The following is a 55,709-nucleotide window of genomic DNA, read 5'->3' as shown; positions in this document are numbered from 1 at the left end:
CTTCCGGCGCCCCGGCCGCCGTGATGGCGAGGACGAGGAGCACCGCGAGGACGAGACCGCTGGCGGCGGCGACGATTGCGCGCATGCCGGGGCCTCCGGAATCTGATGGGGTGTCAGGGCGGTGGCACCGTAGCAATGCGGGTGACAGATGAGAACCGTTTGCGCCACTGCTCGCGCGGGGACCTCGCGGGGCGCCGGGCGCAGGGGGTCATGCCGCGGCCCGCCCCCTGGTCAGGGGGCGGGCCGCGGTGGGTGTCGCGTCAGGGGGTCCTCGTGGGCGCCGGAGCGCCGGCGGACGCGGAGGGCGAGGCCGAGGGCTTGGGCGACGGCTTGGCCGACGGCTTCGGCTTCGGGCTCGGCTTCGGGCTCGGGCTCGGCGACGGGGAGACCGAAGCGGTGGGCTTCGGCGTGGGCGTGGGCGTGGGCATCGGCGACGGGGTGGGCTTCGGACTCGGAGTCGGGCTCGGCGTGGGCGTCGGGGTAGGCGTCGGCGTGGGCGTCGGGCTCGGAGTCGGCGTCGGGCTCGGCGTAGGCGTCGGGCTCGGAGTCGGCGTGGGCGTCGGCTTCGGCGAAGGCGTGGGACTCGGCGTCGGCGTGGGCGTCGGCGTCGGCTTCGGCTTCGGCTTCGGCGACGGTGTGGGCTTCGGCGAAGGCGTCGGCTTCGGAATCGGGCTCGGGCTCGGCTTCGGCGGTGTGCCGGCCTGGCTGCCCCCACTGCCGCCGCCACTTCCCGTACCGGTACCGCCGCCACCACCGCCCCGGCCGTCCGGGACTTCGTGCACGCCCTTCAGGTAGTACGTGAACCACGACCGCACCGTCCGCAGGTACGCGGAGGACTGGTTGTACGACAGCACGGCCCGGTCCAGATCCGCGTCCACCCGCAGGTCACGGCTACCGGCGCACAGGTAGCGGCCCGCCGCGAGCGCGGCGTCGTGCACGTTGTGGGGGTCGCGGCGGCCGTCGCCGTTGGCGTCCTGGCCCCACGAGGCCCAGGTGGACGGGATGAACTGCATGGGCCCGATCGCACGGTCGTAGCGCGTGTCCCCGTCGTAGGCCCCGCCGTCGGTGTCCGAGATGTTGGCGAAGCCGTTGCCGTCGAGCACGGGGCCCAGGATCGGCCGCAGCGTCTTGCCGGCGGCGTCGACCTGGCCGCCGCGCGCCTGCCCGGACTCGACCTTGCCGATCGCCGCGAGGAGCTGCCAGCGCAGCCCGCATCCGGGGTCGGTCCTGCCGACCGCCCGCTCGGCGCCCCGGTACGCGGCGAGCACGCTCGCCGGTATCCCCTGCGCGCCCTCGGCCCCGCCCGTGGCCGCGGGCCCGGTGCGCGCACCGGGATCCGCGGCGGCCGGCACCACGGTCGGCGCCGGCGCCGGACCCGCCCCGCCCTCGGGCAGCAGTACGGCCGGCGGCTCGGGGCTCACCAGGGGCGGCAGGGCGGTGAAGTAGGAGCCGTCCCCCGCGGAGCCGCCGGGTACCGGCGCGGGCTCGGCGACCGTGATCGTCTCGGCGCTCGCCGCGACCGGCCCCTGCGAGGCGGTCAGCGCGGCGGCCACGAAGGCGGAGGCGACCACGGCGGCCCCGCCCTTGCGCGCCACCCGGCCGAACCGTGTCGACATCCCCCACACCGCGGACCGGTGTCCCGGTATCCGTGTCCGAGCCGTCATGAGCCGGACCCCCCTCCCCCTCGACGTCCGCGTGACCCTACGTCAACTCGCTGTCCATGGCACGCATCGCGAGTCGGAATTCACGATTTCCTCATGAGTTCCGCAGCCCGCCCATACTGGACACACCGATCGCACCGGACCGCACCGGTCGATGAGCCGACCCCGGAGACCACGTCCCATGCCGTTCACCCTCAGCCATGCGGCCGCCGTACTTCCGGCCGTCCGCCGTTCCGGCCGTGCGCGCGGCCCCCTCGTCGGATCGGCCCTGGTCCTCGGGTCGTTCGCCCCCGACAGCTTCTACTTCGCCGACACGCTCGTGTCGGGCCTCAGGCCGTACGGCACCTTCACGCACTCCCTGCCCGGCGTCCTGACCGCCGACGCGGTACTGACCGCCGTCCTCGCGGCGTGCTGGCTGCTGCTGCGCGAGCCGCTGATCGCGCTCCTGCCCCGCCGCCGGCAGGGCAGGGTGCACTCCTTCGTCCGGGGCGAGGAGTGGCGGGGCCGCCGACTGCCCGCGCTGGCCCTCTGGTTCTACCTCTCGGCGGTCATCGGCTCCCTCACGCACGTGGTGTGGGACGCCTTCACGCACGTGGACCGCTTCGGGACGCGCACCCTGCCGGAGCTGGGCGAGCCGCTCGCCCTCGGCCTGCCCCTCTACTCGTACCTGCAGTACGGGACTTCGGCGCTCGCGGCCTGCTTCCTGGTCTGGTTCACGGTGACCGCGCTGCGCCGGCTGCCGGACGCGCCGGCCCCCGCGTCCGTCCCGGTGCTCGGCCGGGCCGGGGTGGGGGGCGCGCTCGCGCTGGTCCTGGTGTGCGTGGCGGTCGGGGTCACCGTGCGCGTGCTGCGCTTCTTCACCTTCTTCGACACGATCCGCACCCCGCTCGACATCATCCCGACCATCTGTTTCGGTGCGGGCGGCGGCCTCGTCGTGGGGCTGCTGCTGTACGGGGTCCTCGTGCGGCTGCGCCAGTGGCGGCTGCGCGCGCGGCCCTCCACGGACGCGGGCGCGGGCGCGGACCCGGCGGCGTCGGGCGAGAACGAGGGCACGAAAACGCCCGTCCCCACCGCGTAGGCGGGGACGGGCGCTGCCGGACCACAGGTGCGGGCGGGTGATCAGTGCGCGGCGGACTCCCAGTCGGGGCCGACGCCCACGGACACGTCGAGCGGGGCCCGCAGGTCGACGGCGGCGGCCATCTCGCGGCGCACCAGCTCCTCGACCCGCTTGCGCTCTCCGGGCGCGATCTCCAGCACGATTTCGTCGTGGACCTGGAGCAGCATCCGCGACGTCAGCCCGGCCTCGGTGATCGCCCTGTCCACGCGCAGCATCGCGACCTTGACGATGTCGGCGGCGGTGCCCTGGATCGGGGCGTTCAGCGCCATCCGCTCGGCGGCCTCGCGGCGCTGGCGGTTGTCGCTGTTGAGGTCCGGGAGGTAGCGGCGGCGGCCGAGGATCGTGGCCGTGTAGCCGGTGGCGCGGGCCTCCTCGACGACGCGGCCCAGGTAGTCCCGTACCCCGCCGAAGCGCTCGAAGAAGGTCTCCATCAGGCCGCGGGCCTCACCGGGCTCGATGTTCAGCTGCTGGGCCAGGCCGAACGCGGAGAGCCCGTAGGCCAGACCGTAGGACATGGCCTTGATCTTGCGCCGCATCTCGGCGTCGACCTCGGAGCGCTCGACGCCGAACACCTGGGAGGCGACGGTCGTGTGCAGGTCCTCGCCCGACTGGAAGGCTTCGAGCAGGCCCTCGTCCTCGGAGAGGTGGGCCATGACGCGCAGCTCGATCTGGCTGTAGTCGGCGGTCATGAGGGATTCGTATCCCTCGCCGACGACGAAGCCGCGGCGGATGGCCCGGCCCTCGTCGGTGCGCACCGGCACGTTCTGCAGGTTCGGGTCGGTGGAGGACAGCCGGCCGGTCGCGGCGACGGTCTGGCTGAAGCTGGTGTGCACCCGGCCGTCGGCGGCGATCATCTTGACCAGGCCCTCGACGGTGACGCGCAGCTTGGCCTGCTCCCGGTGCCGGAGCATGATCACGGGCAGTTCGTGGTCGGTCTGGGTGGCCAGCCAGGCGAGCGCGTCGGCGTCGGTGGTGTAGCCCGTCTTGGTCTTCTTCGTCTTCGGCAGGTCCAGCTCGCCGAAGAAGACCTCCTGGAGCTGCTTGGGCGAGCCGAGGTTGAACTCGTGGCCCACCGCGGCGTGCGCCTCCTTCACCGCCTGCTGCACGGCGCCCGCGAACTGCAGCTCCATGCCCTCCAGGTGACTCCGGTCGACGGCGATGCCGGCCCGCTCCAGGCGGGCGAGCAGCTCGGAGGTGGGCAGCTCCATGTCGTGGAGCAGCTCGGCGGCGCCCACCTCGGGCAGCTTCACCGTGAAGGCGTCCCCGAGGTCCAGGACGGCGCGGGCCTGCGCCATCAGGGCTTCGGCCTCGGCGGTGTCGTCGGCGCCGAAGGCGAGCTGCCCGTCGGCGGCGGCCGGCGCGAGCTCCCGGTGCAGGTACTCCTGGGAGAGCACGTCCAGCGCGAAGGAGCGGCGGCCCGGCTTGACCAGATAGGCGGCGAGCGCGGTGTCCATGGCGACCCCGGCCAGGGTCCAGCCGTGCTCGGGGAAGACCCGCATCAGGGCCTTGGCGTTGTGCACCACCTTGGGCCTGGCGGCGTCGGCGGCCCAGGCGGCGAAGGCCCGCTCGTCGGCCTCGTCCAGCGCGGACGGCTCGAACCAGGCGGCCGCGCCGCCGGCCGAGGCCAGCGCGATCTCGGAGACGTTGCCGGTGCCGAGCGCCCAGCTGTCGACGGTGGAGATGCCGAGCGGGGCGCCCGCGTGGCTCTCCAGCCACGGCGCGAGCTCGCCGGCGCCGAGCACGGAGCCGTCCAGCTCGACGGCGGCCGCGGCCGGGGCCGGCGCCTGCTCCTCGGCCGCGCCCGGGTCGACGGCGAGCAGTCGCTCGCGCAGGGAGGCGTTGCGGATCTCCAGTACGTCCAGGACTCCGGTGACGGCCGTCCGGTCGTAGGGGGCGCGGGCCAGGTCGGCGGGGGTCTTGGGCAGGGCGACGTCCTTGACCATCTCGGTCAGGACCCGGTTGAGCTTCACGGCGTCCAGGTGGTCGCGGAAGTTTTGCCCGGCCTTGCCCTTGACCTCCTCGGCGCGCTCGACGAGCTCCGCGAACGACCCGAACTGGGTGATCCACTTGGCGGCCGTCTTCTCGCCGACGCCCGGGATGCCGGGGAGGTTGTCGGACGGGTCGCCGCGCAGCGCCGCGAAGTCCGGGTACTGCTGGGGGGTGAGCCCGTACTTCTCCTCGACCTTCTCCGGGGTGAAGCGGGTCAGCTCCGAGACGCCCTTGGTCGGGTAGAGCACGGTGGTGTGCTCGGAGACGAGCTGGAAGGAGTCCCGGTCGCCGGTGACGATGAGCACGTCGAAGCCGAGGGCCTCGGCCTGCGTGGCGAGGGTCGCGATCACGTCGTCGGCCTCGAAGCCGTCGACCGCGAAGCGCGGCACGCTCATCGCGTCCAGGAGCTCGCCGATCAGCTCCACCTGCCCCTTGAACTCGTCGGGGGTCTTGGAGCGGTTCGCCTTGTACTCGGGGAACTCCGCCGAGCGCCACGTCTTGCGGGACACGTCGAACGCCACCGCGAAGTGCGTGGGCGCCTCGTCGCGCAGCGTGTTCGCCAGCATCGACGCGAAGCCGTAGATGGCGTTGGTCGGCTGTCCCGTCGCGGTGGTGAAGTTCTCCGCGGGCAGCGCGAAGAACGCCCGGTACGCCAGGGAGTGCCCGTCCATGAGCATCAGGCGGGGGCGGTCCGCTGCGGTCGGCTGGTCGGTCTTCTTCGATGCTGAATCTGCCACGCCCCCGATCCTAGGCGCCGCCACCGACAAAACCGGACGGGCTGCGCGGCGGGCGGAGGGGACGGGGAAAATCCGGCGTCGGCGCCGCGGACGGAGCGTGACAGGATCGGATGTGTACGCAGCAGACTGCTCAAAGGGGAGCGACATGGCCACCAAGCCGCCCACAGGTGATCCGGTACAGGACGCGCCGCAGGTAGCGCCCCCTCAGCACGCGGCCGCAGGCCTGCCCGCGATCGGGCACACCCTGAGGATCGCGCAGGAGCAGATGGGCCTGGCCCGTACCGCCCGCACCCTCCTCAAGGTCAACCAGAAGAACGGCTTCGACTGCCCCGGCTGCGCCTGGCCCGAGGGCGACAAGCGGCACACCGCCGAGTTCTGCGAGAACGGCGCCAAGGCCGTCGCGGAGGAGGCCACCCTGCGCCGGGTCACCCCCGCGTTCTTCGCCGAGCACCCCCTGGCCGACCTCGCCGGCCGCTCCGGCTACTGGCTGGGCCAGCAGGGCCGCATCACCCAGCCGATGCTCATGGAGGCCGGCGCCGACCGCTACGAGCCCGTCACCTGGGACCGGGCCTTCGCGGTGATCGCGGAGGAACTGCGCGCCCTGGACTCCCCCGACGAGGCCCTCTTCTACACCTCGGGCCGCACCAGCAACGAAGCGGCGTTCCTCTTCCAGCTGTTCGCCCGCGAGTTCGGCACCAACAACCTCCCCGACTGCTCGAACATGTGCCACGAGTCCTCGGGCTCCGCGCTCAACGAGACCATCGGCGTCGGCAAGGGAAGCGTCTCCCTGGAAGACCTCCACCAGGCCGACCTGATCATCGTCGCCGGCCAGAACCCGGGCACCAACCACCCGCGCATGCTCTCCGCCCTGGAGAAGGCCAAATCCGCAGGCGCGAAGATCATCTCGGTGAATCCGCTGCCCGAGGCCGGCATGGAACGCTTCAAGAACCCGCAGACCCCCCTGGGCATGCTCAAGGGCACCGCCCTCAACGACCTGTTCCTCCAGATCCGCATCGGCGGCGACCAGGCCCTCTTCCGCCTCCTCAACAAGCTCGTCATCGAGGCGGGCGGCGCCACCGACGAGGAGTTCATCCGCGAGCACACCCACGGCTACGAGGACTTCGCGGCCGCCGCCAAGGACACCGACTGGGACGAGACCCTCACCGCCACCGGCCTGACCCGCCCCGACATCGAGCGCGCCCTGGCCATGATCCTGGCCTCCCGGCGCACCATCGTCTGCTGGGCCATGGGCCTCACCCAGCACAAGCACTCCGTCGCCACCATCCGCGAGGTCGTCAACCTGCTGCTCCTGCGCGGCAACATCGGCCGCCCCGGCGCCGGCGTCTGCCCCGTCCGCGGCCACTCCAACGTCCAGGGCGACCGCACCATGGGGATCTTCGAGCGCCCGGCGCCCGCCTTCCTCGACGCCCTGGACCGCGAATTCCGGATCACCTCGCCCCGCGAGCACGGCTTCGACGTGGTCCGCTCCATCCAGGCCCTGCGCGACGGCGAGGCCAAGGTCCTCTTCGCCATGGGCGGCAACTTCGTCGGCGCCACCCCCGACACCGAGGTCACCGAGGCCGCGATCCGCCGCGCCTCCCTGACCGTGCACGTCTCCACCAAGCTCAACCGCTCCCACGCCGTCACCGGCAGGCGCGCCCTGATCCTGCCCACCCTGGGCCGCACCGACAAGGACGTCCAGGCGGGAGGCAAGCAGTTCGTCACCGTCGAGGACTCCATGGGCATGGTCCACTCCTCCCGCGGCAACCTCGCCCCCGCCTCCCCGCACCTGCTCTCCGAGCCCGCGATCGTGGCCCGCATGGCCCGCGCCGTCCTCGGCGAGGCCTCCCGGACCCCGTGGGAGGAGTTCGGACAGGACTACGCGGCCATCCGCGACCGGATCTCCCGCGTCGTCCCCGGCTTCGAGGACTTCAACGCCCGCGTCGCCCGCCCCGGCGGCTTCCAGCTCCCGCACGCCCCGCGCGACGAGCGCCGCTTCCCCACGAAGACCGGCAAGGCCAACTTCACGGCCGCACCCGTGGAGTACCCCCGCCTCCCGGCGGGGCGCCTGCTCCTGCAGACCCTGCGCAGCCACGACCAGTACAACACCACCATCTACGGCCTCGACGACCGCTACCGCGGCATCACCGGCGGCCGCCGCGTGGTCATGGTCAACCCCGAGGACGCCGCCGAACTCGGCCTCGCCGACGGCTCGTACACCGACCTCGTCGGCGAGTGGCGCGACGGCGTGGAACGGCGCGCCCCCGGCTTCCGCGTCGTGCACTACCCGACCGCCCGCGGCTGCGCCGCCGCCTACTACCCGGAGACCAACGTGCTGGTGCCCCTCGACTCCACCGCGGACGTCAGCAATACCCCGGCGAGCAAGTCCGTCGTCGTGCGCTTCGAGCCGTCCTGATAGAACGACTCCAGTACAAGCAGGTTAACGAACGTTGACGAACGGAGTCGGCCCATGGGCGAGCAGCAGCACGCGGTGAAGTTCCCGCAGGAGGTCCTCGACGAGTACACGGCCCTGGGCATCGACCTGCCCGCGCTGTTCTCGGCGGGCGACCTCGGCAAGCGGATGGACATCCGCATCCTGGAGGCCTCCGCCGAGCGCGTCGTCGCCACCATGCCCGTCGAGGGCAACACCCAGCCCTACGGACTCCTCCACGGCGGAGCCTCCGCCGTCCTCGCGGAGACCATCGGCTCGGTCGGCGCGATGATGCACGGCGGCATCACCAAGGTCGCCGTCGGCGTCGACCTGAACTGCACCCACCACCGCGGCGCCCGCTCCGGCCTGGTCACCGGCGTCGCGACCCCCGTGCACCGCGGCCGCTCCACCGCCACCTACGAGGTGGTCATCACGGACGAACAGGACCGCCGGGTCTGCACCGCACGCCTGACCTGCCTGCTGCGCGACGCCAACCCGCAACAGGACGGCAACAACTAGCCGTTGCCCTCCCAGCGGCGCCGGTCTAGCGTTCCCCGCATGGGATCCGGACCGGCGCCGCGGCGCGCCTTGGCCGCGGCGGCGACGACGGCGCTGCTGGCCGCTGCACCGCTCGGCTGCGCCGGCGGCACGCCGGGGACCACCGCCCGGCCGTCCGCCCCGCCCGCACCCCGGGCATCGCCGGCGCCCCAGGCACCCCAGGACGTGTGCACCCGCCTGATCACGCACTGGGCGGGCGTGATCCTCGACGCGGGCGAGGGCCGCGACGCCGTCGCCCTCGACTACCAGTCCATGGGCCTGTCCGGCGGCCAGAACGACATCCTGCGCGCCGTCCTCGCCGACGCCCGCACCGAGCGGGACGCCAAGGGCCCGGCCGCCGCCCGCGAGCTCACCGCCCGGGAGGCCGGGCGGCGCTGCGCGGACCGCTACCGCTCGGGCGGCCCGACGGACGGCCCCTGGCAGTGAGCGGCGGCATCGGCCCGGTCGAGCCCGGAGAGGGCACGGAGTCGCTCGACGGCCTCGACGGCCTCGGCGGCCCCGACGACCTCGGCGGCCGCGACGGCCCGGAGGGCCCGCGCCCCGGTCTCCGTACGCTCCCGGCCGTCCGGCGGGCCCGCGAGGCCTACGTGCGCCACCGGCGGGCCGCCCTGGCCCTCGGGGCGCTGACCTGCGCGGGCGCCGTCATCGCCGCCGGGGCGGCACTGTACGCGTCCCGGCCGCGGCCGGCCCCGTACCGGCCGCCCGCACCCTCGCAGGTGTTCTCGCTCGCGTACGTCGGGCCGGTCGAGCCGGCCCCCTCGGGCGCGGCCTTCGCGTTCACCGTGCGTGTGCGCGCCGCCTCCGGGCCGGCGGTCGCGCTGGAGCGTCTGGCGCAGCCCTCGCGGGCGCTGACGGTGGAGGTCCGGCCATCACTTCCGGCCACGCTCGCCCCGGAGGAAGCCCGTGACCTCGTCCTACTGATTCGGGTCACAGACTGCGTGCATGTGGCACGGAATTCCGGACTCCCTTTCCTCGAAGTAACCCTAAGTAATGGGTTTGAGAAAGAGGATCACAGCTACATCCCCGGCGACCGATATGCGCGGGATCTCTCCAACGCCCTGACCAGGGCCTGTCCCGTAGATCGAGACGCGAGCACCCCCTCGCCGTCATGACCAAAAGTGCCCAGAGTCCTGGCGCGACAGGACTCAAACCGTCGCATGGTCCTCACCCGTCTCATCATGCGGACAAGACGAACCGGCCGGATTTCCCCCTTTCCACCCCCAGAGATCCGCTATGTATTACGCCGTGGCATAACAAGAGAGTCACATCATTGGCCTCAGCCCTCCATAACGCCCTAAGACCCGCTTAGAGTCACGGCCAGTCACCGCGACCAGCCGGATTCCCATCAGTTCGGTTCCCCGCGTTCGACACGGTGCGTCCCACGGGGGACGCAGTGCCAGGAAAGGACTGATCGTGCGTCAGCGTTCTCTCATTGCCGTCACCGCCGCTCTCGCCGCGGGTGCCCTCACTCTCACCGCCTGTGGCTCGCGTGACGACAAGGGCGGAGACACCGCCGGCGGTGGCGACACCACGGTCGTCATCGGCGTCGACGCCCCGCTCACCGGCGACCTCTCGGCCCTCGGCCTCGGCATCAAGAACTCCGCCGACCTGGCCGCCAAGCAGGCCAACGAGAAGAAGTACGTCAAGGGCGTCACCTTCAAGATCCAGGCCCTGGACGACCAGGCCCAGGCCTCCTCCGGCCAGCAGAACGCCACCAAGCTCACCGCCGACAAGGACGTCCTCGGTGTCGTCGGCCCGCTGAACTCCTCCGTCTCGGAGTCCATGCAGAAGGTCTTCGACGACGCCAAGCTCGTCCAGATCTCCCCCGCCAACACCAGCCCCTCCCTCTCCCAGGGACCGAAGTGGGCGACCGGCGAGAAGGTCCGCACCTACAAGAGCTACTTCCGCACCGCCACCACGGACGCCATCCAGGGCCCGTTCGCGGCGCAGTACCTCTTCAACAAGGCCGGCAAGAAGAACGTCTTCATCATCGACGACAAGAAGACCTACGGCGCAGGCCTCGCCGGCACCTTCAAGGGCGAGTTCACCAAGCTCGGCGGCAAGGTCGTCGGCGAAGGCCACATCGACCCCGAGTCCACCGACTTCGGCGCGATCGTGACCCAGGTCAAGAGCTCCGGCGCCGACGTCGTCTACTACGGCGGCGAATACCCCGCGGCCGGCCCGCTCTCCAAGCAGATCAAGGCCGCCGGCGCCAACATCCCGCTCATCGGCGGTGACGGCATCTACGACAAGAAGTACGTCGAGCTCGCCGGCGCCGGCGCCGCGGGCGACCTCGCCACCTCGGTCGGCGCCCCCGTCGAGAGCCTGCCGTCCGCCAAGGACTTCGTCGCCAACTACACCAAGGCCGGATACAAGGAGCCCTTCTCCGCCTACGGCGGCTACTCCTACGACTCCGCCTGGGCGATCATCGAGGCCGTCAAGGCCACCGTCGACGCCAACAACGGCAAGCTCCCCACCGACGCCCGCGCCAAGGTCCTCGCCGCCGTCCAGGGCGTCTCCTTCGACGGCGTGACCGGCAAGGTCTCCTTCGACGAGTTCGGTGACGCCACCAACAAGCAGCTCACCGTCTACAAGGTCGAGGGCACCGAGTGGAAGTCCGTCGAGTCGGGCACCCTCGGCGGCTGACCCACCCCGGTCACCCACCCCACCCGCAGCCGGTAGTCCGCTCGAACGGCCGGCCACGGGAGCACCACCAACCTGCCGCGCGGGGCGCGCACAAAAAGCGCCCCGCGCGGTGTCACATCCGTCGAAAGACTCGGAGGACCTGCGGTGCACGAACTGCCGCAACAGCTGGTCAACGGCCTGCTACTGGGATCCATGTACGGGCTCGTCGCCATTGGCTACACGATGGTCTACGGCATCGTCCAGCTCATCAACTTCGCGCATGGCGAGATCTTCATGACCGGCGGATTCGGAGCACTCACCGTCTGGACCATGCTCCCCGGCGGCACCACCATGTGGGTCGCCCTCCCCCTCATGCTCATAGGCGCGATCATCGTCGCCACCCTCATAGCCGTCGGCGCCGAACGATTCGCCTACCGGCCCCTGCGCACCGCCCCCCGCCTCGCCCCGCTCATCACCGCCATCGGCCTCTCCCTGGCACTCCAGCAGGCCGTATGGGCCTGGTACCCCGGCGCGAAGTCGAAGGTCGTCTTCCCCGAAATCCCCGGCGGCCCCTTCCACCTCGGCAGCATCACCATCCAGACCGGTGACGTCTTCCTCCTGCTCGCCGCCCCCATCTCCATGGCCATCCTCGGCTTCTTCGTCAAGAAGACCCGCACCGGCCGCGGCATGCAGGCCACCTCGCAGGACCCCGACACCGCCAAGCTCATGGGCATCAACACCGACCGCATCATCACGGTCGCCTTCGCCCTCGGCGCGGCCTTCGCCGCCATCGGAGCCGTCGCCTACGGCCTCAAGTACGGCGAAGTCAACTTCAAGATGGGCTTCCTCCTCGGACTCAAGGCCTTCACGGCCGCGGTCCTCGGCGGCATCGGCAACATCTACGGCGCCATGATCGGCGGCCTCGTCCTCGGCCTCGCCGAAACCCTCACCACCGCCTACGTCGCCGACATCCCCGGCTTCGAACAGCTCGGCGGACAGACCTGGGGCAACACCTGGGCGTTCGTCCTCCTCATCCTCGTCCTCCTCTTCAGGCCACAGGGCCTGCTGGGCGAGCGCGTCGCGGACAGGGCGTGATGACCATGACGACCACCACCACGGACACCACGACCATGAACGCAGAGCCCACCAAGGCCAAGGGGTTCATCCCCCTCCCGGAGAAGACCGGCCGCGCCATCGCCACCGCCGGCGGCGCCCTCACCGTCGTCTCCTGCTTCCTCTCCTGGACCTGGACCACCGCCTTCCCCGGCGACCTCACCGTCTACGGGTACCCCGGCGGACTCCAGTGGCTCGTCCTCGTCGGCGGACTCCTCACCACCCTCTTCGGCCTCTCCTCCTACGGGATCAAGGGCCTGGGCTGGCTCACCCCCTCCGGCGCCGACGCCGCCATCAAGCTCTCCGCGCTCGCCGCGTTCGTCACCACCACCTACACGGTGCTGGCGATCGTGAGCCTCAACGGCGTCATCGTCGACCTCGAACCCGGCGCCGGAATCGCCTTCTTCGTCTCCCTCCTCGCCCTCGCCGGCGCCCTCGCGCTCCCCTTCGAACGCCCCGTCCTCGAAGGACCCGACCCCGACGACAGCAGCTGGGAACAGTTCAAGCACAACGCGCGCAACAAGGTCACCTCCGCCAAGGCCGCCTTCACCTCCGGCCCGGCCAAGCCCGCCCGCGCACTCCCCGCCTGGACCGAAATCCTCATCATCGCCGGCGTCCTCGCCATCGGCCTGGGGATCTTCACCTACGGCATCACCACCCCGTACCAGGAACTCTTCATCGGCTTCCTGATCACCGCGGGCTTCGGCTTCGCCGCCTTCAACAAGGCCGGCGTCATGGCCCGCGTCACCACCCTCACCACCCGCCACCGCAACGTCGCCCTCGTCGGCGCCTTCGCAGCCGCGGCCGCATTCCCCTTCACCCAGTCCGACGACCAGTACGCGACCCTCGGCGTCAACATCCTCATCTTCGCCACCGTCGCACTCGGCCTCAACATCGTCGTCGGCCTCACCGGCCTCCTCGACCTCGGCTACGTCGCCTTCCTCGGCGTCGGCGCCTACACCGCGGCCCTGGTCTCCGGCTCCCCCAACTCCCCCTTCGGAGTACAGCTCCCCTTCTGGGCCGCCATCCTCATCGGCGCCGCCGCCTCCATGGTCTTCGGCGTCCTCATCGGCGCACCCACGCTGCGACTGCGCGGCGACTACCTCGCCATCGTGACGCTCGGCTTCGGTGAGATCTTCCGCATCTCCATGAACAACCTCGACGGCGTCTCCGGCCCCGACGTCACCAACGGCCCCAACGGCATCGCCAACATCCCCAACGTCGACCTCTTCGGATTCGACTTCGGCGCCGCCCACACCATCGCCGGCTTCACCATCGGACGCTTCGCCAACTACTTCTTCCTGATGCTCCTGATCACCCTCATCGTGGTCATGGTCTTCCGCCGAAGCTCCGAATCCCGCATCGGCCGCGCCTGGGTCGCCATCCGCGAAGACGAAACCGCCGCCGAAGCCATGGGCATCAACGGCTTCCGCGTCAAGCTCATCGCCTTCGCCCTCGGCGCCACCCTCGCCGGACTCGCAGGCGCCGTACAGGCCCACGTGAACTACACCGTCACCCCGGACCAGTACGTCTTCGCCAACGCCGTACCCCCCAACTCCGCCTTCCTGCTCGCCGCGGTCGTCCTCGGCGGCATGGGAACCATCTCCGGCCCCCTCGTCGGCGGATCGCTCCTCTTCCTGCTCCCCAACAAGCTCCAGTTCCTGGGCGAGTACCAGCTCCTCGCCTTCGGCGTCGCCCTCATCGTCCTGATGCGCCTGCGCCCCGAAGGTCTCATCCCCAACAAGCGCAACCAGCTCGAACTCCACAAGGACATGGAAGCGCCCACGGTCCTCGGCAAGGCAGGGGTCTGACCCATGACGACCACCACCACCGAAACCCCCGCCACCACGGCGGAGACCGTCCTCGACGCACGAGGCGTCACGATGCGCTTCGGCGGCCTCACCGCCGTCAAGAACGTCGACCTCACCGTGCGCAGCGGCGAAATCGTCGGCCTCATCGGCCCCAACGGCGCCGGCAAGACCACCTTCTTCAACTGCCTCACCGGCCTCTACATCCCCACCGAGGGAGAAGTCCGGTACAAGGGCACGGTCCTGCCCCCCAAGTCGTACAAGGTCACCGCGGCCGGCATCGCCCGCACCTTCCAGAACATCCGTCTCTTCAACAACATGACGGTCCTGGAAAACGTCCTCGTCGGCCGCCACACCCGCACCAAGGTCGGCCTCTGGTCCTCCCTCCTGCGCCTCCCCAACTTCAGCCGGGAAGAAGCAGCGAGCCGCAAGCGGGCCATGGAACTCCTCGAGTTCATCGGCCTCGACCACAAGGCCGAACACCTCGCCCGCAACCTCCCCTACGGTGAACAGCGCAAGCTCGAGATCGCCCGCGCGCTGGCCAGCGACCCCGGCCTCATCCTCCTGGACGAGCCCACCGCCGGCATGAACCCGCAGGAGACCCGGACCACCGAAGAACTCATCTTCGCCATCCGGGACCAGGGCATCGCCGTCCTCGTCATCGAGCACGACATGCGCTTCATCTTCAACCTCTGCGACCGCGTCGCCTGCCTCGTCCAGGGCGAAAAGCTCATCGAGGGCACCGCCGCCGAGGTCCAGGGCGACGAGCGCGTCATCGCCGCCTACCTCGGCGAACCCTTCGAAGGCGCCCCCGGCGCCGAAGAGGTCGCCGAAGTCGAAGCAGCCGAAGCACACAGCGGGGCGGCACACGACGAGGCCGACGCGGCGACGGACAGCACGACCAGCAGCACGGACGGAGAAGACCGGTGACCGCACTCCTCGAGGTCGAGGACCTCCGCGTCGCCTACGGCAAGATCGAAGCCGTCAAGGGCATCTCGTTCAGCGTCGACGCCGGCCAGATCGTCACCCTGATCGGCACCAACGGCGCCGGCAAGACGACGACCCTGCGCACCCTCTCGGGCCTGATCAAACCGCGCGGCGGCCAGATCAAGTTCCAGGGCAAGTCCCTCAAGAAGATCCCCGCGCACGACATCGTCGCGCTCGGACTCGCCCACTCCCCCGAGGGGCGGCACATCTTCCCGCGCATGACCATCGAGGACAACCTCCTCCTGGGCGCCTTCCTCCGCAAGGACAAGGACGGCATCCAGAAGGACGTCCAGCGTGCCTACGACCTCTTCCCCATCCTGGGAGAGCGCCGCAAGCAGGCCGCCGGCACCCTCTCGGGCGGCGAGCAGCAGATGCTCGCCATGGGCCGCGCGCTCATGTCCCGCCCGAAGCTGCTGATGCTCGACGAGCCCTCCATGGGCCTCTCGCCGATCATGATGCAGAAGATCATGGCGACCATCGCCGAGCTCAAGTCCCAGGGCACGACCATCCTCCTGGTCGAGCAGAACGCCCAGGCGGCGCTCTCCCTGGCCGACCAGGGCCACGTGATGGAGATCGGCAAGGTCGTCCTGTCGGGCCCGGGCCGCGAGCTCCTGGTCAACGAGGACGTCCGCAAGGCGTACCTCGGCGAGGACTAGTCCCCGCCCCCCTCGTACGACTGAGGCCCGCCTCCGGATCCAGGATCCGGAGGCGGGCCTCACTCGTTCTCGCTCTGCCCTACTCGCCCTTGCCGGCGGCGGCCTTCTTCTCCTCGGCGTCCTCGATGACGGCCTCGGCGACCTGCTGCATGGACATCCGGCGGTCCATGGAGGTCTTCTGGATCCACCGGAAGGCGGCCGGCTCGGAGAGCCCGTACTGCGTCTGCAGGATGCTCTTGGCGCGGTCCACGAGCTTGCGGGTCTCGAGGCGCAGCGAAAGGTCCGCGACCTCCTTCTCGAGCGCGCGGAGCTCGGCGAAGCGGGACACGGCCATCTCGATGGCCGGGACGACATCGCTCTTGCTGAAGGGCTTCACGAGATAGGCCATGGCCCCGGCGTCGCGCGCCCGCTCGACGAGGTCGCGCTGCGAGAACGCGGTGAGCATCAGCACGGGGGCGATGGACTCCTCCGCGATCTTCTCAGCGGCGGAGATGCCATCGAGAACGGGCATCTTCACGTCAAGAATGACCAGGTCGGGACGGTGCTCCCGGGCCAGCTCGACGGCGGTCTGCCCGTCTCCGGCCTCGCCTACGACGGCGTAGCCCTCTTCCTCAAGCATCTCCTTGAGGTCGAGACGGATGAGCGCCTCGTCCTCGGCGATGACGACGCGCGTCGTCAGCGGCGGAACGTGCGACTGGTCGGCGTCGGGCGTGGGCGTCGACTCGTGCTCGGCGGTCACGGGGGCTCCTCTTTGCGGGGCATAACTGCTCACCCGAGCCTACCTAGCTCCTGTAAGGTGGTCGCACGCAGGGTTCACGCAATCCTTCGTTTCGTAGGCCCCAGTACTCCAACGGTTAGAGAGGCCGCTCTCAAACAGCGGACAGTGTGGGTTCGAATCCCACCTGGGGCACCTTTCCTTGGATTCCAAGGTCACGCCCGTTTGAATCCAGTCCACCCTTTCGTGGGAATCGCGAGCAAACTGCTCACCTCCATACGGAAGTTTGCGCAGTGTCGCCCACATGTACGATCTCGTAACTCGGCGGCACGCCCTAGACCTTCTCGGTGACGGTCGAAGCCTGAACTCGGTCAGTAAGCAAACCGGGATATCCCGGGCGGCCATTCGGTCCTGGCAGATACGCCTCGATCCCCTGCCCCGCATGAATCAGACACCATGCGCGGGCCCGCCCGACCCAGCCGCGTACGCGTACCTCCTGGGCCTCTACTTCGGCGACGGCTGCATCAGCCCCCACCCCCGAGGCGGGCATCACCTCCGCATCGCGTGCGCAGACGCCTGGCCCGGGCTCATCGAACTCTGCCGCGCGGCGATCCTGGCGGTCCGCCCATCCGACAAGGTCTACATCCTGCAGCGCCAAGGCTGTGTAGCCGTCACCAGCTACGGCCGACACTGGACCTGTCTCTTCCCTCAGCACGGGCCCGGCAAGAAGCATGATCGGCGCATCATCCTCGAGGACTGGCAGCAGGCCATCGTCGACGCCCACCCCTGGGAGTTCGTCCGGGGGCTGATCCACTCCGACGGGTGCCGGGTCACCAACTGGACCGTGCGCAACGGCAAGCGGTACGAGTACCCCCGGTACTTCTTCACGAACAAGTCCGACGACATCCGCAAGCTCTGCACGGACACCCTCGCCAAGGTCGGCGTCCAGTGGACGATCCTGGCCCGGGGCAGCGACCCCTTCAACGTGTCCATCGCCCGCAAGGAGTCCGTCGCGCTCATGGACGCCCACATCGGGCCGAAGTACTAGTCCGGCAGGTCGCCGCTGCCGCCCAGGTTGGCGACCATGCGCCGCAGGCCGTCGATGGTCGCCGCGTACGCCGCGTCGTCCACACCCTCCCGCATCCGCGCGTGCACCTCCGCGTTGCGGTCGTGCGCGCGGACCCGGCCGGCCTCTCCCGCTTCGGTGAGGGTCAGGACTCCGTCGGCCTCCGTGAGCCAGCCCCGGGCCGCGAGGTCGTCGTAGACCGCGTCGAAGTCGGTGTCCTGGTCGTCGTACGGGGTGAGCTTCTCGGTGAGGGCCGTGCGCTTCCAGCGGGCCGGGGAGGCGGCCACGTGGTTGAGGGTCCACCAGTGGGGCTGGGTGAGGTTCTCCTCGGCGAGTGCGGCCCGGAGGCCGCCCATGACGAGGGTGGCGGCCTCGCGGGCCCAGTAGCCGATGGGCTGGGCCGCGAGCTGGTCCTGGGAGTATTCCTTGATCGTCATGCCCGCGAGCGTACGACCTCAACTCCGCTTGAGGTCAAGGCGACTTGGCGTGCCGGCCCGTCAGGCCGTCCAGGACCGTCCTCACGTGGGCCTCCGCGTCGGCGGGGTCGAGGGGGGCGTGGGCGACGAGGAGGCGGTACCAGAAGGGGCCGAAGACCAGGTCGGTGGCGTGGTCGAGGTCCGTGGTGGTGGGGAGCTCCTCGCGCGTTGCCGCCCGGGTCAGGAGCGTGGCGACGACTTCGCGGCGGGTGGCGACCCAGGCGCCGAAGGGTTCGGCGAAGGCGGGGTCGAGCTGGGCTTCGGCCATGAGGCCGGTGAGGGCTTTGGCGCGGACGGGGTCGCGGCCGATGCGGTAGAGGTCGGCGACGAAGGCGGTGAGGTCGCCGGTGAGGGTGCCGGTGTCGGGTTCGGGGACGCGGGCGGCGGTTTCGTGGGCGTAGGCGTCCATGACGAGGGCGGGCTTGGACTTCCACCAGCGGTAGACGGTGCTCTTGGCGACGTTGGCGCGCTTGGCGACGCCTTCGATGGTGAGGGCGCCGTAGCCGTTCTCGACGAGGAGTGCGGCGGTGGCTTCGAGGACGGAGTGGTGGGCGTCTTCGTTGCGGAGGCGGCCGCCGGTGCGGGGCGGGTTGCTCGAAGAGTTGCTCGAAGGAGTGATTGACACGGCTTCACGATAGCCCTAGCGTTTTATCGAAACGCGGCGTCGCGTTTCGATTGAAGGATCGACCGCAGGATACGAGGGGTGGAGCCATGAGCCGGATCGTGATCGCGCACGGGTACGGAATGAATGCCGGGGAGCACTGGTACACGGCGACGGGTGAGGAGTTCGCGGCCGAGGGGCACGAGGTGCGGATTCCGAACTTCCCCGAGCCGTTCGCTCCGGAGGCCGGTGTGTGGCTGAAGGAGCTGCGGGAAGAGACGGAGGGTGCGCCTGCCGGGGAGACCGTGCTGGTGGGGCACAGTCTGGGCGGGGTGAATGTGCTGCGGCTGCTGCAGGAGCACGACACGGAGGCCGAGGGGGCGTTCGCGGGGGTGGTGTTCGTGGCGTCGATGTCCGGCGAGGTGGGGTACGACGCGTTGGCGCCGTTCTTCTCGCCGGAGTTCGACTGGCAGCGGATCCGCCGAGCTGCGCGCGAGTTCCGTGTGCTGCACGCGGCGGATGACCCGGTGACCGGGGAGGCGACGGGTGAGCATGTGCTGCGGTTCGTGCGGGAGCTGGGCGCGGAGGCGCGGGTGACCGCGTCGGGCGGGCATTTCCCGAGTACGGGTGAGAGCCGTGTGGTGTTGCCCGACGCGGTGCGTCTTATACGTGAGGTGCTGTAGTCGCTGCGGTGCCTGCGGGCGGTGTCAGCGGGTGGTGTCAGCGGACTGCGTCGCCGATGTGGTGGATGCGGACGAGGTTGGTGGATCCGCTGACGCCGGGGGGTGAGCCGGCGGTGATGACGACGACGTCGCCGGGTACGCAGCGGCCGATGCGCAGGAGTTCTTCTTCGACCTGGGCGACCATGGCGTCGGTGGAGTCGACGTGGGGGCCGAGGAAGGTTTCGACGCCCCAGGTGAGGTTGAGCTGGGAGCGGGTGGCGGGGTCGGGGGTGAAGGCGAGGAGGGGGATGGGTGAGCGGTAGCGGGAGAGCCGGCGGACGGTGTCTCCGCTCTGGGTGAAGGCGACGAGGAATTTGGCGCCGAGGAAGTCGCCCATCTCTGCGGCGGCGCGGGCGACTGCTCCGCCTTGGGTGCGGGGCTTGTTGCGGTCGGTGAGCGGGGGGAGGCCCTTGGCGAGGATGTCTTCTTCGGCGGCTTCGACGATGCGGGCCATGGTGCGGACGGTTTCGATGGCGTATTTGCCGACGCTGGTTTCGCCGGAGAGCATGACGGCGTCGGTGCCGTCGATGATGGCGTTGGCGACGTCGGAGGCTTCGGCGCGGGTGGGCCGGGAGTTGTCGATCATCGAGTCGAGCATTTGGGTGGCGACGATGACGGGCTTGGCGTTGCGCTTGGCGAGTTTGACGGCTCGCTTCTGGACGATCGGGACCTGTTCCAGGGGCATTTCGACGCCGAGGTCGCCGCGGGCGACCATGATGCCGTCGAAGGCGGCGACGATGTCGTCGATGTTTTCGACTGCCTGGGGCTTTTCGACCTTGGCGATGACGGGGAGGCGTCGGCCTTCTTCGTCCATGATGCGGTGGACGTCTTCGATGTCGCTTCCGCTGCGGACGAAGGAGAGGGCGATGATGTCGGCGCCGATGCGCAGGGCCCAGCGGAGGTCTTCGATGTCTTTTTCGGAGAGGGCGGGTACGGAGACTGCGACGCCGGGGAGGTTGAGTCCCTTGTTGTCGGAGACCATGCCGCCTTCGATGACGCGGGTGTGGACGCGGGGTCCGTCGACGGCGGTGACTTCGAGGGTGACGCGGCCGTCGTCCACGAGGATGCGTTCGCCGGTGGTGACGTCTCCGGCGAGGCCCTTGTAGGTGGTGCCGCAGGTGTGGCGGTCGCCTTCGTGGTCTTCGACGGTGATGGTGAATTCGTCGCCGCGTTCAAGGAGTACGGGGCCTTCGGCGAAGCGGCCCAGGCGGATCTTCGGGCCTTGAAGGTCCGCGAGGATGCCGACGCTGCGGCCGGTTTCGTCGGCGGCCTTGCGGACGCGCTGGTAGCGGTCCTCGTGTTCGGCGTAGGTGCCGTGGCTGAGGTTGAAGCGGGCGATGTCCATTCCGGCTTCGACCAGGGCTTTGATCTGGTCGTATGAGTCGGTGGCGGGGCCCAGGGTACATACGATTTTTGCTCGGCGCATGAGGCGAGCGTATGCCCCTACCAGAGAGTAGGAAATTGGTTCCGGGTGTCCACTCAACAACCTTTGAGCGAAAGCTTGTTGACAATTGTTGAATGTGCATGGGGGTGCTCTGATGAGCACCCCCGGGGCGCCGATTGTTCGGTTTTCGGAGCTGGGTTCAGGGGTGGGTTCAGGGGTGGGTTCAGAGCTGGGGAGGGGTCATCGTGAAGCGTGCGTTCACCTGCGCGTAGACGGTCTGGCGCTGGGGTTCGAGGTCGAGGGCGGGGGCGCCGGCGTCCTCGGAGGCGCTGAAGGCCATGGTGCGCATGGCGCCGCCGGCGGCCTGGAAGGGGGCGGGGGCGTTGTCGGCTCCGAGGTCGGCGAGTTCGACGAGGGCGGCGAGGTCGGCTCCGAGGGCGGCGGCGTATTCGCGGGCGCGCTGGACGGCTTCGAGTACGGCTTGGCGGCGGGCTTCGCCGTGGGCGGGTGAGGTGGGGCGCAGGGCCCACCAGGGTCCGTCGACCTGGGTGAGTTCGAGGTCGGCGAGGCGGGTGGTGAGTTCGCCGAGGGTGGTGAAGTCGTTGAGTTCGGCGGTGAGGTGGACGCGTCCGTGGTAGGCGCGGATGCGTTCGCCGCGGCCGTGGCGGGTGAGTTCGGGGGTGATGGAGAAGGCGCCGGTTTCGAGTTTTTCGACGGGGTCGCCGTAGCTTTTGACGAGGTCGAGGACGGCGTTGTTGCGGCGGGTGAGGTCTTCGAGGGCGGTGCGCCGGTCGGTGCCGCGGGCGCTGACGGTGATGCCGATGCGGGCGATCTCGGGGTCGACTTCGAGGGTGGCTTCGCCGCGGACTGCGACGCGGGGGACTTCGGGGGTTCCGTAGGGCTGGTGCGATGCGTCCTGGGTCATGGCTTCACTGTCGCACTGCTGCTCGTACGGGGGTGGTCACCGGATCGAAACCTGGTGGGGGTGTTGCGGCTTGTTACTGCTGGGTCAGAATCTACGCGCGTTGCCTATCTGTGCACACGCACCTCACAAGGGGAGATGGCATGGCTTTGGACCGTAGGGCGTTTCTGGGTACTTCGGCTGCGACGGGTGCGGCTGTGGCGCTGGCGGGGGCCACGAGCACCCCGGCCGCCGCGGCTGGACCGGCGGCTGGACCGGCGGCCGGCGGCGCTTCGGCCGCGGGGGCGAGGACGTACGCGTTCACGGTGATGGGGACGACGGACCTGCACGGGAACGTCTTCAACTGGGACTACTTCACGGACAAGGAGTTCGACGACAAGGCGCACAACGACGTCGGTCTGGCGAAGATCTCCACGCTGGTGAACCAGGTGCGGGCGGAGAAGGGGCGGTGCAACACGCTGCTCATCGATGCCGGTGACACCATCCAGGGGACGCAGCTGTCGTACTACTACGCGAAGGTGGATCCGATCACCGCGCGGCGTGGTCCGGTGCATCCGATGGCGCAGGCGATGAACGCGATCGGCTATGACGCGGCGGCGCTGGGCAACCACGAGTTCAACTACGGCATTCCGGTCCTGCGGAAGTTCGAGGAGCAGTGCGATTTCCCGCTGCTGGGGGCGAACGCGCTGGATGCGAAGACCCTGCGGCCGGCGTTTGCGCCGTACAGCATGCACCGGCTGCGGACGCCGCACGGGCGGGATGTGAAGGTGGCGGTGCTGGGTCTGACGAACCCGGGGATCGCGATCTGGGACAAGGCGAACGTGCAGGGGAAGATGACGTTCCCGGGCCTTGAGGAGCAGGCCGCGAAGTACGTGCCGCGGCTGCGGTCGCTGGGTGCGGACGTGGTGATCGTGTCGGCGCATTCGGGTTCGAGCGGTACGTCGAGTTACGGGGACCAGTTGCCGTACGTCGAGAACGCGGCGGGTCTGGTGGCGGAGCAGGTGCCAGGGATCGACGCGATCCTGGTGGGGCACGCGCACACGGAGATCCCGGAGTACCGGGTGCGGAACAAGGCGACGGGCAAGGACGTGGTGCTGTCCGAGCCGCTGAAGTGGGGGCAGCGGCTGACGCTGTTCGACTTCGAGCTGACGTGGGCGAAGGGCTGCTGGTCGGTGGCGAAGGTGTCGGCCCGGGTGCTGAATTCGAATACGGCGGTGGAGGACCCGAAGATCGTGGGTCTGCTGTCGGACGAGCACCGCAAGGTCGTGGCGTACGTGAACCAGGTGATCGGTACGTCGACGCAGGCGATGTCCTCGGCGGACGGTCCGGTCAAGGACGTGGCGATCATCGATCTGATCAGCCACGTGCAGGCGGAGACGGTGAAGGGTGCGCTGGCGGGTACGGAGTGGGCCGCGCTGCCGGTGCTGTCGCAGGCTTCGTGCTTCTCGCGGACGGCGGCGATTCCGGCCGGGCAGGTGACGATCCGGGATGCGGCGGGTCTGTATCCGTTCGAGAACACGCTGGAGGCGCGTCTGCTGACGGGTGCGCAGGTCAAGGACTATCTGGAGTATTCGGCGCGGTATTACGTGCGGACGGCTCCGGGTGAGGTGGTGGATCCGGCGAAGCTGACGAACGCGGAGGGCATTCCGGACTACAACTACGACGCGGTGTACGGGCTGACGTACGACATCGATGTGTCCGAGCCGGTGGGTTCGCGGATCTCGGGGCTGTCGTTCCAGGGGAAGCCGGTGGATCCGGCGGCGCAGTTCGTGCTGGCGGTGAACAACTACCGGGCTTCGGGTGGTGGGAACTTCCCGCACGTGCCGCAGTCGAAGCAGTTGTGGGCGAACTCGGATGAAATACGCAACACGATCATCCAGTGGGTGAAGGCGAAGGGGACGGTGGACCCGGCGCAGTTCGCGTCCGTGGACTGGCGGCTGACCCGAGCCGGGGCACCTGTCTTCTAGCCGATGGTGCTCTGAACGTTTCTCCTTACAGGTGCTCGACCAGTGGGAGCAGTGCGCCGGCGGGGCGTGGCCGGGTGTGCTCCCGCTGTTCGAGGCCGAAGGTGGTGAAGGCCGTGCGGGTGGGCTGGGGGTAGGGCTCTTTGCCGGTGAGGGTGTTCAGGATGGCGGCGCTGCGCCAGGCGGCGAGGCCGAGGTCGGGGGCTCCGACGCCGTGGGTGTGGCGTTCGCCGTTCTGGACGAAGACGCTGCCGGTGACGGCGGGGTCGGTGATCATCCGGTAGCGGTCGTCGATGCGGGGGCGGCCGGAGGAGTCCTTGCGCAGGTAGGGGTCGAGTCCGGCGAGGAGGCGGGCGAGGGGGCGTTCGCGGTAGCCGGTGGCGAGGACGACGGCGTCGGTGGTGAGGCGGGAGCGGGCGCCCTGGTCCACGTGTTCGAGGTGGAGTTCGACCTTGGTGGTGGCGACGCGGCCGGCGGTGCGGACGCTGACTCCGGGGGTGAGGACGGCGTCGGGCCAGCCTCCGTCGAGGGTGCGGCGGTAGAGCTCCTCGTGGATGGCGGCGATGGTGGCGGCGTCGATGCCCTTGTGGAGTTGCCACTGGGCGGGGACGAGGCGGTCGCGGACCGGTTCGGGGAGGGAGTGGAAGTAGCGGGTGTAGTCGGGGGTGAAGTGTTCCAGGCCGAGCTTGGAGTACTCCATGGGGGCGAAGGAGGGGGTGCGGGCGAGCCAGGTGAGGCGTTCGCGGCCGGCGGGGCGGGAGCGCAGCAGGTCGAGGAAGACCTCGGCTCCGGACTGGCCCGATCCGATGACGGTGACGTGTTCGGCGCCGAGGATGCGCCGGCGGTTGTCGAGGTATTCGGAGGAGTGGATGACCGGGACGGTGGGGGCTTCGGCGAGGGGGCGCAGGGGTTCGGGGACGTAGGGGGCGGTGCCGATGCCGAGGGCGAGGTTGCGGGTGTAGGTGCGGCCGAGGGCTTCGGCTTCTCCGTCGGCGTCGACTTGGGTGAAGTCGACTTCGAAGAGGTCGCGTTCGGGGTTCCAGCGGACGGCGTCGACCTGGTGGCCGAAGTGGAGTCCGGGGAGGCGTCCGGCGACCCAGCGGCAGTAGGCGTCGTATTCGGCGCGCTGGATGTGGAAGCTCTCGGCGAAGTAGAAGGGGAAGAGGCGTTCCTTGTGCTTGAGGTAGCTGAGGAAGGACCAGGGGCTGGTGGGGTCGGCGAGGGTGACGAGGTCGGCGAGGAAGGGGACTTGGAGGGTGGCTCCCTCGATGAGGAGTCCGGGGTGCCAGCGGAAGTCGCGGCGCTGGTCGTAGAAGGCGGTGGCGAGTTCGGGGGCGCCTTGCTGGGGCAGGCCGTGGGCGAGGGCGGCGAGTGAGAGGTTGAAGGGGCCGATGCCGATTCCGACGAGGTCGTGGGGTGCATCGTGCTGGGCGGTCATCGGTGGGTGCTGCCTTCCAGGAGGTTCACGAGGGCGTCCAGGTCCCCCGCCGTGGTGTGGGGGTTGAGCAGGGTGGCCTTGAGCCAGAGGCGGCCGTCGGCGGTGGCCCGGCCCAGTACGGCGGTGCCGCCTTGGAGGAGGGTGCGGCGCAGGGTGGCCAGTGCGGTGTCGTCGGCGTGGGTGGGCCGGAACAGGACGGTGCTGATGGTGGGCGCCGCGTGGAGTTCGAAGGCGGGGTGTGCTTCGAGGAGCCGGGCGAGTTGGTCGGCTCGGGCGCAGGTGCGGTCGATGAGGTGGGTGAGGCCGTCCCGGCCGAGGGAGCGCAGGGTGGCGGCGATCTTGAGGGCGTCTGCGCGGCGGGTGGTGCGCAGGGAGCGGCCGAGGAGGTCGGGGAGCCCGGCGTGGGTGTCGTCGGGGGCGTTGAGGTAGTCGGCCTGGTGGGCGAGGGGGGCGAGCAGGCTGGTGTCGGGGACGGTGAGGAGTCCTGCGGCGATGGGTTGCCAGCCGAGTTTGTGCAGGTCGAGGGTGATGGAGCGGGCGCGGTGGAGGCCGGCGAGTTTGGGGCGGTGGCGGGGGCTGAGGTGGAGGAGGCCGCCGTAGGCGGCGTCGATGTGGAGGTCGGCGCCGTGTTGCTCGCAGAGGTCGGCGAGGGCGTCGAGGGGGTCGATGAGGCCGGCGTCGGTGGTGCCGGCGGTGGCGGTGACGAGGACGGGGCCGGTGGTGGTGGCGAGGGCCTCGGCGAGGGTGGCGGGGGTGAGGGTGCCGGTGGGGGTGGAGAGGCTGCGGGCGGGTGGCAGGCCGAGGAGCCAGGCGGCGCGCGGGATGGAGTGGTGGGCGTTGGCGCCGTGCAGGACGGTGAGGTGGGGGCCGTGGCGTTCGCGGGCGAGGAGGAGGGCGAGGTGGTTGGCCTCGGTGCCGCCGGTGGTGAGGACGGCGTCGGGGTGGGGGGTGTCGTGGAATTCCGCGGCGAGGGTGCGGGTGAGGAGGGTTTCGAGGGCGGAGGCGGCGGGTGCCTGGTCCCAGGAGTCGAGGGAGGCGTTGAGGGCGCTGGCGGCGAGGTCGGCGGCGGCCGCGACGGCGAGGGGTGGGCAGTGCAGGTGGGCTGCGCAGAGGGGTTCGGCGGGGTCGGCGGCGCCGGCGGTGAGGGTGTGGACGAGGGTCCGCAGTGCTTCGTGGTCGCCGTGTCCGTGGTCGGGGAGCAGGTCGCCGAGGGCGGCGGTGACGCGGGCGGTGACGGCCTCGGGGCCGCCGGCCGGGAACGGTCCGCCGCGGGCGCGGGCTCCGCTGCGCAGGGCGTCGAGAACGGTGGCGAGGAGGGGTTGCAGGGCGTCGGGGCCGTGGGGTCCGCCGGCGAGCGGGGCGGTGCGCCGTCTGCCTGTGCCGGGGGGCGCTGTCATGCGGTTGTCCTCACGGGAACGGTTCGGCGGCGGGTGGTGCCGCTCGCTGGGTCGGGGACCCGGGGGGTACAACGATCCGACCCGAATGGGGTAACCGCCCGGGTTTATGAGTGGTTGATTTCAAGCCGCCGGGGGTGTGGGAGCGGGGTGGTGGGTGTGGCCGCTGTGGCTCACCACGCCGGTGGGCGCCCGGTGCGGCGGTGCGTGCGCGGTCCGGCGGCGCGGGGCTGCCGGTGCCTCCGGTCGGCGCGGTGCCGGCTCCGTCGACGCTTGGTCGCTGGCCGCGGCGCGTGGGGTTTCCACGCTGCTCTGCTGATCGGCGGACTGGTCGGCGCGGGCGGCCTCGGCGATGGCCCGCCGGCGGTGCTGGACCGCGGGCGCGTATCGGGGGCCGGTGGCCGGTGGCCCTGAGGGACCCGGGGCGGCGTGCCCGGGCATGCGCAGCGTGGCCGGATGGGCTGCCTCGGGCAGTACGCAGCGGGCAGGGCAGGCGGGCCGTCGGAGGACGGCCGCGCGGGGCGGGCGCGACCTGAGCGGAACCGGGAACGCAGACGGCCCCGTCAGGTGGGAACGCCGACGGCGATCACTGTCGAAGCGGATGGGGGCGGTGGAAGCGGGCGGCCCGGCCCCCGGCCGCAGGCGGGTTCGGGACCGGGTGGCCCGGCCCCCGGCCGCAAGCGGGGTCTCGGGAGGGGCAGCCCGGTCCCGGCCGCAGGCGGGTTCGGGACCAGGTGGCCCGGCCCCCGGCCGCAAGCGGGGTTTCAGGAGGGGCGGCCCGGCCCCCGGCCGCGAGTGGGGCTTCGGGAGGGGCGGCCCGGTCCCGGCCGCAGGTGGGGTGGGGGATCGGGCTGCCCGGTCCCGGCTTCTGGCAGTGCCCGGTCCCGGCCGCATGTGGGGGCGGGGCTGCGGTGGCCGGGTCCTGGTGGGGTCAGGGGCGGGTGCGGAGGGCTCGGGTCAGGTCGTCGAGGTGGTCCACGAGTTTGCGGTGGAGGAGGGGGGTGAGGTCGGGGGCCGTCAGGGCGGTGTGGCCGGCCTGGAGGTTGGCTTCGGTGATGTCGTGGCCGGGGAGGGCCCAGCGGCCCGCGGCGTCGGCGATGGCGGGGCCGCGGCGGGCTGCGAGGGTGACGGCTTCGGCGTAGGCGCGGGGTACGTAGTCCCGTACGAGATCGGCCTGTTCGGGCTGCCAGAAGCCCTGGGCGGTGGCGGTGAAGAGGTAGTTGGACAGGGAGTCGTCGTGGAAGAGGCGTTCCCAGGCGGCGGCCTTGGCTTCGGCGGTGGGGAGAGCGGCGCGGCAGTGGGCGGCGCCTTCCCGGCCGGTGGCGCTGGTGTCGGCGGCGAGGGCTTCGTCGATCTCGGGTTCGCCGGCCGCGCCGAGGACGCAGAGGCGGGTGAGGATGCGCCAGCGCAGTTCGGGGTCGAGTTCGGGGCCGCCGGGGACGGTGCCGTCGGCGAGCCAGCCGGCGATGGTGTCGGGCTGGGTGGCGCTGTCGGCGAGGGTGCGGACGGCGACGAGCCGCAGGCCGGGGTCGGAGCCGTCCTCGGTGCGTCGGAGGAGGTCGCGGGCGATGGTGGTGAGGGTGGTGAGGGCGTCGCCGCGGCGGTCGGGGGCGATGTAGCGGTCGGCGATCTGGGCGCGGGCGAAGGACAGGACGCCTTGGACGATCGCGAGGTCGGTTTCGTCGGGGAGGTGGGCTTCGGCGGTGGCCAGGTAGTCGGCGGCGGCCAGTTCGCCGTCGCGGACCATGTCGCGCAGGGAGTTCCACACGACGGCGCGGGTGAGCGGGTCGGGGATGCGGGAGATGGCGCGCAGGGCGGTTTCGAGGGAGGTCTCGTCGAGGCGGACCTTGGCGTAGGTGAGGTCTCCGTCGTTGAGGAGGAGGAGGGCGGGGCGCGGGCCGCTCACGGAGAGGACCTCGTCGGAGGGGACGTCGAGGGCGAGGACCTCGCGGGGTTCGATGACGCCGTCGGGGGCGCGGTCGTAGAGGCCGGCGGCGATGTGGTGGGGGCGGTTGCCGGTGCGGTCGACGGTGAGGGTCCAGCCTCCGTGGCTCTCTTCGAGGCGGGGGGTGAGGGTGTCGACGCCGGTGGTGCGCAGCCAGGTCTCGGCCCAGGTGTGGACGTCGCGGTCGGTGTGGGCGGCGAGGGAGTCGACGAAGTCGGCGAGGGAGGCGTTGGCGAACTTGTGGCGGGCGAAGTGGGTGTTGATGCCGGCCAGGAAGTCCTTCTCGCCGAGCCAGGCGACGAGTTGGCGCAGGGCGGAGGCGCCCTTGGCGTAGGAGATGCCGTCGAAGTTGAGGAGGGCGGAGGCGGTGTCGGGGACGGAGGCGGCGTCCGGGGCGACGGGGTGGGTGGAGGGGCGCTGGTCGGCATCGTAGCCCCAGGGTTTGCGTTCCATGCCGAAGCCGGTCCAGGTCTCGGTGAAGCGGGTGGCTTCGATGAGGGTCTGGTAGCCCATGAACTCGGCGAAGGACTCGTTCAGCCAGATGTCGTCCCACCAGCTGAGGGTGACGAGGTCGCCGAACCACATGTGGGCCATTTCGTGCGCGATGGTGACGGCGCGGCGCTGGCGTTCGGCGTCGGTGACGGCGGAGCGGAAGACGTAGTCGTCGCGGAAGGTGACCAGTCCCGGGTTCTCCATGGCGCCGGCGTTGAACTCGGGTACGAAGGCCTGGTCGTAGGAGTCGAAGGGGTAGGGCTCGGTGAACTTCTCGTGGAAGCGGTCGTAGCAGGCGGTGGTGAGGTCGAGGATCTCCTGCGCGTCGGCGTCGAGGTACGGGGCGAGGGAGCGGCGGCAGTGGATGCCGAAGGGGAGGCCGGCGTGTTCGGTGCGGACGCTGTGCCAGGGGCCTGCGGCGACGGCGGCGAGGTAGGTGGAGATGACGGGGGTGGGGGCGGAGGCCCAGATGCCGGCCTCGGGGGCGGAGGCGTCGCCGCCTCCGCCGTCCCCGCCTCCATCGCCATCGCCATCGCCGTCGCCGTCGCCGGGGCGTTCGCCGATGCGGGTGGTGATGCCGTTGGCGAGGACGGTCCAGTGCGCGGGGGCGGTGACGTTGAACTCGAACACGGCCTTGAGGTCGGGCTGGTCGAAGGCCGGGAAGACGCGCTGGACGTCGTCGAGGAACATCTGGGTGTAGACGTACGTCTCCCCGTCCGCGGGGTCGGTGAAGCGGTGCAGGCCTTCGCCGGTGCGGGAGTACCGCATGCGGGCGGCGACGCGGAGTTCGTGGGGGCCTTCGGTGAGGCCGGTGAGGGGGAGGCGGCCGTCGGTGAGGGCGGCCGGGTCCAGGGGATGTCCGTCGAGGGCGGCGGAGCGCAGTTCGTCCGGTTTCAGCTCGACGAAGGTGTCACCGGAGGCGCGGGCGGTGAACCGGATGACGGTGCGGGACTCGAAGGTCTCGTCGCCGGTGGTGAGGTCGAGGGCGACCTCGTAGTGCTGGACGTCGAGGAGCCGGGCTCGGAGCTGCGCTTCGTTGCGCGTCAGTGCGGACATGGGGCCCATGCTGCCGGATGGCGGCGCCGGGCCCCAGTTCCTCTTCTCAGCCGACCCGGTCGCGTGCGCCGGTCACCTGTTCCGGTCGCCCGTGCGGGCGCCGGCGCCGGCCGCTCGTACGGTCGCCCGCGCCGGCGCCGCTCTAGCTGTCGCCCTCGCCGGCGGCGTTCTAGCTGTCGCCCTCGCCGGCGGCGATCGTCTCGTGGTGGCGGATGACCTCGGCGATGATGAAGTTGAGGAGCTTCTCGGCGAAGGCGGGGTCGAGCTTGGCGTTCTCGGCGAGCTGGCGCAGCCGGGCGATCTGGCTTGCCTCGCGGCCCGGGTCGGCCGGGGGCAGCTGGTGGCGGGCCTTGAGGTGGCCCACCTGCTGGGTGCACTTGAACCGCTCGGCGAGCATGTGGACCACGGCCGCGTCGATGTTGTCGATGCTGTCCCTGAGCCGGGCCAGCTCGGCGGTGACGTTCTCATCGATGTCCCTGGTGTTCATGGTCACCGAGAATACGTGGCGCACGCCGCCGCTTCCTCAGCCGATCGACCACTGAGACGACGGGCCGACCCGGGCGGCAGGACGGCCTAGCCGGGCTCGGCGGCCGGGTCGTGGGTGATGAGGTCTCCCGGCTGGCACTGGAGGACTTCGCAGATCCTGGACAGGGTGGAGAAGCGGACGGCCTTGGCCCGGCCGTTCTTGAGCACCGACAGGTTGACGACGGTGATGCCCACCTGTGCGGACAGTTCGGTGAGCGTCATGCCGCGCTCGGCCAGGATGTGGTCGAGGTGGATCCGGATCGAGTGGAGTTCCTCGTCGGGCATCAGATGGTCCCTTCGAGGTCCTCTCGCATGCGCACGCCCTCGCGCATGATCTTCCCCATGATGACGGCGGCGAGGCCGGCGAGGATGAGCACCTGCGGATCGGAGACCGACGGTCCGGAGTCGAGCATGGGCACCATGCTCGCGGCGAGCCAGGATTGGGACCAGCCTACGACGAGGCCCGCGAGCGGTGTGCCGAGGGTGACGAACCAGCCGAGGAAGGTGAGGCGTCGGGCCACCTTGTCGGTGAACGGCCCCTGGGACACGACGGCGTCGAGCAGCCGGGAGAAGAGCACCAGGGCGAGGGCGGCGAACAGCATCCAGGGCAGCTGGCCGGCGAGGTCGGCGGCGCGCTGCGCCGCGGACGGGTCGTTCTGGCAGAGCCGCGCGGCGCTGCTGGACGCATCCACGCCCGCTCCGACCGGCAGGCCTCCGTCCAGTGTGGCATTGGCCCAGAAGCCCGTCTCCACGCAGACCGCGCCGTCGTCGGTCAGGCGCGAGACGGCCGTGCCGATGAAGGTGAGCCCCCAGAGCAGCCCCAGCCCAAAGGTCAAAGTGGCCAGGATCTTCGTGAATCGCGTGTTCACCGCGTCCCCCCCTATCGTTTTTCGATAGGGCGAACACTAGAGCACCATATCGATAATCGACAAGCGGATCGGGGTCAGAGCGGGAGGAGCGCTGTGACCAGCCAGCCGCCTTCCGGGGCAGGACCGGCTTTGAGGGAGCCACCGAGGGCTTCGGCGCGTTCGGCCATGCCGACGAGGCCGTAGCCGCCGCCGCGGGCGTTCTCGGAGAGTTTCGCGGGGCGGCCGCCGTCGTCGGCGATCCGCACTTCCAGGCCGGCCGGGACGGTGCGCAGGCCGACGCGGACCGCGGTGGCGGTGGCGGCGTGCTTGCCGATGTTGGTCAGGGCTTCGAGGACGATGCGGTGGGCCGTGGCGGCGACGTCGGCGGGGAGCCTGGCCTCCAAGCCCTCCTCCACGTAGAGGACCACGGGCGGGCCGGTGGCGGCGAACCGTTCCGTCAGTTCGCGGATCTCCCGGAGGCCGGCGACAGGGGCCGTACCGGCGGAGCCGGTCTTGCCGGGTCCGCTTCCGGCGCCCTTGCCCGTCTCGGCGTCGGTCTCCGCGGCGCCCTCGCGGAGGATCTTGACCAGGCGGCGCATGGAGCCGAGCGCCTCGTCTCCGGCGGCCTCGATGCGGCCGAAGATCTCGCCCGCGCGCTCGGCCGAGACCTTGGTGTACCGGGCCGCGCGTGCCTCGACGACGATCCCCGTCACGTGGTGGGCCACGAGGTCGTGGAGCTCGCGGGCGAGCTCCAGGCGCTCGGCACTGCGTACGGCGCGCAGCTCGCGGACGCGCTGGACGGACTGCAGGCGCAAGAGCAGGGAGTACGCGGTGACCACGACGGCGAGCACGGAGAACAGCAGCGTGAAACGGCCCGGGTCGGCGTCGCGGACGGGCGCCGCCATGGAGCCGAGGGCGAGCAGGGGGCCGAGGACGGCGGCGGTGCGGGCGGAGGCGTGGAGCAGGACCTGGGTGAGGAGCACGAGCAGGGCGATGGCCTCGCCGCCGCCCCAGACGACGAGGGGGAGGTTGCTGAAGAGGAGGGAGAGGGTGACGGCCCAGGTCACGGCGGCGGCGAACCAGGCGCGGGCGAGGAGCGGGATCCTCGGCCAGGGCGCGGCGCTGAGGCAGACGAGGATGCCCGACACCCAGACTGCGGCGTGCGGGGTGCTGGGCTGGCGGGCGAGCACGACGCCCTCGAAGGTGACGAGGGAGAGGAGGGTGACGGAGAGGATGATGCGGATCCAGTCCGCGGCGTAGGGGTGCCGGCGGGCCCAGGGCCCCAGGGGGCTCATGCGAAGCCCCTGCGGGTGGCTCCGCCGGTTGTACGGGGCTCCCCGCGGCCGGCTCCGCCCGCTGTACGGGACACCCCGCGGGTGCCCCCGCCGGCCGTACCGGACACCCCGCGGGTGGCCCCGCCTGGGGTGGGGGTGGCTCCGCCGGGGGTGTGGGGGCTTCGGCCCAGGTGGGGGCGGTGGTTCGGCTGGGCGGCGCCCGCACCCGTGGGGGTCGGGGTCGTCACAGACAGCGTGCGCCGGCTTCCTGGGGCGCCGCCCCAGACCCCGCGCCTCAAACGCCGGCGGGGCTGATTTTGCCCGGCGGCGCACGAAGGCCGGCGCGGCGAATGCTGTCCCGCAGTGCGCGGACGGTGACGCAGCCGGTGCTCCCCCGCGACGCCTCGCCGGCGCCACGGCCGCTGCTGCCCCGCGACTCCCTGCCGGTGCCGCGGCCGGCCCTCCCCCACGACGCCCTGCCCGCGCCACGGTCCGTGCTCCCCCGCTGCACCCTGCCAGCGCGGCCCCGCTGCGCCCTGTCGGCGCCACGGCCGGTGCGGCCCCGAGACACCCTGCCGGTGCCGCGGCCGGTGCTCCCATGCTGCGCCTCGCCGGCGCTCCCCCGCGACTCCCTGCCGGCGACACGGCCAGCCCTCCCCCACAACGCCCTGCCCCCGCCACGGTCCATGCTCCCCCGCTGCACCCTGCCAGCGCTGCCCCGCTGCGCCCTGTCGGCGCCACGGCCGGTGCTCCCATGCTGCGCCTCGCCGGCGCTCCCCCGCGACTCCCTGCCGGCGCTGCCCCGAGACACCCTGCTGGCGCCACGGCCGGTCCTCCCCCGCGACTCCCTGCCCGCGCCACGGCCGGTGCTGCCCCGCTGCGTTCCGCCGCCCGGACTGTGGCCCTCGCGTCGTGGGCTTCGTCGGGCGGGTGGGGTGGGGGCGGGTCACGCCGGGGTGCCTGCCAGGCCGCTTTCCCAGGCCCAGGCGGCGATTTCCACGCGGTTGCGGGCGTCCAGTTTGGCCTGGACGTTGGCCAGGTGCGTCTTGACCGTGGAGAGGGAGACGAAGAGTTCCCCGGCGATCTCGGCGTTGGTCAGCCCGCGCGCGAGGCAGCGTACGACCTCGCGTTCACGGTCCGTCAGGGGCTCCGCCGGGCGGCGGGCGGCCGCGGCGGCGGCCGGGGTGCGGTGGGCCATTTCGCGCAGCAGCCGTACGGTGATGGCGGGTGAGACGAGGGAGTCCCCGACGGCTGCCGCCCTCACCGCTTCAACCAGCATGGCCGGGCTCGCGTCTTTGAGGAGGAAGCCGGACGCTCCGCCCTGGAGCGCCGCGTGGACGTACTCGTCGAGGTCGAAGGTGGTGACGATGACGATGCGGGGGGTGTCGCGGCCGGAGAGCCGGCGGGTTACTTCGAGCCCGTCGAGCTTGGGCATGCGGATGTCGAGGAGCAGGACGTCGGGGCGGTGTGCGGCGACGGCCGCGAGGGCCGCTTCGCCGTCCTCCACGTCGGCGACCACCTCGATGTCCGGCTGGCTTTCGAGGATCATCCGGAAGCCGGTCCTGACCATCTCCTGGTCGTCCGCGATGATCACCCTGATCGCCATGCGCCGCCTGCCCCACTGTCGCCCGTTGCTGCCTGTGTCGTCCCGGTGGTCCCGGTGTTCCCGGTGGTCCCGGCCGTCCCGGTGTTCCCGGTGGTCCCGGTGTTCCCCGTGTTCCCACGTCGTGGGATCTCTCCATGGGAACTGCGGGCGCCTTGGCCCGCAACCGCACAGGAGACCGCCGGGAGCATGCCGCAAGGCCGGAACGGCGTCGTTCCGGCCTCACGGGACTTCAATCGACCTTACGGACATGTGGGGCGTTGCGCCTCATTCTTCCGGCCGGTGTCCCAACCGCCGGGAGAACGAGGAGGAGGGCGGCCCCGGGGTCCGCGAGCCGTCAGAGCGTGGCGGCCGCGCTCTTGATCGCCGCCGCGAAGGTGGAGACCTCCGTGTAGACGCCGGGGTAGTCGGGGCGGGCACAGCCCTCGCCCCAGCTGACTATGCCGACCTGGATCCAGGCGTTCGCGTTGTCGCGGCGGAACATCGGGCCGCCGGAGTCCCCCTGGCAGGTGTCGACGCCGCCCGCGGCGAAGCCGGCGCAGATCTCCTCGGCGGGGACGAGGGAGCTGCCGTAGGAGGCCTGGCACGAGGCGTCGGAGACGAAGGGGACGGTGGCCTTCTGCAGGTAACGCTGCTGGCCGCCGCCTTCCCGGGTGGCGCCCCAGCCGGCGACGGTGAAGGTGCCGTTGTCGTAGGCCTTGGTGTCGGCGATCTTGAGGGTGGGCAGGTTGATGGGCTTGGCGAGCTTGATCAGGGCCCAGTCCTTGCCCGTGCCGTTGTAGCCGGGGGCCTGGAGCACCTTGGTGGACTTGACCTTGATGGCGCTGGAGCTGTTGAGGTCGACGACTCCGGCGGTGGCGGTGATGGAGGTGTTGTTTCCGGAGCCGCTCACGCAGTGGGCGGCGGTCAGCACGATCTGCTGGGTGTAGAGGGCGCCGCCACAGCCCATCGAGAGGCGGACCATGAAGGGGAATTCCCCCTGCGCGGCGCGGGTGCCGCCGACGACGGGCGCCGTGCCGGCGGTGGCGGTGCCGGGCTGGAGGCTGACGGCGGCGAGGGCCACCGCTCCGACGGCGAGGGCGCGCTTGAGGGTGGTGACGAGGCTGGACACAGTCGACACACTGCCTTTCGTGGGGGGTTGGGCCGTGCGTGTCACCCCGTGACGGGCGGATCGGCGGATCGGCGGATCGGGGATTGGGGATCGGCGATCGGGGATCGGGGATTGGGGATCGGGGATCGGGGATGAACCGCACGAGTGACGGGGACATGACACACCGTTCGCCCGCAGCCCATCAAGAACGCGTTTTCGGACAACTTCCCGCCGGAGGCACCCCGTGACGCACAACCGGCGGCGCGACAGCCCGATCGAGCACGGATTTCCTCACCTGGAGACGGTCCGGGCGGCCGTCACCGCGCTGTTCCGGCGGCTGTCCGCCGACGGGATCCGCGCCTACGACACCCCCTTCGCCCCCGTCGACGCCGCCTTCCCCGCCTCCGAGGAGCTGTACCCGGGCGCCCACCGGGTGGCCTCCGCGATGGTCCGCGCCCTGCGCCTGCCCGACGCGCGCCTGATCGTGGGCTTCCGGGCGATGGAGGAGGCGGCGACCGTGGAACTGACCGCCGGGCCCGAGTACTTCGTCGAGGTCAACGACCGCTTCCGCGTCCACCGCCGCGACCTGGCGGCCGCCCTCGCCCACGAGGTCACACACGTGCTCCTGCACCGGCTGGACCTGCGCTTCCCCACCACCCCCGCCAACGAGATCCTCACCGACACCGCCTCCGCCTACCTCGGCGCCGGCTGGCTGCTCCTCGACGCCTACCGGGAGGACGAACTCACCCACCAGAAGCTCGGCTACCTCACCCCGGAGGAGTTCGGCTACGTCCTCGCCCGGCGCGGCCGCTTCCTCGGCGGCGAGGACCTCTCGGCGTGGTTCACCAGCCCGCAGGCCTACGAGGCGTACGTGCGCGGCCGCGCCCAGGCCGACCGCGACCTGCGCCGGGCCCCCCTCGCGGCCGCGGGCCGCCCGGAGCGGCTGCGGTACGCGGCGGCCCGCCTGACCGGGACCGCCGCACCCGGAGCCCCGTACGTCTTCGAGCGGCACCCGGCCGGGCTGCGGGTGGGCTTCCCCTGCCCGGTCTGCGGACAGCGGCTGCGGCTGCCCGCGCACCGCGGCCCGGTCCGGGCGCGCTGCGGGCTGTGCCGCACCGTGCTGGACTGCGACACCTAGGGGGCACGGAGCCCGAATGCGTGGCGCGCGACGCTCGACGGTCGACGGTCGACGCTCGACGGTCGACGCGTGACGGAGATTCACCGGGCGGTCATGAAAAGTTACTTACCGGCCGGTAGACATGTGGGCGGCCGATCCCCAGCCTGATCACGTACATGCCAACACGTGATCGAGGAGCGTCCCCCATGCGCAGCACCCGCACCCGTATCCACACCACGGCCGCCGCGGTGTCCGTGGCCGCAGCCGCCGTACTGGCCCTGGTTCCGGCCACCGCCGCCCAGGCGGCGCCCGCCGAACCGTCCCCCGCGGCCGTCACCGCCTCCGCCCCCGGGGGCAACGCGGTGTTCCTCGGCATCGACTACGCCACCTGGCAGCGCGATGTCTCCGCCGTCATCGGCGCGGCCCGCCCGGGCATCGAGCAGCGCATCGCCGCCTCGCCGGCCGGTGAGAAGCCGGCGATCGTCCTCGACATCGACAACTCCTCGCTGGAGACGGACTTCCACTGGTTCTGGACCTTCCCGACGCCCGCGATCGCCCAGGTCCGCGACCTGACCCGGTACGCGAGCGACCGCGGGGTCGCCGTCTTCTTCGTGACCGCCCGCCCGGGGATCGTGTACTCCCTGACGGAGCGCAACCTCAAGGCGGTCGGCTACCCGGTCTCGGGCCTCTACGTCCGTGATCTGCCCGACCTGTTCGGCGAGGTCAGCGCGTACAAGACGGCCAAGCGGGCCGAGATCGAGGCGCGCGGCTACACGATCATCGCCAACATCGGCAACAACGACAGCGACCTGGCCGGCGGCCACGCCGAGCGGACCGTCAAGCTGCCGGACTACGGCGGCAAGCTCTCCTAGTCCGACCACGCCGGCACTCCGCTACTCCAGCCCCGCGGCGATCGCGTTGACGGCGGCCCAGCTGAAGGCCATCGCGGGGCCGATCGTCGCGCCCGGCCCCGGGTAGGTCTCCCCCATCACCGCCGCCGAGCAGTTGCCGGAGGCGTAGAGCCCGGGGATCGGGGTGGAGTCCTCGCGGAGCACCCGGCCGTCGGTGTCCGTGACGAGGCCGCCCTTGGTGCCGATGTCCCCGGGGTGGACGGGGACCGCGTAGAAGGGGCCCTTCTCGATCGGTGCGAGGTTCGGGTTGGGGAGCGTCGGGTCGCCGTAGTAGCGGTCGTAGACGCTCTCGCCCCGCCCGTAGTCCTGGTCGGTGCCCGCCTCGGCGAAGGAGTTGAAGCGGCTGATCGCGGCGGGCAGTCCGGGGGCGGAGATCTGCCGGGCCAGGTCCTCGATGGTGCCGGCCTTCTTCAGGAAGCCGCTCTCCAGCCACCTCTTGGGGAAGGGCTGCCCGGGGAAGAGGCCGGCGAAGATGTACCGGGCCTTGGAGCGGGCGTCCAGGATCAGCCAGGACGGCACGGTCGACGCCCCGGGCCGGTCGGCGGCGTACATCCGGTCCACGAACGCGTGGTAGGGCAGGGCCTCGTTGGCGTAGCGCTCCCCGGCCTCGTTGACGATGACCATGCCGGGGATGCCCCGGTCGGCGACGAGGAAGAAGGGCTTCTCCCCCGGCGGGCACACCGACGGGGCGCCCCAGACCTTGTCGAGCAGATCGGTGGCGGCCCCCAGGTCCTCACCGAGCCTCAGGGCGTCCCCGGTCTGGCCCTCCGAGGCGTGGGTCCAGGCCGTGGAGGTGGGCGCGGGCAGGTGCTTCTCGCGCAGGGCCTGGTCGTGCGAGAACCCGCCCGAGGCCAGGACCACCCCGCCCCGCGCCGCTACGGTCACTTCGCGCCTGGCGCGCAGGACCCGTACGCCCGTCACCCGGCCGGCCGGGTCCGTGACCAGGCCGGTGAGGGGCGCCGACAGCCACAGTTCGCCGCCGAGCGCCTCCAGGGAGAGCCGCATGCGGGCGATGAGGGCCTCCCCGAGGGAGAGCAGCTTGCGGCCGGTGGCCAGCGCCTTGACGGCGCGCAGGCCGACCTTGACGGAGGTCTTCTTGCCGGCCCAGGTCCGGCTGACCATGTTCAGGAAACGGAAGTCGTACGAGGTCATGGTGAGGCCGTACGTGGGCAGTCCGGCCCGGCGCATGGAGGCGCCGAGCGCGCCGAGCCGTTTGAAGTCGACGATGCACGGTTCGACGGAGCGGCCCTGCGCCATGCCGCCCTGGGCCTCGGGGAAGTAGTCCGCGTAGCCGGGGGTGTACATGAAGCGGATCTCGGTGCGGTCGTGGAACTCCCTGACCATGCGCGGCCCGTGGCTGAGGTACGCCTCCTTGCGCGCGGCCGGGACCCGGTCGCCGACGGTGGCGTCGAGGTAGGCGCGGGCCTTCTCGCGGGTGTCGGCGAGGCCGGCGCGGTCGAGGTGGAAGGTGCCGGGGACCCAGATCGCGCCGCCGGACAGGGCGGTGGAGCCGCCGTAGCGGTCGGTCTTCTCCACGACGAGGACGCTCAGGCCGCGCAGGCGGGCGGTGACGGCGGCGGCGAACCCGGCGGCGCCGGAGCCGACGACCACCACGTCGTAGGCGTACGGGGCGGCGTGCTCGACCGCGGGCTCGGAGGCGGGATCGGAGGCGGGGTCGGTGGCGGGGTCGGGTGTCATCCGAAGGCTCCCGTGGCGTAGTCGCTGCGGTAGTAGAGGAGGGGTGCTCCGCCGTCGCGGGCGCTCAGTTCGAGGACGCGGGCGGTGACGAGGTAGTGGTCGCCGGCCTCGTGTACCTCTTCGAGGGCGCAGTCGACGGTGGCGAGGGCGCCCCGTACGCGGACCGCTCCGTGGGCGGAGAGTTCCCAGTCGACGCCCGCGAACTTGTCCTCGCCGCGGCGGCCCAGCGCCTCGCAGACGGCGCGCTGCTCCTCGGCGAGGATGCTGACGCCGAAGCGGCCGGCGGCCCGGACCCTGGGCCAGCTGGAGGAGCCCTTGCCCACGCAGAGCAGGACCAGGGGCGGGTCGAGGGAGAGGGAGGCGAAGGACTGGCAGGCCAGCCCGGCCGGGCGGCCGTCGTCCGCGACGGCCGCGACGACGGTGATGCCGGAGGCGAAGGCGCCGAGGACCTCGCGGAAGGCGGCGGGGTCGACGACTGCGGGGTCCCCGGCGGTGGGACCCACGGCGGCGGGGCACCCGGCGTGGTCCACGGCGGCGGGGTCCCCGGCGGTGTCTGCGGCGGGGCCCGCGGCGGGGCCGGTCAGCCGTTCCACTGGTGGCCCCAGAAGCTGTCCGCGGTGATCTCCTTCGCGGTCCAGGTGGCGGGGTCGACGAGCAGGCCGTCCCAGCCGTACTCGACCTGGAAGCCGCCGGGGGCCTGGGCGTAGAAGGAGACCATGTGGTCGTTGGAGTGCCGGCCGAGGGTGGAGGCGATGGGGATGCCCGCCCTGTTCATGCGGTCCAGGCAGTAGCCGACGTCGTCGAGGGTCTCCAGCTCGACCATGAAGTGCACGATGCCGGGCGGCAGCGCGCCGGGGTAGAGCCCGAGGCTGTGGTGGCGGCGGTTGGGGCTGAGGAAGTGCATCCAGTAGGAATCCTGGCCGGGCTTGCCGGTGGGGACGGCGACCGGGGGCAGCCGCATGGAGTCGCGCAGCTGGAAGCCGAGAAGGTTCTCGTAGAAGTCGAGGGTGGCCTCGGTGTCGGCGGCGGGCAGGACGACGTGGCCGAGGCCGAGGTTCCCCTCGCGGCCGCCGGTGACGAAGCGGTTGCCGTACCGGGCCGGGAGCGGAGTGTGGTCCTGGGCCTGGCCCCAGTAGATCTCCAGGGGGTTGCCGCTGGGGTCCTCGCAGTGGATGAGGCCCTGGACGCGGCGCTCGGCGAGGGTTTCGGCGTCGCCCTGCTTGACGGGGTGGCCGGCGGCCTCCAGTTCGGCTGCGGCGTCCTCCAGGGCGCGGGCGCCCGCGACCTCGAAGCCGGCGGCGAGCAGCCGGTCCTGGGCGCCGGCGACGAACTGGAAGCGGTGGATGCGGTCGTCGATGCGGACGTTCAGCCGGGTGTCCGTGGTGCCCTCGGCTTCGGCCATGCCGAGGATGTCGAGGACGTAGGTGCGCCAGGCGGCGAGGTCGGCGGTCTCGATGCGGAGGTAGCCGAGTGCGCGGATGTCCATGCGGGAACTCCTCGGTGCGATCAGGGGGTTCAGTGGAGGAAGAAGTCGGTGGCGAGGCGGTTGAACTCGTCGGCGGCCTCGGTCTGCGCCCAGTGCCCGCAGTGCGGGAAGACGTGCAGGCGGGCGTCGGGGATGGTCTTCAGCGCGAGGAAGGCGCCGTCGACCGGGTTGACGCGGTCCTCGCGGCCCCAGGTCAGCAGGACGGGCCGGCTGATGCGGTGCGCTTCGCGCCAGAGCATGGCGGCCTCGGGCCACTTGGCGAAGGAGGCGCCCATGCGGGCGTTGCCGAGCCGGGCTTCGGGGTCGACGGCCTGGGCGTAGCGCTCCTCGACGAGGGCGTCGCTGACGATCGCCGGGTCGTGGGCGAGAGTGGTCAGGAAGGTCCGCATCCGCTCGCGGGTGGGCTCGGGGTCGAGGCTGAACTCGAAGAGCCGCTTGATGCCCTCGGTGGGGTCGGCGGAGAAGAGGTTGAGCGAGATCCCGCCGGGGCCCATGAGCAGGAGCTTGCCGACGCGTTCGGGGTGGTCCAGGACGAGCCGGGTGGCGGTGCCTCCGCCGAGGGAGTTGCCGATGAAGTGCGCGCGCTCGATGCCGAGTTCGTCCATGAGGGCGAGGACGGCGCTGGCGCTGAAGCCGAAGTAGTCGCGGTCGGGTTCCGGCTTGTCGGAGCGGCCGTAGCAGGGCTGGTCGACGAGCAGGGTGCGGAAGTGCCCGGCGAAGTGGGGCAGGTTGCCGCCGAAGTTGGACCAGCCGGAGGCGCCGGGCCCGCCGCCGTGCAGCATGATCACGACGGGTGCGTCGAGCGGGCCGGCCACGTGGTAGTGCAGGGTCATCCCGCCGGCCTTGGCGGTGCGGGAGGTGTTCTCGTACGTGAATCCCTGCGCGCTCACAGCATCGTGTCCTGGATGTCGAGGCCGAGTGCGCCCTGCCCGAACAGGACCAGGGCCCGCTCCGGGTCGTTGGCGGCGTGGCCGCGGCCGGTGTGGACGTCGCGCCAGGCGCGCTGGACGGGGTTGGGGCCGGTGCGCATGGCGCTGCCGCCCGCGTTCTCCATGAGGAGGTCGACGGCGGCGACGCAGCGCTCGGTGGCGAGGACCTGGTCGCGGCGGGCCCGGGTGCGCAGCGGGGTGGGGAGTTCCTCGCCGCGTTCGGCGAGGGCGTAGAGCTCGGAGACGTTGCGCCGGAGCTGGAGCCAGGAGGCGTCGATGTCGCTGGCGGCGCGGGCGATGCGGACCTGCGCGAAGGGGTCCTCGGCGACCTGCTGGCCGTAGGAGACGCGGAAGCGTTCGCGGGTCGCGGTGACGTGGTCCTCGTAGGCGCCTTCGGCGATGCCGACGATGGGGGTGGAGATGGTGGTGGTGAAGACGGAGGCGTAGGGGAGCCGGTAGAGCGGCTCGGGGTTGAGGCGGTGGCCGGGTACCTGGAGGGCGGTGACGGGGCCGAAGCTCAGGGCGCGGTGTTCGGGGACGAACACGTCCTCGACGACGATGTCGTTGGAGCCGGAGCCGCGCAGGCCGACGGTGTCCCAGACCTCGTCGATGCGGTACTGGGAGCGCGGAACCAGGAAGGTCCGCATGTCGACGGGGCGGCCTTCGGCGTCGGTGACCAGGCCGCCGAGCAGGGCCCAGTCGGTGTGGTCGCAGCCGGAGGAGAAGTGCCAGCGGCCGGTGAGGGTGAAGCCTCCGTCGACGGGGGCGACCTTGCCGGTGGGGGCGTAGGAGGAGCAGATGCGGGTGTCCTGGTCCTCGCCCCAGACCTCTTCCTGGGCGCGGGGGTCGTAGAGGGCGACGTGCCAGGGGTGGACGCCGACGACGGAGGCGACCCAGCCGGTGGAGCCGCAGGCCTTGGCTATGTCCTTGACGGCGGCGTAGAAGAGGGCGGGGTCGGCGGCGTACCCGCCGTGGGCCTTGGGCTGGAGCAGCCGGAAGAAGCCGGTGGCGGCGAGTTCCTTGATGCTCGCCTCGGGGACCTTGCGCAGGGTTTCGGCTTCGGCGCTGCGCTCGCGGAGTGCGGGGGCGAGGGCGCGGACCGCTGCGAGGACCTCTTCGTCACTCATGGTGTCCCCTTCTCGGATCAAGGATCTTCGGGTGTTCGGGATCGATGGCGAGGAACGTACGCCGGGTGTTCCGGGCGCGGAACGAGCTGTTCCCGCTGAGCGGGAAGCCGGTCCGAACTCCCGGAAACGACTACTTGAAGTATTACTGAATGAAATAGACCTCTCCGGGTGCTTCCCTCCGGCCGGGGGCGCGTGGCAGGGTCGGCGCAACGCCTCACGCAGGGGGTTTTCTCGTGCTCGACCAGGTCATGGAGCAGGTCGCGGAGACCGGGCTCGCACCGCTTTCGCTGCTGGAGAAGGCCGCGAAGGTGCTGGGCGCCTTCGAAGGTCCACAGCCTCGGCTGTCTCTCACGGAGGTCGTGCGCCGCTCCGGAATCCCACGTTCTTCCGCCCACCGGATCCTCGACCAGCTGGTGCAGTTGCGCTGGCTGGACCGCGAGGGCCGGGACTACCGCATGGGCATGCGCATGCTGGAGCTGGGCGCGCTCGCCTCCCACCACAACCGGCTGCGCCGGGCCGCGCTGCCGCTGCTGCACGCGCTGCACGAGCAGACGGGCCGGGTGGTGCACCTGTCGGTGCTCGACGGGGCCGAGGTGGTGTACCTGGAGCGGATCGGCGGCTCGGAGGCCACCGCGGTGCCCTCGCGGGTCGGCGGCCGGATGCCGGCGTACTGCACGGCGGCCGGGAAGGCGATCCTCGCCTTCAGCGATCCCGCCGCGGTGGAGCACGTCCTCGCGCAGGGGCTGCGCCCGCGCACCGCGCGCACCCTGACCCGGCCGCTCGCGCTGCGCTCGGAGCTGGCGGCCGTCCGCGAGCGCGGGGTGGCCTACGACCGGGAGGAGAGCTTCCGCGGCATCTCCTGCGTGGCCGCCCCGCTGCGGGGGGCCGGGCGGGCCGTGGCCGCCGTGTCGGTGTCCTCCTGCCGGGGCGAGCGCGAGCCGGCCCGTCTCGCACCGGCGGTACTGGCCTGCGCGCGGGCGGTGTGGCGGGAGCTGTACGGACCGGGCAGGGCGGGGCGGGCGGCGGCCGCGCCGGTGCGGGACCTGGAGCCGGCGGTGTCCGCCCAGGCGATGGACAACATGATGGGATGGCTGCGGTTCAGCGAGTGGATGTAGTGGGTAGTGGTACCCCCACGCACAAGTGAACGACTCCGGGCCCGACCCCTCGCCAGGGGGCCGGGCCCGTGGCCGTCCGGCGGGGCGCCGTTCAGCCGTCGTAGCTGATGCGGATCCGGTCGCCCAGCGGCAGGGCCTGGCAGGCCAGGACGTAGCCGTCGGCCAGGTCCTCGGGGGCCAGCACCTCGTTGCGGACCATGGTGACCTCGCCCTCCAGCACCCGGCAGCAGCAGGCGCTGCACGCGCCCTCGCGGCAGGAGTACGGGGCGGGGACGCCCGCCGCTTCCAGCGCGGCCAGCAGCGGTGTTTCCGGTCCCCAGGCGACGGTGTGCCAGACCCCCTCGAACTCCACCTCGGCGGTGGCGCCTCCGGCCACGGCGCCGCCCCCGGAGCCCGGGGCCGGGGCCGACGCCGGTGCCGGTGCCGGGTCCGGGGCCGGCTCCTCGGCCAGGGCCAGGGCCAGGTCCGGGGTGAAGACGTCCCCGCTCAGGGAGAAGTACCGCTCCCGGTGGATCGCCCTCCCCCGGCCGCCCGCGGAGCGGATCGCCGTCTCCGCCGCGTCCATCAGCGGAGCGGGCCCGCACAGGTAGGTCTCGCGGCCCGCGTACGGGGCCACGAGCGGGCCCAGCTGCGGGGCCGTCGGCAGTCCCTGGAGGGTCTCCAGCCAGTGCACGACGGTGAGCCGCCCGGGGTGTTCCTCGGCCAGCCCCCACAGCTCGTCGCGGAAGATCACCGAGCCGGGGTCGCGGTTGGCGTACACCAGCGCGACGTGGCCCGCCCCGGCCAAGAGCGCGGACTTCGCGATCGACAGCACCGGGGTGATCCCGCTGCCCCCCGCCACGAGCAGCAGGTCCCGGTCCAGGTCGGGCGGGGTGAAGGTGCCCGCGGGAGGCAGGATCTCCAGCTCGTCGCCGATGCGCACGTCCCGGCACAGCCAGCCGGAGCCGGCGCCGCCGGGGACCCGTTTGACGGTGATGCGCAGCGGGTCCTCGGCGTGCGGGGAGCCCGCCAGGGAGTAGCAGCGGGCCGCGCTGCCCGCCCCGCCCGGCGAGGGCACCCGGACCGTGAGGAACTGGCCCGGGCGGTAAGGGAGTTCCGAGTCGAGTACGAGGGAGACCGCCTCGGGGGTCTCCTGGATCCGGTCCGTGACGCGGACCAGCAGCCTGCCGGTGGCTCCGCCCCGGGCGGCGGCCGGGGCCGCGCTCCGGACCTCCGCGGCGCGGGACTTCGTACGGCTGTCGGTGTCAGACATCGGCCGGCACCTCCAGCCGGCCCGCCAGGACGGCGGCCTCGATGCCCGCGCGCAGGGCCCCGCAGGAGCGGACGCGGGCGCTGGGGCGGCCCGCCGCGACCTCGGCCGCGATGCGCGGGCAGACCTCCCGGGCCTGCTGCGTCCACTGGACCTGGGTGTGGGCGGGGCTGAACTTCTCGCACAGCACCACCGCGGCGCACTCGCCGCACGCCACGGAGGTCATCACGGGGTCCCGGCCGCGCGGCGGGCGAGGTTCTCGGCGACCTCGGCCTTCCAGGCGGCGGTGGCGCGGGCGGTGTCGATCTCGAACTCGAAGCGGCGGACCATCTCGTCCTTGACGTCGGCGGCGTCCACGTAGAACTGCTCGTACCAGCGGCGGAGCTGGTAGACGGGGCCGTCCTCCTCGGTGAGGAGGGGGTTGTCGATGCGCGCCTTGTTCTTCCAGATCTCGACGTCCTGCTCGAAGCCGACGGCGAGGCCCTCGGAGGTGAGGCGGGCGGCGTCGGCGGCCTGCTCGTCGCTCATGCCGGGGAGCTTCTTGACGATGGTCCCGTACATGAGCATGAAGCTGTTCTCGTCGATCGGGTAATGGCAGTTGATGAGGACCGATTCGAGTTCGACGCCGCCGCCGATGTCGCTCCACAGCGTGTCGATCATGTACGAGGGGCCGTAGTACGAGGCGTCCGAGCGCAGGCCGCCGCCCGTGGAGAGGGTGCCGAGGTCGACGTCGCCGCGCGGGGTGGATTCCATGTACTGGGTGGCGACGTGGCCGTCGAAGACGTTCTTGAAGTAGTGCGGGAAGGCGTAGTGCACGTAGTAGAAGTGCGCCATGTCGACGACGTTGTCGACGATCTCGCGGCAGTTGGAGTTCTCCACGCGCAGGGAGTTCCAGCTCCAGTCGCTCCATTCCGGGTCGCCGACGCCCTCGATGACGGGGATCGTGACCTCGGGCGGGGGCGGGTTGCCCTCCGGGTCGTGCCAGACGTAGAGCTGACCGTTGCGTTCCAGGGTGGTCCAGGCGCGGGTCCGGGCGCGCGGCGGGACGCGGCGGGCGTAGGGGATGGCGGCGCAGCGGCCGTCCCCGGACCAGCGCCAGTCGTGGAAGGGGCAGGCGACGGTGTCGCCCTTGACGGTGCCGTGGGCGAGGTTGCCGCCCATATGGGGGCAGTGGGCGTTCAGGACGCTCAGCTCCCTGCTGTCGGCGCCCTGGAAGACGACGAGCTTCGTGCCGAAGGCCTCGATCTCGTGGGGGGCACCGTCCTTGAAGGCGGCGGCGAGGCCGAGGCAGTGCCAGCCGCGGGCGAAGCGGTTCGGCACGGCGGCGGCCTCGATGACACGGGGCTCTTCTTCGATTGCGGTCACGGGGTGGCCCTCCACTTCGTTGTGGGTGTGCTGCGCGGGGATGCGGGGATGGGGAGAGGGGTGACGGCCTAGCGTGCTTCGGCGGCGAGTTCGACCGCGATGTCGATGAGCTGGTCCTCCTGGCCGCCGACGAGGCGGCGCTCGCCCGCGCGCAGGAGGATCTGCGCGCCGGAGACCCCGTAGCGCTCGGCCTGCCGGTAGGCGTGCTTGAGGAAGCTGGAGTAGACACCCGCGTGGCCCATGAGCAGGGCCATGCGGTCGAGGGTGCACTCGTCCTCCATGACGGGACGGACCACGTCCTCGGCCGCGTCGATGATCTTCAGGACGTCGATGCCGGTACGGATGCCCATCTTCCGGCAGACGGCGGCGAAGGCCTCGACGGGCGTGTTCCCGGCTCCGGCGCCCAGGCGCCGGGTGGACCCGTCGATCTGGAGCGCGCCGGCGCGGACGGCGGCGACCGAATTGCCCACGCCCAGGCCGAGGTTCTCGTGGCCGTGGAAGCCGACCTGGGCGTCGGGGCCGAGTTCGGCGACGAGCGCCGCGACCCGGTCCGTGACCTCGTCCATGACCATGGCGCCGGCCGAGTCGACCACGTACACGCACTGGCAGCCGGCGTCGGCCATGATCCGGGCCTGGCGGGCCAGGTTCTCCGGGGTGGTGGAGTGGGCCATCATCAGGAAGCCGACGGTCTCCAGGCCCATCTCGCGGGCGAGCCCGAAGTGCTGGACGGAGATGTCGGCCTCGGTGCAGTGGGTGGCGATCCGGCAGATCTGGCCGCCGTTGCCGTGGGCGGCGCGGATGTCGTCCTTGACGCCGAGACCCGGGAGCATGAGGAAGGCGATCTTCGCGTTCCGCGCCGTGTCGGCGGCGATCTTGATGAGTTCCTGCTCGGGGGTCTTCGAGAAGCCGTAGTTGAAGGAGGACCCGCCGAGTCCGTCCCCGTGCGTGACCTCGATGACGGGGACGCCCGCGCCGTCGAGGGCGGCGACGATCGACCGTACGTCCTCGCCCGTGAACTGGTGGCGCTTGGCGTGCGAGCCGTCGCGCAGGGAGGAGTCGGTGATCCGGATGTCGAGGGTGTCGGAGTAGGTGCTCGTTTCCGCGGTCACTTCTGCAGTCCCTTCGCGAACTCCTCGCCGACCTTGGTGGCGGCGGCGGTCATGATGTCGAGGTTTCCGGCGTAGGGCGGCAGGTAGTCGCCGGCGCCCTCCACCTCCAGGAAGATCGCGACCCGGGCCATGCCGCCGCTGAGCGGGGAGGGGTCGTCGAACTGCGGCTCGGTGCGCAGCCGGTAGCCGGGTACGTACGAGGCCACGTCCTCGGCGACCTGCTTGACGGAGGCCGCGATGGCCTCGCGGTCGGCGTCGGCCGGGATCGCGCAGAAGACGGTGTCCCGCATGATCACGGGGGGATCGGCGGGGTTGAGGATGATGATGGCCTTGCCGCGGGCGGCGCCGCCGATCTCCTCGATGCCCCGGGAGGTGGTACGGGTGAACTCGTCGATGTTGGCGCGGGTGCCGGGGCCGGCCGAGACGGAGGCCACCGAGGCGACGATCTCCGCGTAGGCGACGGGCACCACCCGGGAGACGGCGTACACCATGGGGATGGTGGCCTGGCCGCCGCAGGTGATCATGTTGACGTTGGCCTGGTCGAGGTGGGCGGTCAGGTTCGCGGGCGGGACGACGGCGGGGCCGACGGCGGCGGGGGTCAGGTCGACGGCCTTGATGCCGAGTTCGGCGTAGCGCGGGGCGTTGGAGCGGTGCACGTAGGCGGAGGTGGCCTCGAAGACCAGGTCCGGCAGTTCGTCCTGGGCCAGCAGCCAGTCCGCTCCGGTGTGGGAGGCGTCGAGTCCGGCGCGGCGGGCACGGGCCAGGCCTTCGCTGGCGGGGTCCACGCCGATCATCCAGCGGGGTTCTATGTGCGGAGAGCGCAGGAGCTTGTAGAGCAGGTCGGTCCCGATGTTCCCGGAGCCGACGATGGCGGCGGTCGCTTTCGCGGGCGTCTTCGCTTCCGCGGGCGTCTTCGCTTCCGCGGGCGTCTTCGCTTCCGCGGGCGTCTTCGCTTCCGCGGGCGTCTTCGCTTCCGCGGGCGTCTTCTTCGTACTGATCGTGATCACCTCAGGAGAAGGAGAGGGACACCGGGCCGAGCCCGGTGAAGTCGGCGGTGTACGTCCGCCCGGCGGCCACGTCCACGGCACGGGTGCAGGATCCGGGCAGCACGAGGTGGCCCTTGCGGAGCTGGACCCCGAAGCGGGCGACGGTGCGGGCCAGCCAGGCGACGGAGGCGGCCGGGTCGCCGAGGACGGCGTCGCTGCGGCCGCTCGCCAGGGTGTCGGATCCGCTGGTCAGGGTGGCCTCGACGGCCTTCAGGTCCAGCTCGCGGGGGTCGCGGCCCTCGCCGATGACGTATCCGGCGGAGGAGGCGTTGTCGGCGATGGTGTCGGCGATGGTGATGCGCCAGTCGGCGATCCGGCTGTCGATGAGCTCCAGGGCCGGGACGACCCGCTCGGTGGCGGCCAGGACGTCGGCGACGGTGCAGCCCTCGCCGGGCAGGTCGGCGCCGAGGACGAAGCCGACCTCGACCTCGACGCGCGGCGCGCAGTACGCGGCCGCGGGCACGGGGGTGTCCTCGTGCAGCTCCATGGAGTGCAGCAGGTGCCCGTAGTCGGGTTCGTCGACGCCCATCATGGCCTGCATGACGGGGGACGACAGCCCGACCTTGTGCCCGGTGACGCGGTCGCCGGCCGCGAGGCGGTGGCGGATGTTGAGGAGCTGGATCTCGTAGGCGTCCTCGGTGTCGATCCCGGGGAAGCGGGCGCCGAGCGGCGCGATGGGCGTCCGCCCGTGCTCGGCGGATCGCAGCTGTTCAGCAAGGTGAAGCCGTTGGCGGTCCGAGAGCATGTGCGGGTCCTTGCGTACGGGGGCCGGGTTCGGTGCGGCGAGGCTAAGCGGCCCGCCTCCGGGGCCGGGAGGGTGTTTTCCCGGCCACCGGGAAAGGGCCGCCCGGACGGAGATCCGTGGCTCGCGGACAACCCCCGGCCCGTTCCGGTGCCTTGCTCGCGGACAGCCCCGCGGCCCGTTCCCCGGGCACACGGCCGGCGCCCTCCCCGGCGCCGGCCTCGCCCCAGCCCGACTCGGCCCCGGCCCCCGGCCCCCGGCCCCGGGCGTCGCCCCCGCCCCCGCCCCCGTCTCAGCGCGCCCCGTACACCGGCTGCGGGGGCTCCGAGCGTGCCAGTAGCTTCGTCGTGGCCTCGCCCGCCTCCGACGGGGTCCAGCGGGTTCCGCAGTCGGCCGTGGGGCCCGGGCGCCAGCCCTCCATCACCGTGATGCGGCCGCCCTCCGCCTCGAAGACGCGGCCCGTGACCCCCGCCGAGGCGTCGGAGCCCAGCCACACCACCAGTGGGGACACGTTCTCCGGGGCCATCGCGTCGAAGGCCCCGGGCTCGGGGGCGGCCATGGTGTCCGCGAAGGTCTGCTCCGTCATCCGGGTCCGCGCCGCGGGGGCGATCGCGTTGACCTGGACCCCGTAGCGGCCCATTTCCGCCGCCGACACCAGGGTCAGCCCCAGGATCCCGGCCTTGGCCGCGCTGTAGTTGCCCTGGCCCACGGAGCCGAGCAGCCCCGCCCCCGAGGAGGTGTTCACGACCCGGGCGGCGACCTGGCGGCCTTCCTTCGCCTCGGCCCGCCAGTACGCCGCCGCGTGCTTGAGCGGCAGGAAGTGCCCCTTCAGATGGACCCGCATCACGGCGTCCCAGTCGTCCTCGTCCAGGTTGACGAGCATCCGGTCGCGCAGGAAACCCGCGTTGTTGACCAGGGTGTCCAGCCGTCCGAAGGCCGAGACGGCCGTCCCGACCAGTGACGCCGCGCCTTCCGTGGTCGCGATGTCGCCGCCGTGCGCGACGGCTTCCCCGCCCGCCGCCCGGATCTCGGCGACGACCTGCGCCGCCGGGCTCTCCGGCCCCGGCAGCCCGTCCAGGCCGACGCCGAGGTCGTTGACCACGACCCGCGCCCCCTCCGCGGCGAAGGCCAGCGCGTGGGCCCGGCCCAGCCCCCGTCCGGCGCCCGTCACGATGACCACACGGCCTTCGGCAAGTCCCATGTCAGCTCTCCTTGTTCGCAGTTGCCGCATCCAGAAAGGCCGGCCGTTCGCCGCCCCCGTGCACGAGCAGGCTCGCCCCGCTCACGTACGCCGCCCGGCCGGAGGCGAGGAAGACGGCCGCCTCGCCCACGTCCGAGGGTTCCGCCAGCCGTCCCAGCGGGACGGTCGCGCCGACGGCGGCGATCCCGCTGTCGTCGCCGTAGTGCAGGTGGGACAGCTCGGTCCGCACCATGCCGAGCACCAGTGAGTTGACCCGTACCTCGGGGGCCCACTCCACGGCCATGGAGCGGGCCAGGTTCTCCAGGCCCGCCTTCGCGGCCCCGTAGGCCGCCGTGCCCGGCGAGGGCCGGGTCCCGCTGACGCTGCCGATCATCACGATCGAGCCCCGGCTCTCCCGGAGCCAGGGGTACGCGGCGACCGAGGCGGTCATCGGGGCGATCAGGTTGAGCGCGACGACCCGTGCGTGACGCTCCGCCCCGCCCTCCCCCAGCAGCCGGTACGGGGTCCCCCCGGCGTTGTTCACCAGGCAGTCGAGGCGCCCGTGGCGCGCCGCGACCGCTCCGAAGAACTCCTCCACGGCGGCCGGATCGCGCAGGTCCAGGGCGGTGAAGACCGCCGTACGGCCCTGCGCCTCGACCGGTTCCTCAGGCGGCCGGCGCGCGCAGACGACGACCTCGGCCCCCGCCGCGAGGAACGACCGCGCGATCCCGGCGCCGACGCCCCGGGTTCCGCCGGTGACGACGACAACCCTCCCGTTGAGCTCCATCGGCTGCTACCTTCCTCACCTAACAAATGTTTGGTGGAAAGGTAGCTGATCCGCTCATGGGTGTCTCCACCTCAAGCCCCGACAAGGGCATCGCACTCGTCACAGTCGACTTCCCGCCCGTCAACGCACTGCCCGTGCAGGGCTGGTACGACCTCGCCGACGCCCTGCGCGCGGCCGGCCGCGACCCGGAGGTCCGGTGCGTGGTGCTGGCCGCCGAGGGCCGCGGCTTCAACGCCGGCGTCGACATCAAGGAGATGCAGCGCGACACCGGCCACGCCTCGCTCATCGGCGCCAACCGCGGCTGCTACGAGGCCTTCGCCGCCGTCTACGAGTGCGAGGTCCCGGTCGTGGCGGCCGTGAACGGCTTCTGCCTCGGCGGCGGGATCGGCCTGGTCGGCAACGCCGACGCCATCGTCGCCTCCGAGGACGCGACCTTCGGGCTGCCGGAGCTGGACCGGGGCGCCCTCGGCGCGGCCACCCACCTGGCCCGGCTCGTCCCGCAGCACATGATGCGCACCCTGTACTACACCTCGCGCACCGCCACCGCCGCCGAACTGCACGCGCACGGCTCGGTGTGGAAGGTGGTGCCCCGCGAGGAACTGCGGGCGGCCGCCCTGGAGCTGGCCGCCGAGATCGCGCGGAAGGACGGCTACCTCATCCGGCTCGCCAAGGCGGCCATCAACGGCATCGACCCCGTCGACGTGCGCCGCAGCTACCGCTTCGAGCAGGGCTTCACCTTCGAGGCCAACCTCAGCGGGGTGGCCGACCGGGTCCGCGACACCTTCGGCAGCGGCAGCACGGACGCGAAGACGGACGCAAAGGCGGAATCGGCATGACCGACAAGACCATGACCCCCGAAGAGGCGGTCGGCCGCCTCAGCAGCGGAATGACCCTCGGTATCGGCGGCTGGGGCTCGCGGCGCAAGCCCATGGCCCTGGTGCGCGCACTGCTCCGCTCCGAGATCACCGATCTCACCGTGATCTCCTACGGCGGCCCCGACGTCGGCCTGCTCGCCGCCGCCGGCCGGATCCGCAAGCTGGTCACCCCCTTCGTCACCCTCGACTCCATCCCGCTGGAGCCGCACTACCGGGCCGCCCGCGAGAGCCGGGCCTTCGCCCTCACCGAGCTCGACGAGGCCATGTTCATGTGGGGCCTGCACGCGGCCGCCAACCGGATGCCCTTCCTGCCCGTCCGCGCCGGCCTCGGCTCCGACGTCATGCGCGTCAACCCCGAACTGCGCACGGTCACCTCCCCGTACGCCGACGGGGAGGAGTTCGTCGCGGTCCCGGCCCTGCGCATGGACGCGGCCCTCGTCCACCTCAACCGCGCCGACCGGCTCGGCAACGCCCAGTACCTGGGCCCCGACCCGTACTTCGACGACCTGTTCTGCGAGGCCGCCGACGCCGCCTACGTCTCCTGCGAGCAGCTCGTCGAGACCGCGGAGCTCTCCAAGTCCGGGCCGCCGCAGTCGCTGCTGGTCAGCCGGCACTCGGTCACCGGGGTCGTGGAGACCCCGAACGGCGCGCACTTCACCTCCTGCGCCCCCGACTACGGCCGCGACGAGGCCTTCCAGAAGCTGTACGCGACCACCCCCTGGCCCGAGTTCGCCGAGCGCTTCCTCTCCGGCGGCAGCGAGCACGCCTACCAGTCGGCCGTCCAGGCCTGGCACGAGGAGCAGAAGTGAGCACGCCCTCCACGACGACCACGGCCGCGGTGTCCCGCGCCGAGTACTGCGTGATCGCCTGCGCCGAGGCCTGGCGGGACAACGGCGAGGTACTGGCCAGCCCCATGGGCCTGGTGCCCTCCTTCGGGGCCCGCCTCGCGAAGCGGACCTTCTCCCCCGACCTGCTGCTGACCGACGGCGAGGCCATGCTGGTCGGGCTGGACGGCTCGGCCGAGGGCTGGCTCCCGTACCGCCGTCACCTGACGATGGTCACCGGCGGCCGCCGGCACGTGATGATGGGCGCCAGCCAGATCGACCGGTTCGGCAACCAGAACATCTCCTGCATCGGGGACTGGGAACAGCCGTCGCGCCAGCTCCTCGGCGTGCGCGGCGCCCCGGTGAACACCCTGAACAATCCGGTCAGCTACTGGATCCCCAAGCACTCCACCCGGGTGTTCGTCGAGCGCGTCGACATGGTGAGCGGCGTCGGCTACGACCGCGCGGAGGCGGCCGGGGTGACCCGGTTCCACCGGCTCCCCCGCGTGGTCAGCGATCTCGGCGTCCTCGACTTCGGCGGCCCGGACCACTCCATGCGCCTGGTCTCCCTGCACCCGGGGGTCACCCTGGAGCAGCTCCGGGCGGCGACCGGCTTCGAGCTGGACCTCCCCGAGGAGGTCCCGTACACGCGGGAGCCGACGCCGCAGGAGCTGCGGCTGATCCGCGAGGTCATCGACCCCAAGGGCCTGCGCGACCGCGAAGTGCGGGTCTGAGCCGATGGAGACGGCATTCACCAAGCTGGTCGGGGTCGAGCATCCGATCGTGCAGACGGGCATGGGCTGGGTGGCGGGCCCGCGCCTGGTGTCGGGGGCGGCGAACGCGGGCGCGCTCGGCATCCTGGCCTCGGCGACCATGACGATGGAGCAGCTGCGGGCAGCGGTGCACGAGGTCAAGTCCCGTACGGACGCCCCGTTCGGGGTCAATCTGCGCGCGGACGCCGGGGACGCGGCCGAGCGGGCCCAGCTGATCATCGACGAGGGCGTCCGGGTGGCCTCCTTCGCGCTCGCCCCGTCCAAGGAGCTGATCGCGCGGCTCAAGGACGCGGGCGTGGTCGTGATCCCCTCGATCGGGGCCCGCCGGCACGCCGAGAAGGTCGCGGCGTGGGGCGCCGACGCGGTGATCGTGCAGGGCGGCGAGGGCGGCGGGCACACCGGTGACGTGGCCACGACCGTGCTGCTGCCGCAGGTCGTCGACGCGGTGGACATCCCGGTGATCGCGGCGGGCGGTTTCAGCGACGGCCGCGGTCTGGTGGCGGCGCTGGCCTACGGGGCCGCGGGCATCGCGATGGGCACCCGGTTCCTGCTGACCTCCGACTCGACGGTCCCGGACGCGGTGAAGGCCGAGTACCTGAAGGCGACCGTGAAGGACGTCACCGTCACCACGGCCGTGGACGGGCTCCCGCACCGGATGCTGCGCAGCGAGCTCGTCGCCTCCCTGGAACGGGCCGGGCGGGCGAAGGCACTGGCCAGGGCGGTGCGGCACGCGGCCGGATTCAAGAAGCTGTCGGGCCTGTCCTGGGCGGAGATGGTCCGGGACGGCCTCGCGATGAAACACGGCAAGGACCTGTCCTGGAGCCAGGTGCTGCTCGCCGCGAACACCCCCATGCTCCTCAAGGCGTCCATGGTCGAGGGCCGTACGGACCTCGGTGTCATGGCATCGGGCCAGGTCGCGGGCGTGATCGAGGATCTGCCGTCCTGTGCGGAGCTCGTCACCCGCGTCATGGCCGAGGCCCACGCCGTGCTGGACCGGCTGAGCGGCCTCGCTCCCCCACAGCACGCCCCCCTCCCCCCTCATCCGCTCGGCGCCCTGCCACCACCAGGGTGATCCCCCTTCTCCGTTACAGGAGTTGCCCCAGATGAGCCGTGCCAGAATCCGCCTGGCGACCGCGGTGCTCGCCTCCGCCCTCGCCCTCGCCCTCGGGACCCTGCCGGCCGCCGCGCACGCCGCGCCGGCCGGCAGTGTGTCCACCTCGCGCCACCCCGCGCACCCGCAGCCGACGGAAACGATCCGCCAGATCCCCCTCCAGGGCGCGGTCAACGTCCGCGACCTCGGCGGCTACCGCACATGGACGGGAGGCCGGGTTCGTCAGGGACTGGTCTACCGCGCCGACGCACTGGGCAAGCTGACCGCCTCGGACATCACGGCCGTGGGCGGTCTGGGCCTCACGAAGGTCCTCGATTTCCGCATCCCCATGGAGGTGCAGTACGACGGCGCCGACAAGCTGCCCGCCGGTCTGGCCTCCACCGCCCGCCCGGTCGACGACAACGGCCTGTACGGGCTGCTGATGTCCGCGATAGGCAGCGGTGATCCCGTGAAGCAGGAGCAGATGCTGGGCGGGGGCCGCGGCGAGGCGTACATGCGCGACGTGTACCGCGCGTTCGTGACCAGCCCCGGCAACCGGGCGCAGTTCGCGGCCACCCTCCGCGAGATCGCCGACGGCAAGCAGGGCCCGCTGCTGTACCACTGCACCTCGGGCAAGGACCGGACGGGCTGGATGAGCTACGTCCTGCTGAGCGCCCTGGCCGTCCCCAAGGCCACGGCCGAGCGCGACTACCTGGCGTCGAACACCTTCCGCGCGGCGTACGACGCCCAGGTGCGGGCCGGGATCAAGGCGTCCGGCCGGATGCAGAACCCCGATCTGCTGATCCCGCTCCAGGAGGTCCGCCAGGACTATCTGGACGCGGCGACCGCGCAGATGGAGGCCGACTACGGCAGCCTGTACGGCTACCTCACCGACGGCCTCGGCCTGGACCTGCGGACCCTGGTGAAGCTCCAGCTGAAGCTGGTCCGCTAGGCGGCGCCGGGGCTCGCCCGGCCCCCGGGAAACGCCACTGCCCCGGGCGGCGGGCGCCGCCCCGGGCCGGGGTTTGGTACGGGGGGGGCCGGGTCATGCGGGGCGGCGGCGGGCCCGGCCGGCGCCCCCCCCGCCCC

General features: G+C 71.7%; 51 protein-coding genes and 1 tRNA gene (1 of these 52 running past the window's edge). 22 read left to right on the top strand and 30 right to left on the bottom strand.

The genetic code is table 11. The features are described 5' to 3' along the window. Both ACWCP2_RS29215 and ACWCP2_RS29210 read right to left on the bottom strand, forming a co-directional pair. Positions 1 to 85, bottom strand: the 5' portion of a protein-coding gene (locus ACWCP2_RS29215; RefSeq protein WP_450911557.1) for an SPW_0924 family protein. It extends 56 nt beyond the left edge of the window; 85 of the gene's 141 nt are visible here — the first part of the coding sequence; it begins with the start codon at positions 83 to 85; its stop codon lies off the left edge, out of view. A gap of 175 nt (positions 86 to 260) precedes the next feature. Continuing rightward, the gene (locus ACWCP2_RS29210) at positions 261 to 1,616 is read right to left on the bottom strand and encodes a lytic murein transglycosylase (protein WP_450911556.1); all 1,356 of its coding nucleotides are present in this window, start codon (positions 1,614 to 1,616) and stop codon (positions 261 to 263) included. A 226-nt stretch (positions 1,617 to 1,842) separates the two neighbouring features. Here ACWCP2_RS29210 and ACWCP2_RS29205 point away from each other — a divergent pair, with 226 nt between their 5' ends. Next, the gene (locus tag ACWCP2_RS29205) at positions 1,843 to 2,739 is read left to right on the top strand and encodes a DUF4184 family protein (protein ID WP_450911555.1); all 897 of its coding nucleotides are present in this window, start codon (positions 1,843 to 1,845) and stop codon (positions 2,737 to 2,739) included. A gap of 41 nt (positions 2,740 to 2,780) precedes the next feature. On the opposite strand, the gene polA is transcribed toward ACWCP2_RS29205, so the two are convergent. Continuing rightward, positions 2,781 to 5,504 (bottom strand): DNA polymerase I, encoded by a 2,724-nt coding sequence (gene polA, locus ACWCP2_RS29200; RefSeq protein WP_450911554.1) that lies wholly within the window; start codon positions 5,502 to 5,504, stop codon positions 2,781 to 2,783. Between the two features lie 145 nt (positions 5,505 to 5,649). Between polA and ACWCP2_RS29195 the strand changes: the two genes are divergently transcribed. The 9 genes from ACWCP2_RS29195 to ACWCP2_RS29155 all read left to right on the top strand — a co-directional run bounded on the left by ACWCP2_RS29195 (position 5,650) and on the right by ACWCP2_RS29155 (position 15,682). Then, a complete protein-coding gene (locus tag ACWCP2_RS29195) occupies positions 5,650 to 7,920 on the top strand; it encodes an FdhF/YdeP family oxidoreductase (RefSeq protein ID WP_450911553.1) in 2,271 nt (756 codons plus the stop codon). Positions 7,921 to 7,974: 54 nt separating this feature from the next. Beyond that, positions 7,975 to 8,454 (top strand): PaaI family thioesterase, encoded by a 480-nt coding sequence (locus ACWCP2_RS29190; RefSeq protein WP_383948353.1) that lies wholly within the window; start codon positions 7,975 to 7,977, stop codon positions 8,452 to 8,454. A 39-nt stretch (positions 8,455 to 8,493) separates the two neighbouring features. Then, complete coding sequence (locus tag ACWCP2_RS29185) at positions 8,494 to 8,919, top strand: hypothetical protein (RefSeq protein WP_450911552.1); 426 nt, start codon at positions 8,494 to 8,496, stop codon at positions 8,917 to 8,919. Beyond that, complete coding sequence (locus ACWCP2_RS29180) at positions 8,916 to 9,605, top strand: Tat pathway signal sequence domain protein (RefSeq protein ID WP_450911551.1); 690 nt, start codon at positions 8,916 to 8,918, stop codon at positions 9,603 to 9,605. The genes ACWCP2_RS29185 and ACWCP2_RS29180 overlap by 4 nt, the downstream gene beginning before the upstream one ends. Positions 9,606 to 9,906: 301 nt before the next feature. Then, on the top strand, positions 9,907 to 11,139 hold the full coding sequence (locus tag ACWCP2_RS29175) for a branched-chain amino acid ABC transporter substrate-binding protein (RefSeq protein ID WP_450911550.1): 1,233 nt from the start codon (positions 9,907 to 9,909) through the stop codon (positions 11,137 to 11,139). 144 nt (positions 11,140 to 11,283) lie between these two features. Then, positions 11,284 to 12,213: a branched-chain amino acid ABC transporter permease gene (locus tag ACWCP2_RS29170; RefSeq protein ID WP_450911549.1), complete on the top strand. Its 930-nt coding sequence runs from the start codon at positions 11,284 to 11,286 to the stop codon at positions 12,211 to 12,213. After that, a complete protein-coding gene (locus ACWCP2_RS29165; protein WP_450911548.1) occupies positions 12,213 to 14,042 on the top strand; it encodes a branched-chain amino acid ABC transporter permease in 1,830 nt (609 codons plus the stop codon). The genes ACWCP2_RS29170 and ACWCP2_RS29165 overlap by 1 nt, the downstream gene beginning before the upstream one ends. Before the next feature lie 3 nt (positions 14,043 to 14,045). Continuing rightward, complete coding sequence (locus ACWCP2_RS29160; RefSeq protein WP_450911547.1) at positions 14,046 to 14,969, top strand: ABC transporter ATP-binding protein; 924 nt, start codon at positions 14,046 to 14,048, stop codon at positions 14,967 to 14,969. Then, positions 14,966 to 15,682: an ABC transporter ATP-binding protein gene (locus ACWCP2_RS29155; protein ID WP_250744986.1), complete on the top strand. Its 717-nt coding sequence runs from the start codon at positions 14,966 to 14,968 to the stop codon at positions 15,680 to 15,682. The genes ACWCP2_RS29160 and ACWCP2_RS29155 overlap by 4 nt, the downstream gene beginning before the upstream one ends. Before the next feature lie 79 nt (positions 15,683 to 15,761). Here ACWCP2_RS29155 and ACWCP2_RS29150 read toward each other — a convergent pair whose 3' ends face one another. Next, complete coding sequence (locus ACWCP2_RS29150) at positions 15,762 to 16,421, bottom strand: ANTAR domain-containing response regulator (protein ID WP_250744985.1); 660 nt, start codon at positions 16,419 to 16,421, stop codon at positions 15,762 to 15,764. Positions 16,422 to 16,518: 97 nt separating this feature from the next. Here ACWCP2_RS29150 and ACWCP2_RS29145 point away from each other — a divergent pair. Both ACWCP2_RS29145 and ACWCP2_RS29140 read left to right on the top strand, forming a co-directional pair. Beyond that, a tRNA-Leu gene (locus tag ACWCP2_RS29145) sits at positions 16,519 to 16,592 on the top strand. A gap of 109 nt (positions 16,593 to 16,701) precedes the next feature. Next, positions 16,702 to 17,445: a transcriptional regulator gene (locus ACWCP2_RS29140; protein ID WP_450911546.1), complete on the top strand. Its 744-nt coding sequence runs from the start codon at positions 16,702 to 16,704 to the stop codon at positions 17,443 to 17,445. Here the strand turns inward: ACWCP2_RS29140 and ACWCP2_RS29135 are convergent. Then, positions 17,442 to 17,900 carry a MarR family transcriptional regulator gene (locus tag ACWCP2_RS29135; RefSeq protein ID WP_450911545.1) on the bottom strand — a complete coding sequence of 153 codons (459 nt, stop codon included), beginning with the start codon at positions 17,898 to 17,900 and terminating at the stop codon, positions 17,442 to 17,444. The genes ACWCP2_RS29140 and ACWCP2_RS29135 overlap by 4 nt on opposite strands. Before the next feature lie 34 nt (positions 17,901 to 17,934). Next, positions 17,935 to 18,564, bottom strand: a complete 630-nt coding sequence (locus ACWCP2_RS29130; RefSeq protein ID WP_450911544.1) for a TetR/AcrR family transcriptional regulator — start codon at positions 18,562 to 18,564, stop codon at positions 17,935 to 17,937. 86 nt (positions 18,565 to 18,650) lie between these two features. On the opposite strand from ACWCP2_RS29130, the gene ACWCP2_RS29125 reads away from it, so the two are divergent. After that, entirely contained in the window at positions 18,651 to 19,223 is a 573-nt protein-coding gene (locus ACWCP2_RS29125) for an RBBP9/YdeN family alpha/beta hydrolase (protein WP_450911543.1), read from the top strand. Between the two features lie 37 nt (positions 19,224 to 19,260). Here the strand turns inward: ACWCP2_RS29125 and pyk are convergent, their stop codons facing one another. Next, on the bottom strand, positions 19,261 to 20,688 hold the full coding sequence (gene pyk, locus ACWCP2_RS29120) for a pyruvate kinase (RefSeq protein WP_450911542.1): 1,428 nt from the start codon (positions 20,686 to 20,688) through the stop codon (positions 19,261 to 19,263). A gap of 181 nt (positions 20,689 to 20,869) precedes the next feature. After that, a complete protein-coding gene (locus ACWCP2_RS29115; RefSeq protein ID WP_450911541.1) occupies positions 20,870 to 21,571 on the bottom strand; it encodes an SIMPL domain-containing protein in 702 nt (233 codons plus the stop codon). 140 nt (positions 21,572 to 21,711) lie between these two features. Between ACWCP2_RS29115 and ACWCP2_RS29110 the strand changes: the two genes are divergently transcribed. Next, positions 21,712 to 23,535 (top strand): bifunctional metallophosphatase/5'-nucleotidase, encoded by a 1,824-nt coding sequence (locus tag ACWCP2_RS29110; protein ID WP_450911540.1) that lies wholly within the window; start codon positions 21,712 to 21,714, stop codon positions 23,533 to 23,535. A gap of 25 nt (positions 23,536 to 23,560) precedes the next feature. On the opposite strand, the gene ACWCP2_RS29105 is transcribed toward ACWCP2_RS29110, so the two are convergent. The 9 genes from ACWCP2_RS29105 to ACWCP2_RS29065 all read right to left on the bottom strand — a co-directional run bounded on the left by ACWCP2_RS29105 (position 23,561) and on the right by ACWCP2_RS29065 (position 35,227). Further along, positions 23,561 to 24,970: a lysine N(6)-hydroxylase/L-ornithine N(5)-oxygenase family protein gene (locus ACWCP2_RS29105; protein WP_450911539.1), complete on the bottom strand. Its 1,410-nt coding sequence runs from the start codon at positions 24,968 to 24,970 to the stop codon at positions 23,561 to 23,563. Then, positions 24,967 to 26,367: a pyridoxal phosphate-dependent decarboxylase family protein gene (locus tag ACWCP2_RS29100; protein WP_450911538.1), complete on the bottom strand. Its 1,401-nt coding sequence runs from the start codon at positions 26,365 to 26,367 to the stop codon at positions 24,967 to 24,969. The genes ACWCP2_RS29105 and ACWCP2_RS29100 overlap by 4 nt, the downstream gene beginning before the upstream one ends. Before the next feature lie 928 nt (positions 26,368 to 27,295). Then, a complete protein-coding gene (pepN, locus tag ACWCP2_RS29095) occupies positions 27,296 to 29,857 on the bottom strand; it encodes an aminopeptidase N (RefSeq protein ID WP_450911537.1) in 2,562 nt (853 codons plus the stop codon). A 169-nt stretch (positions 29,858 to 30,026) separates the two neighbouring features. Continuing rightward, entirely contained in the window at positions 30,027 to 30,344 is a 318-nt protein-coding gene (locus ACWCP2_RS29090; protein ID WP_450911536.1) for a chorismate mutase, read from the bottom strand. A gap of 86 nt (positions 30,345 to 30,430) precedes the next feature. After that, complete coding sequence (locus ACWCP2_RS29085) at positions 30,431 to 30,667, bottom strand: helix-turn-helix domain-containing protein (protein ID WP_450911535.1); 237 nt, start codon at positions 30,665 to 30,667, stop codon at positions 30,431 to 30,433. Beyond that, a complete protein-coding gene (locus ACWCP2_RS29080) occupies positions 30,667 to 31,251 on the bottom strand; it encodes a DUF2975 domain-containing protein (protein WP_450911534.1) in 585 nt (194 codons plus the stop codon). The genes ACWCP2_RS29085 and ACWCP2_RS29080 overlap by 1 nt, the downstream gene beginning before the upstream one ends. A gap of 74 nt (positions 31,252 to 31,325) precedes the next feature. Next, positions 31,326 to 32,525: a sensor histidine kinase gene (locus ACWCP2_RS29075; protein ID WP_450911533.1), complete on the bottom strand. Its 1,200-nt coding sequence runs from the start codon at positions 32,523 to 32,525 to the stop codon at positions 31,326 to 31,328. A gap of 925 nt (positions 32,526 to 33,450) precedes the next feature. After that, entirely contained in the window at positions 33,451 to 34,110 is a 660-nt protein-coding gene (locus ACWCP2_RS29070; protein WP_250744971.1) for a response regulator, read from the bottom strand. Positions 34,111 to 34,444: 334 nt separating this feature from the next. Then, positions 34,445 to 35,227 carry a serine protease gene (locus ACWCP2_RS29065; protein WP_450911532.1) on the bottom strand — a complete coding sequence of 261 codons (783 nt, stop codon included), beginning with the start codon at positions 35,225 to 35,227 and terminating at the stop codon, positions 34,445 to 34,447. Between the two features lie 214 nt (positions 35,228 to 35,441). On the opposite strand from ACWCP2_RS29065, the gene ACWCP2_RS29060 reads away from it, so the two are divergent. After that, positions 35,442 to 36,335: a hypothetical protein gene (locus ACWCP2_RS29060; protein WP_450911531.1), complete on the top strand. Its 894-nt coding sequence runs from the start codon at positions 35,442 to 35,444 to the stop codon at positions 36,333 to 36,335. Between the two features lie 185 nt (positions 36,336 to 36,520). Further along, entirely contained in the window at positions 36,521 to 37,186 is a 666-nt protein-coding gene (locus ACWCP2_RS29055) for an HAD family acid phosphatase (protein WP_450911530.1), read from the top strand. A 21-nt stretch (positions 37,187 to 37,207) separates the two neighbouring features. Here the strand turns inward: ACWCP2_RS29055 and ACWCP2_RS29050 are convergent, their stop codons facing one another. Genes ACWCP2_RS29050 through hsaA form a run of 5 tightly spaced genes read right to left on the bottom strand, consistent with a single transcriptional unit; the run spans position 37,208 to position 42,465 of the window. After that, complete coding sequence (locus tag ACWCP2_RS29050) at positions 37,208 to 38,923, bottom strand: FAD-dependent oxidoreductase (protein ID WP_450911529.1); 1,716 nt, start codon at positions 38,921 to 38,923, stop codon at positions 37,208 to 37,210. Beyond that, the gene (locus ACWCP2_RS29045) at positions 38,920 to 39,516 is read right to left on the bottom strand and encodes a flavin reductase family protein (RefSeq protein WP_450911528.1); all 597 of its coding nucleotides are present in this window, start codon (positions 39,514 to 39,516) and stop codon (positions 38,920 to 38,922) included. Before ACWCP2_RS29045 ends, ACWCP2_RS29050 begins: the two co-directional genes overlap by 4 nt. Continuing rightward, the gene (locus tag ACWCP2_RS29040; RefSeq protein ID WP_450911527.1) at positions 39,504 to 40,409 is read right to left on the bottom strand and encodes a VOC family protein; all 906 of its coding nucleotides are present in this window, start codon (positions 40,407 to 40,409) and stop codon (positions 39,504 to 39,506) included. Before ACWCP2_RS29040 ends, ACWCP2_RS29045 begins: the two co-directional genes overlap by 13 nt. Positions 40,410 to 40,438: 29 nt before the next feature. Beyond that, complete coding sequence (gene hsaD / locus ACWCP2_RS29035; protein ID WP_450911526.1) at positions 40,439 to 41,299, bottom strand: 4,5:9,10-diseco-3-hydroxy-5,9,17-trioxoandrosta-1(10),2-diene-4-oate hydrolase; 861 nt, start codon at positions 41,297 to 41,299, stop codon at positions 40,439 to 40,441. Further along, complete coding sequence (hsaA, locus tag ACWCP2_RS29030) at positions 41,296 to 42,465, bottom strand: 3-hydroxy-9,10-secoandrosta-1,3,5(10)-triene-9,17-dione monooxygenase oxygenase subunit (RefSeq protein WP_450911525.1); 1,170 nt, start codon at positions 42,463 to 42,465, stop codon at positions 41,296 to 41,298. The genes hsaD and hsaA overlap by 4 nt, the downstream gene beginning before the upstream one ends. A gap of 233 nt (positions 42,466 to 42,698) precedes the next feature. Here hsaA and ACWCP2_RS29025 point away from each other — a divergent pair, with 233 nt between their 5' ends. Further along, complete coding sequence (locus ACWCP2_RS29025) at positions 42,699 to 43,580, top strand: IclR family transcriptional regulator (protein ID WP_450911524.1); 882 nt, start codon at positions 42,699 to 42,701, stop codon at positions 43,578 to 43,580. A 91-nt stretch (positions 43,581 to 43,671) separates the two neighbouring features. Here ACWCP2_RS29025 and ACWCP2_RS29020 read toward each other — a convergent pair whose 3' ends face one another. The 8 genes from ACWCP2_RS29020 to ACWCP2_RS28985 all read right to left on the bottom strand — a co-directional run bounded on the left by ACWCP2_RS29020 (position 43,672) and on the right by ACWCP2_RS28985 (position 51,058). Further along, the gene (locus ACWCP2_RS29020; protein ID WP_450911523.1) at positions 43,672 to 44,832 is read right to left on the bottom strand and encodes a 2Fe-2S iron-sulfur cluster-binding protein; all 1,161 of its coding nucleotides are present in this window, start codon (positions 44,830 to 44,832) and stop codon (positions 43,672 to 43,674) included. After that, positions 44,825 to 45,055 carry a hypothetical protein gene (locus ACWCP2_RS29015; protein WP_450911522.1) on the bottom strand — a complete coding sequence of 77 codons (231 nt, stop codon included), beginning with the start codon at positions 45,053 to 45,055 and terminating at the stop codon, positions 44,825 to 44,827. The genes ACWCP2_RS29020 and ACWCP2_RS29015 overlap by 8 nt, the downstream gene beginning before the upstream one ends. Continuing rightward, positions 45,055 to 46,194 (bottom strand): Rieske 2Fe-2S domain-containing protein, encoded by a 1,140-nt coding sequence (locus ACWCP2_RS29010; protein WP_450911521.1) that lies wholly within the window; start codon positions 46,192 to 46,194, stop codon positions 45,055 to 45,057. Before ACWCP2_RS29010 ends, ACWCP2_RS29015 begins: the two co-directional genes overlap by 1 nt. Positions 46,195 to 46,262: 68 nt before the next feature. Continuing rightward, entirely contained in the window at positions 46,263 to 47,303 is a 1,041-nt protein-coding gene (dmpG, locus tag ACWCP2_RS29005; protein WP_450911520.1) for a 4-hydroxy-2-oxovalerate aldolase, read from the bottom strand. Further along, positions 47,300 to 48,172 carry an acetaldehyde dehydrogenase (acetylating) gene (locus tag ACWCP2_RS29000; protein ID WP_450911565.1) on the bottom strand — a complete coding sequence of 291 codons (873 nt, stop codon included), beginning with the start codon at positions 48,170 to 48,172 and terminating at the stop codon, positions 47,300 to 47,302. The genes dmpG and ACWCP2_RS29000 overlap by 4 nt, the downstream gene beginning before the upstream one ends. Positions 48,173 to 48,311: 139 nt before the next feature. Next, positions 48,312 to 49,094: a 2-keto-4-pentenoate hydratase gene (locus ACWCP2_RS28995; protein WP_450911519.1), complete on the bottom strand. Its 783-nt coding sequence runs from the start codon at positions 49,092 to 49,094 to the stop codon at positions 48,312 to 48,314. Positions 49,095 to 49,383: 289 nt separating this feature from the next. Further along, a complete protein-coding gene (locus tag ACWCP2_RS28990) occupies positions 49,384 to 50,292 on the bottom strand; it encodes an SDR family oxidoreductase (RefSeq protein WP_450911518.1) in 909 nt (302 codons plus the stop codon). A 1-nt stretch (position 50,293) separates the two neighbouring features. Continuing rightward, positions 50,294 to 51,058, bottom strand: a complete 765-nt coding sequence (locus ACWCP2_RS28985; RefSeq protein WP_450911517.1) for an SDR family oxidoreductase — start codon at positions 51,056 to 51,058, stop codon at positions 50,294 to 50,296. A gap of 56 nt (positions 51,059 to 51,114) precedes the next feature. On the opposite strand from ACWCP2_RS28985, the gene ACWCP2_RS28980 reads away from it, so the two are divergent. Genes ACWCP2_RS28980 through ACWCP2_RS28960 form a run of 5 tightly spaced genes read left to right on the top strand, consistent with a single transcriptional unit; the run spans position 51,115 to position 55,572 of the window. Continuing rightward, positions 51,115 to 51,894: an enoyl-CoA hydratase family protein gene (locus ACWCP2_RS28980; protein ID WP_450911516.1), complete on the top strand. Its 780-nt coding sequence runs from the start codon at positions 51,115 to 51,117 to the stop codon at positions 51,892 to 51,894. Then, complete coding sequence (locus tag ACWCP2_RS28975) at positions 51,891 to 52,742, top strand: CoA transferase subunit A (protein ID WP_450911515.1); 852 nt, start codon at positions 51,891 to 51,893, stop codon at positions 52,740 to 52,742. The genes ACWCP2_RS28980 and ACWCP2_RS28975 overlap by 4 nt, the downstream gene beginning before the upstream one ends. Then, the gene (locus tag ACWCP2_RS28970; protein ID WP_450911514.1) at positions 52,739 to 53,491 is read left to right on the top strand and encodes a CoA-transferase subunit beta; all 753 of its coding nucleotides are present in this window, start codon (positions 52,739 to 52,741) and stop codon (positions 53,489 to 53,491) included. Before ACWCP2_RS28975 ends, ACWCP2_RS28970 begins: the two co-directional genes overlap by 4 nt. 4 nt (positions 53,492 to 53,495) lie before the next feature. Beyond that, positions 53,496 to 54,602 (top strand): NAD(P)H-dependent flavin oxidoreductase, encoded by a 1,107-nt coding sequence (locus tag ACWCP2_RS28965; protein ID WP_450911513.1) that lies wholly within the window; start codon positions 53,496 to 53,498, stop codon positions 54,600 to 54,602. Between the two features lie 31 nt (positions 54,603 to 54,633). Next, positions 54,634 to 55,572 (top strand): tyrosine-protein phosphatase, encoded by a 939-nt coding sequence (locus ACWCP2_RS28960; RefSeq protein WP_450911512.1) that lies wholly within the window; start codon positions 54,634 to 54,636, stop codon positions 55,570 to 55,572. Positions 55,573 to 55,709 lie beyond the last annotated feature (137 nt).

The sequence above is a fragment of the Streptomyces sp. NPDC002104 genome (assembly GCF_053593795.1).
The sequence above is the reverse complement of the archived record's forward strand: the minus strand, read 5'-3'. Positions and strand labels throughout refer to the sequence as shown.

What these genes read in the sequence shown, in the direction of transcription:
- ACWCP2_RS29210 (WP_450911556.1), bottom strand. Translation starts at nt 1,616, where the DNA reads ATGTCGACACGGTTCGGCCGGGTGGCGCGCAAGGGCGGGGCCGCCGTG.
- ACWCP2_RS29205 (WP_450911555.1), top strand. Translation starts at nt 1,843, where the DNA reads ATGCCGTTCACCCTCAGCCATGCGGCCGCCGTACTTCCGGCCGTCCGC.
- ACWCP2_RS29195 (WP_450911553.1), top strand. Translation starts at nt 5,650, where the DNA reads ATGGCCACCAAGCCGCCCACAGGTGATCCGGTACAGGACGCGCCGCAG.
- ACWCP2_RS29190 (WP_383948353.1), top strand. Translation starts at nt 7,975, where the DNA reads ATGGGCGAGCAGCAGCACGCGGTGAAGTTCCCGCAGGAGGTCCTCGAC.
- ACWCP2_RS29185 (WP_450911552.1), top strand. Translation starts at nt 8,494, where the DNA reads ATGGGATCCGGACCGGCGCCGCGGCGCGCCTTGGCCGCGGCGGCGACG.
- ACWCP2_RS29165 (WP_450911548.1), top strand. Translation starts at nt 12,213, where the DNA reads ATGACCATGACGACCACCACCACGGACACCACGACCATGAACGCAGAG.
- ACWCP2_RS29160 (WP_450911547.1), top strand. Translation starts at nt 14,046, where the DNA reads ATGACGACCACCACCACCGAAACCCCCGCCACCACGGCGGAGACCGTC.
- ACWCP2_RS29140 (WP_450911546.1), top strand. Translation starts at nt 16,702, where the DNA reads ATGTACGATCTCGTAACTCGGCGGCACGCCCTAGACCTTCTCGGTGAC.
- ACWCP2_RS29135 (WP_450911545.1), bottom strand. Translation starts at nt 17,900, where the DNA reads ATGACGATCAAGGAATACTCCCAGGACCAGCTCGCGGCCCAGCCCATC.
- ACWCP2_RS29125 (WP_450911543.1), top strand. Translation starts at nt 18,651, where the DNA reads ATGAGCCGGATCGTGATCGCGCACGGGTACGGAATGAATGCCGGGGAG.
- pyk (WP_450911542.1), bottom strand. Translation starts at nt 20,688, where the DNA reads ATGCGCCGAGCAAAAATCGTATGTACCCTGGGCCCCGCCACCGACTCA.
- ACWCP2_RS29115 (WP_450911541.1), bottom strand. Translation starts at nt 21,571, where the DNA reads ATGACCCAGGACGCATCGCACCAGCCCTACGGAACCCCCGAAGTCCCC.
- ACWCP2_RS29110 (WP_450911540.1), top strand. Translation starts at nt 21,712, where the DNA reads ATGGCTTTGGACCGTAGGGCGTTTCTGGGTACTTCGGCTGCGACGGGT.
- ACWCP2_RS29105 (WP_450911539.1), bottom strand. Translation starts at nt 24,970, where the DNA reads ATGACCGCCCAGCACGATGCACCCCACGACCTCGTCGGAATCGGCATC.
- ACWCP2_RS29100 (WP_450911538.1), bottom strand. Translation starts at nt 26,367, where the DNA reads ATGACAGCGCCCCCCGGCACAGGCAGACGGCGCACCGCCCCGCTCGCC.
- pepN (WP_450911537.1), bottom strand. Translation starts at nt 29,857, where the DNA reads ATGTCCGCACTGACGCGCAACGAAGCGCAGCTCCGAGCCCGGCTCCTC.
- ACWCP2_RS29090 (WP_450911536.1), bottom strand. Translation starts at nt 30,344, where the DNA reads ATGAACACCAGGGACATCGATGAGAACGTCACCGCCGAGCTGGCCCGG.
- ACWCP2_RS29085 (WP_450911535.1), bottom strand. Translation starts at nt 30,667, where the DNA reads ATGCCCGACGAGGAACTCCACTCGATCCGGATCCACCTCGACCACATC.
- ACWCP2_RS29075 (WP_450911533.1), bottom strand. Translation starts at nt 32,525, where the DNA reads ATGAGCCCCCTGGGGCCCTGGGCCCGCCGGCACCCCTACGCCGCGGAC.
- ACWCP2_RS29070 (WP_250744971.1), bottom strand. Translation starts at nt 34,110, where the DNA reads ATGGCGATCAGGGTGATCATCGCGGACGACCAGGAGATGGTCAGGACC.
- ACWCP2_RS29055 (WP_450911530.1), top strand. Translation starts at nt 36,521, where the DNA reads ATGCGCAGCACCCGCACCCGTATCCACACCACGGCCGCCGCGGTGTCC.
- ACWCP2_RS29050 (WP_450911529.1), bottom strand. Translation starts at nt 38,923, where the DNA reads ATGACACCCGACCCCGCCACCGACCCCGCCTCCGATCCCGCCTCCGAG.
- ACWCP2_RS29040 (WP_450911527.1), bottom strand. Translation starts at nt 40,409, where the DNA reads ATGGACATCCGCGCACTCGGCTACCTCCGCATCGAGACCGCCGACCTC.
- hsaA (WP_450911525.1), bottom strand. Translation starts at nt 42,465, where the DNA reads ATGAGTGACGAAGAGGTCCTCGCAGCGGTCCGCGCCCTCGCCCCCGCA.
- ACWCP2_RS29020 (WP_450911523.1), bottom strand. Translation starts at nt 44,832, where the DNA reads ATGTCTGACACCGACAGCCGTACGAAGTCCCGCGCCGCGGAGGTCCGG.
- ACWCP2_RS29015 (WP_450911522.1), bottom strand. Translation starts at nt 45,055, where the DNA reads ATGACCTCCGTGGCGTGCGGCGAGTGCGCCGCGGTGGTGCTGTGCGAG.
- ACWCP2_RS28995 (WP_450911519.1), bottom strand. Translation starts at nt 49,094, where the DNA reads ATGCTCTCGGACCGCCAACGGCTTCACCTTGCTGAACAGCTGCGATCC.
- ACWCP2_RS28990 (WP_450911518.1), bottom strand. Translation starts at nt 50,292, where the DNA reads ATGGGACTTGCCGAAGGCCGTGTGGTCATCGTGACGGGCGCCGGACGG.
- ACWCP2_RS28985 (WP_450911517.1), bottom strand. Translation starts at nt 51,058, where the DNA reads ATGGAGCTCAACGGGAGGGTTGTCGTCGTCACCGGCGGAACCCGGGGC.
- ACWCP2_RS28980 (WP_450911516.1), top strand. Translation starts at nt 51,115, where the DNA reads ATGGGTGTCTCCACCTCAAGCCCCGACAAGGGCATCGCACTCGTCACA.
- ACWCP2_RS28975 (WP_450911515.1), top strand. Translation starts at nt 51,891, where the DNA reads ATGACCGACAAGACCATGACCCCCGAAGAGGCGGTCGGCCGCCTCAGC.
- ACWCP2_RS28965 (WP_450911513.1), top strand. Translation starts at nt 53,496, where the DNA reads ATGGAGACGGCATTCACCAAGCTGGTCGGGGTCGAGCATCCGATCGTG.
- ACWCP2_RS28960 (WP_450911512.1), top strand. Translation starts at nt 54,634, where the DNA reads ATGAGCCGTGCCAGAATCCGCCTGGCGACCGCGGTGCTCGCCTCCGCC.